Annotated in this window: 56 protein-coding genes and 1 tRNA gene (1 of these 57 running past the window's edge); 33 read left to right on the top strand and 24 right to left on the bottom strand. The window is 34.2% G+C overall.

What is annotated here, in order from left to right; genetic code table 11:
* From Q0787_RS02635 to Q0787_RS02620, 4 genes are all read right to left on the bottom strand, one after another.
* A protein-coding gene (locus Q0787_RS02635; RefSeq protein ID WP_298900668.1) for an acyl-CoA dehydrogenase family protein crosses the window boundary here: on the bottom strand, nt 1-290 show its start. 889 nt of this gene lie to the left of the window's left edge; 290 of the gene's 1,179 nt are visible here — the first part of the coding sequence; the start codon lies at nt 288-290; its stop codon lies off the left edge, out of view.
* 70 nt (nt 291-360) lie between these two features.
* Nucleotides 361-1,074 carry a methyltransferase gene (locus tag Q0787_RS02630; protein WP_298900667.1) on the bottom strand — a complete coding sequence of 238 codons (714 nt, stop codon included), beginning with the start codon at nt 1,072-1,074 and terminating at the stop codon, nt 361-363.
* Nucleotides 1,067-1,597, bottom strand: a complete 531-nt coding sequence (gene rimM / locus Q0787_RS02625; RefSeq protein WP_298900666.1) for a ribosome maturation factor RimM — start codon at nt 1,595-1,597, stop codon at nt 1,067-1,069. Before rimM ends, Q0787_RS02630 begins: the two co-directional genes overlap by 8 nt.
* A 98-nt stretch (nt 1,598-1,695) precedes the next feature.
* Nucleotides 1,696-2,211, bottom strand: coding sequence for a 30S ribosomal protein S16 (locus Q0787_RS02620; RefSeq protein ID WP_298900664.1), 516 nt, complete (start codon nt 2,209-2,211; stop codon nt 1,696-1,698).
* Nucleotides 2,212-2,401: 190 nt separating this feature from the next.
* Here Q0787_RS02620 and Q0787_RS02615 point away from each other — a divergent pair, with 190 nt between their 5' ends.
* The gene (locus Q0787_RS02615; RefSeq protein ID WP_298900663.1) at nt 2,402-3,688 is read left to right on the top strand and encodes a DUF6252 family protein; all 1,287 of its coding nucleotides are present in this window, start codon (nt 2,402-2,404) and stop codon (nt 3,686-3,688) included.
* Between the two features lie 165 nt (nt 3,689-3,853).
* Nucleotides 3,854-8,239, top strand: coding sequence for a DNA polymerase III subunit alpha (gene dnaE / locus Q0787_RS02610; RefSeq protein WP_298900662.1), 4,386 nt, complete (start codon nt 3,854-3,856; stop codon nt 8,237-8,239).
* Here dnaE and Q0787_RS02605 read toward each other — a convergent pair.
* The 3 genes from Q0787_RS02605 to Q0787_RS02595 are packed head-to-tail and all read right to left on the bottom strand — an operon-like array spanning nt 8,236 to nt 9,422.
* Complete coding sequence (locus Q0787_RS02605; RefSeq protein WP_298900661.1) at nt 8,236-8,679, bottom strand: SRPBCC domain-containing protein; 444 nt, start codon at nt 8,677-8,679, stop codon at nt 8,236-8,238. The genes dnaE and Q0787_RS02605 overlap by 4 nt on opposite strands.
* The gene (locus tag Q0787_RS02600; RefSeq protein WP_298900660.1) at nt 8,672-9,001 is read right to left on the bottom strand and encodes a helix-turn-helix transcriptional regulator; all 330 of its coding nucleotides are present in this window, start codon (nt 8,999-9,001) and stop codon (nt 8,672-8,674) included. Before Q0787_RS02600 ends, Q0787_RS02605 begins: the two co-directional genes overlap by 8 nt.
* Nucleotides 8,991-9,422: an SRPBCC domain-containing protein gene (locus Q0787_RS02595; RefSeq protein WP_298900659.1), complete on the bottom strand. Its 432-nt coding sequence runs from the start codon at nt 9,420-9,422 to the stop codon at nt 8,991-8,993. Before Q0787_RS02595 ends, Q0787_RS02600 begins: the two co-directional genes overlap by 11 nt.
* Nucleotides 9,423-9,711: 289 nt before the next feature.
* Between Q0787_RS02595 and trxA the strand changes: the two genes are divergently transcribed.
* The 4 genes from trxA to Q0787_RS02575 all read left to right on the top strand — a co-directional run bounded on the left by trxA (nt 9,712) and on the right by Q0787_RS02575 (nt 11,766).
* Complete coding sequence (trxA, locus tag Q0787_RS02590; RefSeq protein WP_298901513.1) at nt 9,712-10,044, top strand: thioredoxin; 333 nt, start codon at nt 9,712-9,714, stop codon at nt 10,042-10,044.
* 92 nt (nt 10,045-10,136) lie between these two features.
* Nucleotides 10,137-10,682: a ClpP family protease gene (locus tag Q0787_RS02585; RefSeq protein WP_298900658.1), complete on the top strand. Its 546-nt coding sequence runs from the start codon at nt 10,137-10,139 to the stop codon at nt 10,680-10,682.
* A gap of 3 nt (nt 10,683-10,685) precedes the next feature.
* Complete coding sequence (locus Q0787_RS02580) at nt 10,686-11,615, top strand: DUF58 domain-containing protein (protein WP_298900657.1); 930 nt, start codon at nt 10,686-10,688, stop codon at nt 11,613-11,615.
* Nucleotides 11,616-11,692: 77 nt separating this feature from the next.
* A tRNA-Asp gene (locus tag Q0787_RS02575) sits at nt 11,693-11,766 on the top strand.
* A gap of 181 nt (nt 11,767-11,947) precedes the next feature.
* Here Q0787_RS02575 and Q0787_RS02570 read toward each other — a convergent pair.
* The gene (locus Q0787_RS02570; RefSeq protein ID WP_298900656.1) at nt 11,948-13,051 is read right to left on the bottom strand and encodes a hypothetical protein; all 1,104 of its coding nucleotides are present in this window, start codon (nt 13,049-13,051) and stop codon (nt 11,948-11,950) included.
* Nucleotides 13,052-13,497: 446 nt separating this feature from the next.
* Between Q0787_RS02570 and Q0787_RS02565 the strand changes: the two genes are divergently transcribed.
* The 3 genes from Q0787_RS02565 to Q0787_RS02555 all read left to right on the top strand — a co-directional run bounded on the left by Q0787_RS02565 (nt 13,498) and on the right by Q0787_RS02555 (nt 16,491).
* Nucleotides 13,498-13,668, top strand: a complete 171-nt coding sequence (locus Q0787_RS02565; protein WP_298900655.1) for a hypothetical protein — start codon at nt 13,498-13,500, stop codon at nt 13,666-13,668.
* Nucleotides 13,669-13,802: 134 nt separating this feature from the next.
* On the top strand, nt 13,803-15,818 hold the full coding sequence (locus tag Q0787_RS02560) for a tetratricopeptide repeat protein (protein ID WP_298900654.1): 2,016 nt from the start codon (nt 13,803-13,805) through the stop codon (nt 15,816-15,818).
* 4 nt (nt 15,819-15,822) lie between these two features.
* Nucleotides 15,823-16,491, top strand: a complete 669-nt coding sequence (locus Q0787_RS02555; protein ID WP_298900653.1) for a response regulator — start codon at nt 15,823-15,825, stop codon at nt 16,489-16,491.
* 234 nt (nt 16,492-16,725) lie between these two features.
* On the opposite strand, the gene Q0787_RS02550 is transcribed toward Q0787_RS02555, so the two are convergent.
* Nucleotides 16,726-17,223, bottom strand: coding sequence for a DUF456 domain-containing protein (locus tag Q0787_RS02550; RefSeq protein WP_298900652.1), 498 nt, complete (start codon nt 17,221-17,223; stop codon nt 16,726-16,728).
* A gap of 121 nt (nt 17,224-17,344) precedes the next feature.
* Here Q0787_RS02550 and Q0787_RS02545 point away from each other — a divergent pair, with 121 nt between their 5' ends.
* From Q0787_RS02545 to Q0787_RS02520, 6 genes are all read left to right on the top strand, one after another.
* Complete coding sequence (locus Q0787_RS02545; RefSeq protein ID WP_298900651.1) at nt 17,345-18,073, top strand: energy transducer TonB; 729 nt, start codon at nt 17,345-17,347, stop codon at nt 18,071-18,073.
* Between the two features lie 134 nt (nt 18,074-18,207).
* Nucleotides 18,208-19,140, top strand: coding sequence for a DUF4350 domain-containing protein (locus tag Q0787_RS02540; protein WP_298900650.1), 933 nt, complete (start codon nt 18,208-18,210; stop codon nt 19,138-19,140).
* Nucleotides 19,141-19,156: 16 nt separating this feature from the next.
* Nucleotides 19,157-19,519: a BlaI/MecI/CopY family transcriptional regulator gene (locus Q0787_RS02535; protein WP_298900649.1), complete on the top strand. Its 363-nt coding sequence runs from the start codon at nt 19,157-19,159 to the stop codon at nt 19,517-19,519.
* A 1-nt stretch (nt 19,520) separates the two neighbouring features.
* Nucleotides 19,521-21,818, top strand: a complete 2,298-nt coding sequence (locus Q0787_RS02530) for a M56 family metallopeptidase (protein ID WP_298900647.1) — start codon at nt 19,521-19,523, stop codon at nt 21,816-21,818.
* Nucleotides 21,818-22,957, top strand: a complete 1,140-nt coding sequence (locus Q0787_RS02525; RefSeq protein WP_298900646.1) for a tetratricopeptide repeat protein — start codon at nt 21,818-21,820, stop codon at nt 22,955-22,957. The genes Q0787_RS02530 and Q0787_RS02525 overlap by 1 nt, the downstream gene beginning before the upstream one ends.
* Nucleotides 22,958-23,005: 48 nt before the next feature.
* Nucleotides 23,006-23,482 carry a hypothetical protein gene (locus tag Q0787_RS02520; RefSeq protein WP_298900645.1) on the top strand — a complete coding sequence of 159 codons (477 nt, stop codon included), beginning with the start codon at nt 23,006-23,008 and terminating at the stop codon, nt 23,480-23,482.
* Nucleotides 23,483-23,494: 12 nt separating this feature from the next.
* Here Q0787_RS02520 and Q0787_RS02515 read toward each other — a convergent pair whose 3' ends face one another.
* From Q0787_RS02515 to Q0787_RS02500, 4 genes are read right to left on the bottom strand one after another with little or no spacing between them, the layout of a single operon-like run.
* Nucleotides 23,495-24,232 (bottom strand): Bax inhibitor-1/YccA family protein, encoded by a 738-nt coding sequence (locus Q0787_RS02515; RefSeq protein ID WP_298900644.1) that lies wholly within the window; start codon nt 24,230-24,232, stop codon nt 23,495-23,497.
* Nucleotides 24,232-25,104, bottom strand: a complete 873-nt coding sequence (locus tag Q0787_RS02510) for a hypothetical protein (protein WP_298900643.1) — start codon at nt 25,102-25,104, stop codon at nt 24,232-24,234. Before Q0787_RS02510 ends, Q0787_RS02515 begins: the two co-directional genes overlap by 1 nt.
* 54 nt (nt 25,105-25,158) lie before the next feature.
* Entirely contained in the window at nt 25,159-26,286 is a 1,128-nt protein-coding gene (locus Q0787_RS02505) for a glycosyltransferase (protein WP_298900642.1), read from the bottom strand.
* Nucleotides 26,283-27,257 carry a lysylphosphatidylglycerol synthase domain-containing protein gene (locus tag Q0787_RS02500; RefSeq protein ID WP_298900641.1) on the bottom strand — a complete coding sequence of 325 codons (975 nt, stop codon included), beginning with the start codon at nt 27,255-27,257 and terminating at the stop codon, nt 26,283-26,285. Before Q0787_RS02500 ends, Q0787_RS02505 begins: the two co-directional genes overlap by 4 nt.
* Between Q0787_RS02500 and Q0787_RS02495 the strand changes: the two genes are divergently transcribed.
* The 8 genes from Q0787_RS02495 (at nt 27,256) to Q0787_RS02460 (ending at nt 33,550) form a co-directional block, all read left to right on the top strand.
* A complete protein-coding gene (locus tag Q0787_RS02495; RefSeq protein ID WP_298900640.1) occupies nt 27,256-27,918 on the top strand; it encodes an outer membrane beta-barrel protein in 663 nt (220 codons plus the stop codon). The genes Q0787_RS02500 and Q0787_RS02495 overlap by 2 nt on opposite strands.
* Nucleotides 27,918-28,472 (top strand): crossover junction endodeoxyribonuclease RuvC, encoded by a 555-nt coding sequence (ruvC, locus tag Q0787_RS02490; RefSeq protein WP_298900638.1) that lies wholly within the window; start codon nt 27,918-27,920, stop codon nt 28,470-28,472. Before Q0787_RS02495 ends, ruvC begins: the two co-directional genes overlap by 1 nt.
* A complete protein-coding gene (locus Q0787_RS02485) occupies nt 28,450-30,231 on the top strand; it encodes a hypothetical protein (RefSeq protein ID WP_298900637.1) in 1,782 nt (593 codons plus the stop codon). The genes ruvC and Q0787_RS02485 overlap by 23 nt, the downstream gene beginning before the upstream one ends.
* Nucleotides 30,231-31,364, top strand: coding sequence for a radical SAM family heme chaperone HemW (gene hemW / locus Q0787_RS02480; RefSeq protein WP_298900636.1), 1,134 nt, complete (start codon nt 30,231-30,233; stop codon nt 31,362-31,364). Before Q0787_RS02485 ends, hemW begins: the two co-directional genes overlap by 1 nt.
* Complete coding sequence (locus Q0787_RS02475; protein ID WP_298900635.1) at nt 31,361-32,116, top strand: cyclase family protein; 756 nt, start codon at nt 31,361-31,363, stop codon at nt 32,114-32,116. Before hemW ends, Q0787_RS02475 begins: the two co-directional genes overlap by 4 nt.
* A 65-nt stretch (nt 32,117-32,181) precedes the next feature.
* Nucleotides 32,182-32,793, top strand: coding sequence for a DUF4230 domain-containing protein (locus Q0787_RS02470; protein WP_298900634.1), 612 nt, complete (start codon nt 32,182-32,184; stop codon nt 32,791-32,793).
* A complete protein-coding gene (locus tag Q0787_RS02465; RefSeq protein ID WP_298900633.1) occupies nt 32,790-33,191 on the top strand; it encodes a GNAT family N-acetyltransferase in 402 nt (133 codons plus the stop codon). The genes Q0787_RS02470 and Q0787_RS02465 overlap by 4 nt, the downstream gene beginning before the upstream one ends.
* Nucleotides 33,188-33,550: an MmcQ/YjbR family DNA-binding protein gene (locus Q0787_RS02460; protein WP_298900631.1), complete on the top strand. Its 363-nt coding sequence runs from the start codon at nt 33,188-33,190 to the stop codon at nt 33,548-33,550. The genes Q0787_RS02465 and Q0787_RS02460 overlap by 4 nt, the downstream gene beginning before the upstream one ends.
* Before the next feature lie 88 nt (nt 33,551-33,638).
* Here the strand turns inward: Q0787_RS02460 and Q0787_RS02455 are convergent, their stop codons facing one another.
* A complete protein-coding gene (locus Q0787_RS02455; RefSeq protein ID WP_298900629.1) occupies nt 33,639-34,115 on the bottom strand; it encodes a GNAT family N-acetyltransferase in 477 nt (158 codons plus the stop codon).
* Nucleotides 34,116-34,177: 62 nt separating this feature from the next.
* Between Q0787_RS02455 and Q0787_RS02450 the strand changes: the two genes are divergently transcribed.
* Complete coding sequence (locus Q0787_RS02450) at nt 34,178-34,756, top strand: alkylphosphonate utilization protein (RefSeq protein WP_298900627.1); 579 nt, start codon at nt 34,178-34,180, stop codon at nt 34,754-34,756.
* Here the strand turns inward: Q0787_RS02450 and Q0787_RS02445 are convergent.
* Entirely contained in the window at nt 34,743-35,600 is an 858-nt protein-coding gene (locus tag Q0787_RS02445; protein ID WP_298900626.1) for an AraC family transcriptional regulator, read from the bottom strand. The two genes, Q0787_RS02450 and Q0787_RS02445, sit on opposite strands and share 14 nt — an antisense overlap.
* 160 nt (nt 35,601-35,760) lie before the next feature.
* Here Q0787_RS02445 and Q0787_RS02440 point away from each other — a divergent pair, with 160 nt between their 5' ends.
* Genes Q0787_RS02440 through Q0787_RS02410 form a run of 7 tightly spaced genes read left to right on the top strand, consistent with a single transcriptional unit; the run spans nt 35,761 to nt 44,771 of the window.
* The gene (locus Q0787_RS02440) at nt 35,761-36,675 is read left to right on the top strand and encodes a dihydrodipicolinate synthase family protein (protein WP_298900625.1); all 915 of its coding nucleotides are present in this window, start codon (nt 35,761-35,763) and stop codon (nt 36,673-36,675) included.
* Nucleotide 36,676: 1 nt separating this feature from the next.
* Nucleotides 36,677-36,943, top strand: coding sequence for a DUF1272 domain-containing protein (locus Q0787_RS02435; RefSeq protein WP_298900624.1), 267 nt, complete (start codon nt 36,677-36,679; stop codon nt 36,941-36,943).
* Entirely contained in the window at nt 36,940-38,523 is a 1,584-nt protein-coding gene (locus tag Q0787_RS02430) for an aldehyde dehydrogenase (NADP(+)) (protein WP_298900623.1), read from the top strand. Before Q0787_RS02435 ends, Q0787_RS02430 begins: the two co-directional genes overlap by 4 nt.
* On the top strand, nt 38,520-40,250 hold the full coding sequence (locus tag Q0787_RS02425) for a DUF885 family protein (RefSeq protein WP_298900622.1): 1,731 nt from the start codon (nt 38,520-38,522) through the stop codon (nt 40,248-40,250). Before Q0787_RS02430 ends, Q0787_RS02425 begins: the two co-directional genes overlap by 4 nt.
* Nucleotides 40,243-41,253 (top strand): 4-hydroxyproline epimerase, encoded by a 1,011-nt coding sequence (locus Q0787_RS02420; protein WP_298900621.1) that lies wholly within the window; start codon nt 40,243-40,245, stop codon nt 41,251-41,253. The genes Q0787_RS02425 and Q0787_RS02420 overlap by 8 nt, the downstream gene beginning before the upstream one ends.
* 11 nt (nt 41,254-41,264) lie before the next feature.
* Nucleotides 41,265-43,523 carry a prolyl oligopeptidase family serine peptidase gene (locus tag Q0787_RS02415; protein WP_298900620.1) on the top strand — a complete coding sequence of 753 codons (2,259 nt, stop codon included), beginning with the start codon at nt 41,265-41,267 and terminating at the stop codon, nt 43,521-43,523.
* Nucleotides 43,524-44,771 carry an FAD-binding oxidoreductase gene (locus Q0787_RS02410; RefSeq protein WP_298900619.1) on the top strand — a complete coding sequence of 416 codons (1,248 nt, stop codon included), beginning with the start codon at nt 43,524-43,526 and terminating at the stop codon, nt 44,769-44,771.
* Nucleotides 44,772-44,786: 15 nt separating this feature from the next.
* Here the strand turns inward: Q0787_RS02410 and Q0787_RS02405 are convergent, their stop codons facing one another.
* Genes Q0787_RS02405 through Q0787_RS02390 form a run of 4 tightly spaced genes read right to left on the bottom strand, consistent with a single transcriptional unit; the run spans nt 44,787 to nt 50,208 of the window.
* Nucleotides 44,787-45,857 (bottom strand): proline racemase family protein, encoded by a 1,071-nt coding sequence (locus Q0787_RS02405; RefSeq protein WP_298900618.1) that lies wholly within the window; start codon nt 45,855-45,857, stop codon nt 44,787-44,789.
* Nucleotides 45,850-46,809, bottom strand: coding sequence for an ornithine cyclodeaminase family protein (locus tag Q0787_RS02400; RefSeq protein WP_298900617.1), 960 nt, complete (start codon nt 46,807-46,809; stop codon nt 45,850-45,852). Before Q0787_RS02400 ends, Q0787_RS02405 begins: the two co-directional genes overlap by 8 nt.
* 18 nt (nt 46,810-46,827) lie before the next feature.
* Nucleotides 46,828-48,147, bottom strand: coding sequence for a S28 family serine protease (locus tag Q0787_RS02395; RefSeq protein ID WP_298900615.1), 1,320 nt, complete (start codon nt 48,145-48,147; stop codon nt 46,828-46,830).
* Nucleotides 48,148-48,153: 6 nt separating this feature from the next.
* Nucleotides 48,154-50,208: a trehalase family glycosidase gene (locus Q0787_RS02390; protein WP_298900614.1), complete on the bottom strand. Its 2,055-nt coding sequence runs from the start codon at nt 50,206-50,208 to the stop codon at nt 48,154-48,156.
* Nucleotides 50,209-50,526: 318 nt separating this feature from the next.
* Between Q0787_RS02390 and Q0787_RS02385 the strand changes: the two genes are divergently transcribed.
* The gene (locus tag Q0787_RS02385) at nt 50,527-50,805 is read left to right on the top strand and encodes an STAS domain-containing protein (RefSeq protein ID WP_298900613.1); all 279 of its coding nucleotides are present in this window, start codon (nt 50,527-50,529) and stop codon (nt 50,803-50,805) included.
* On the opposite strand, the gene Q0787_RS02380 is transcribed toward Q0787_RS02385, so the two are convergent.
* Entirely contained in the window at nt 50,806-51,270 is a 465-nt protein-coding gene (locus tag Q0787_RS02380) for a DUF4440 domain-containing protein (RefSeq protein WP_298900612.1), read from the bottom strand. It abuts the gene before it with no gap.
* Nucleotides 51,271-51,304: 34 nt separating this feature from the next.
* Nucleotides 51,305-52,405, bottom strand: coding sequence for a DUF4407 domain-containing protein (locus Q0787_RS02375; RefSeq protein ID WP_298900611.1), 1,101 nt, complete (start codon nt 52,403-52,405; stop codon nt 51,305-51,307).
* Nucleotides 52,406-52,575: 170 nt separating this feature from the next.
* On the opposite strand from Q0787_RS02375, the gene Q0787_RS02370 reads away from it, so the two are divergent.
* Nucleotides 52,576-52,773 (top strand): hypothetical protein, encoded by a 198-nt coding sequence (locus Q0787_RS02370; RefSeq protein ID WP_298900610.1) that lies wholly within the window; start codon nt 52,576-52,578, stop codon nt 52,771-52,773.
* A 48-nt stretch (nt 52,774-52,821) separates the two neighbouring features.
* Here Q0787_RS02370 and Q0787_RS02365 read toward each other — a convergent pair whose 3' ends face one another.
* The 3 genes from Q0787_RS02365 to Q0787_RS02355 form a co-directional block, all read right to left on the bottom strand.
* Nucleotides 52,822-53,607, bottom strand: a complete 786-nt coding sequence (locus Q0787_RS02365; protein WP_298900609.1) for a hypothetical protein — start codon at nt 53,605-53,607, stop codon at nt 52,822-52,824.
* Between the two features lie 222 nt (nt 53,608-53,829).
* Complete coding sequence (locus tag Q0787_RS02360; RefSeq protein WP_298900608.1) at nt 53,830-57,186, bottom strand: M56 family metallopeptidase; 3,357 nt, start codon at nt 57,184-57,186, stop codon at nt 53,830-53,832.
* 2 nt (nt 57,187-57,188) lie between these two features.
* A complete protein-coding gene (locus tag Q0787_RS02355) occupies nt 57,189-57,554 on the bottom strand; it encodes a BlaI/MecI/CopY family transcriptional regulator (protein ID WP_298900607.1) in 366 nt (121 codons plus the stop codon).
* Nucleotides 57,555-57,671: the final 117 nt, after the last annotated feature.

Raw genomic sequence — 57,671 nt, 5'->3', positions numbered from 1 at the left:
CGTACTCCAGAATCACCTCGTTCTATTTCTTGCATAATTAAACCATAAGAAATTTGATCTAATCCTGCGCCACCATACTCGGCAGGGATATAGGGTCCAAAAGCACCTATTTCAGCTAAACCTCCAATAATAGAAGTAGGGAATTCGGCCTTTTGTGCTGCATCTTCAATGATTGGAGAAACATCACGTTTTACCCAATCTCTTGCGGCATCACGTACAAGTTTGTGTTCTTCAGAAAGTAAATCGTCAAGATTATAATAATCTGGCGCTTCGAATAAATCTGGTTTCATTTGTTTGGTTTTATTGATTTTGTTTGGGTAACAAAAATAGCGAAAACGTTTGCAGTTGACAATTTTAAAACTACATTTTCAAATAAAAATCCTTGGTTAAATTGATATAGTCATTTGTGTATTGATGACGAGAAGTCTCTATAACCAATTCACTAATTTCAACATTGGTATTAACAAATGAAAATTCCATTAAACTCCGTTTGATATCTGATGACAAGGTTCCTCTAACATGAGTGATTCGTTTTGGAAACAATTGGAAAGTCGCAGCTAGAGTTTTAAAACGCTCTTCTTCTGAAAAAGGAATGATTACAGAAAACTGCCCAGTTTTAGAAAGTAAAGTCGCAACACTTTCAATTAAGTGCTCAAATGGCATGGCATCCTGAAATCGCGCTAAATCGCGCTGTGTGCTTTTTGTTTTATAGTCCTCCGAATAGAACGGAGGGTTACATATAATTAAGTCATAAGTATCTTCTATCTCTTCTGCAAATTCTTTGAGCGACGCATGAAAACAAAATAGGCGATCATTCCATGGAGACTGTTCAAAGTTATCTACACATTGTTCATAGGCCTTACTGTCAATTTCTAAAGCCTCTATAACTTCGGCATGACTTCTCTGAGCCAACATCAATCCTAAGACACCAGTTCCTGCTCCTATATCTAAAATAGAAAAAGGCTTGTGATTAATGGAAGCCCAGGCTCCCAATAGAACGCCGTCTGTACCAATTTTCATGGCACATTGATCCTGATTTACTGTGAACTGTTTAAATTGAAAAGGGCTATTCATCAAGATATAAATCAATAAGTCCGTCTGGTGTGTTGACGAAAATCGTCTTATTCTTTTTATCTACTTTAGTAATGAATTCGTCATTCATTGGTATCAATATTTCAATACCATTGCGGTCTATTTCAAAAAGAGATTGAGCTGTAGAGTCATTAACCGATTTTATAGTGCCCACATAACCAAAGTTGCTATCCTCAACTTTAAATCCTATGATTTCATGGAAATAAAACTTGTCATCGTCTAACTTTGGTAAGAATTCAAGAGGCAAGAAAAGGTCGCTTTTAATAAGTGCATCAGCATCCTCTTCTGTATTTACATCTTCAAATTTTACTCTCAATAATTCCGATTTATGAAGTTGAGAAGATTCGATGAAAAACGGAACCAAATTATTACGTAAATCAACAAAAACAGATTCCAAATGTTCATAAAGCTCTGGTTCGTCAGTATCTAATTTAACCAACAATTCACCTTTAAAGCTGTATTTTTTTACAATTTTACCTAGGAAGAAACAGTCTTTTTTTTGCATTTCAAATGTAATTTATAAGATGTTGTAGTACCTATCTATTTTCAAATAAAAAACCCAGACTCAAGTGGTCTGGGTTTAAAAGTATAAAAAATAATTTTCTATTCTTCTTCGTTAGAAGCAGTTGCTTCTCCTTCAGCTTGCGCTTCTTCTGTAGCTTCTTCAACAACAGGAGCTGCAGCCGCTATTCTTGCTTCATTAACTGCTTTTTCAGCGGCTAATGCATCAGCTTTAGCTTTAGCATCGGCTTGAGATAAACCATCAGCTTTAGCTTGTACTTTTGCTGCTTTCTCTTCTAACCAAGCATTGAATTTTACTTCTGCTTGCTCTTCAGTTAAAGCACCTTTTTTAACACCACCAGCTAAGTGGTTTTTAAGCATTGCACCTTTATAAGATAAAATTGCTCTGGCTGTATCAGTTGGTTGTGCACCATTCTGCAACCATGTCACTGCTCCATCAACATTTAATTCTACTGTTGCAGGATTCGTGTTTGGATTGTAAGCACCTAATTTTTCTAAGTATTTACCATCTCTTTTAGATCGTGCATCTGCTGCAACGATCCAATAATAAGGTTTCCCTTTTTTACCGTGTCTTTGTAATCTAATTTTTACAGGCATAAATTTAATTAATTTGTGAGGTTCGCGACCTCGATTATTAATGAGGCGCAAAGATAATACAATAATTTAATTTTCAACATTTTATTTGAAATTAAGTAATATTGAAATTTTATTATACTTTTGGGTGTTCTAAAACGTTATGTTTAACCTAAATACACCTTGTTTTTAGCACGAGGTGAAAAAAAAAGCAATGAAAAGATTAGCATTACTTCTCGTAACCGTATTAACCTTAGTAAGTTGTGGAGATGAAGTCGAGTTTAACTCACCCGGATTTCAAGGGAATAGAGAGTATGGACTTTGGAGAGCAGAATTTACTAATGCCGTAATAGACGCGAATGGTTTTTTAACCATAACCGCTAGTAATAACTCAGAAACCGTTGTTCTTAAGATACCTAATGTAACAGTTGGGACTTATGTACTCGGAAATGTCAATTCTAGAGAAGCACGTTATATTGATGGAAACGGCACTGTGTTTTCTACAAATAACACACCAGACCCAAGCGTCTCTATTTATCCCGAATTAGGTTTTGTAAGATTAGATGAGATTAGCAATAATACATTTTCAGGAACCTTTGAGTTTTTAGCCTTTGACGAATCTGGTTTAAATTCCATTGGATATAATGAAGGAGTATTTTTTAGAGTTCCTTTAATTTCTGGAAGTATTGGTTCGGGCGGACCAACGTGTGCAGAGACTGAAGCAGCATCTGCCAATGCACTTGCGGCTTTTGAATCTACATTTGATGCAGCACTAGAATATATAGATAGCGATGCTTATGTTGCCGCTTGTAATACCTATGAAGAAGCCTTACAGAGTCAGAAAAATATTTGCGGAGATGCAGATGGTAGTATCCAACTCTTAATAGATAATTTAGACGGTTGTGCATTCCCATGTACACTAGCTACCCAAAATAAAGATACAGCCCAAACTAATTTTGAGGCGGCTACAATCGCAAATTATATTGATGCTTGCGAAAACTATAGAACGTATTTAGAAGAACAAATTCTGTTTTGTGGAGATACAGACGGAAGTATTCAAGCTATTATCGATGGTTTAGATTGTAATGACGATGATAGTGATGGAATCCCAAATAACTTCGAAGATTTTGATGGTGATGGGGATTTAACAAATGATGATACAGATGGCGATGGAACACCAAATTATATGGATAATGACGATGATGGTGATGGGATTTTAACTGCAGATGAAGCTAAAGATGCCGACGGAAACCCGGCCGATACAGATGGCGATACAGATGTAGATTATTTAGATAATGATGATGATGGCGATGGTATATTAACACAGTTTGAAACAGGAGATACAGATGGCGATGGTACTAACGATTATTTAGATAACGACGATGATGGTGATGGTACCTTAACAGCAGACGAAAATGCCGATCCAAATATGGATGGTGATCCTGCCGATGCCGTAGATACAGATGCAGATACCATTCCTGATTATTTAGATGATATGTAACAATATGTCTTTTATAAGTAACAAAAAAAGCGACCTATAGGTCGCTTTTTTTGTTAAAAACTGTTCATAACTTTCGCTTTAAAAAAGACCAGTTTCTTCGTAATTTTATGGACTTGCTTTTGAAGTGCACTTCGAAAGGTAACGCCTTAATAAGTTTTTAGTTACATGTATTTAATTTTTGACACCGAAACCACCGGATTACCTAAGCGATGGGATGCACCTATTACAGATGTTGACAACTGGCCTAGATGTATTCAGATTGCATGGCAGTTGCACGACGATATGGGACGTTGCATCGATCATCAAGATTATTTAGTGCAACCTGAAGGCTTTAATATCCCTTATGATGCCGAAAAAATCCATGGTATTTCTACGGAGTTAGCGCAGGAGCAAGGTGTGCCACTTCAAGAGGTCTTAGGTAAATTCAATGAAGCCTTGTCAAAGACAAAATTTGTTGTTGGTCAAAACGTCACCTTTGATCTTAATATTATGGGTGCCGAATTTGTAAGAGCAGAACTGGCAAACAGACTTCAAGAATTACCTGTTTTAGATACATGTACAGAACACACTGCAGGTTTATGTAAAATACCTGGAGGACGAGGTGGCCGATTTAAACTGCCTACCTTAACAGAATTACATCAGTTTTTATTTAATGCACCATTTGCAGAAGCTCATAACGCAACGGCAGATGTTGAGGCAACAACACGTTGCTTTTTTGAACTAGTTCGGTTAGGAGAATACACCCAAGAGCAGTTAGATGTACAGCCCGATTATTTTCAACACTTTGGTGAAGCCAACCCACAAACTATCCAGCTTATAGGATTAAAACATATTAATCTTAAAAAGGAAAGTGCTCGAATAAATGAACGGCTTCAAAAACTGCAAACCGATGATATTTCAGAAGCTGAAATTAGAGAGAATATTTCTGATTTAGCCGATATCGATTTTGTGCATTTGCATAATCATTCTCAATTTTCGGTATTACAATCAACCATTAGTGTTTCAGATTTAGTTTCGGTCGCAGCAGAACATAATATGCCTGCGGTAGCCTTAACAGATCATGCCAATATGATGGGGGCTTTTCATTTTGTAAAAGCTGTTAATAATCATAACAAATCTGTAAAAGCCAAAAACAATGAAGCTCGAGAAAAAGGTGAAGATGCGAACTTAAATGAAATTAAACCGATTATAGGTTGTGAGTTTTTTGTTTGTGAAAATCATGCCGATAAGACCAGAAAAGATAATGGTTATCAAATTGTATTGATTGCTAAAAATAAAAATGGATACCATAACCTGGCTAAGTTGTCATCGCATGCGTTTGTTGATGGATTTTATTATTTACCAAGAATTGATAAAGGACTTATAAAACAGTACAAAGAGGATTTAATTTGTCTTACCGGAAATCTCTATGGAGAGGTGCCAAGTAAGGTGTTGAATGTCGGAGAAAATCAGGCTGAAGAGGCTTTAATCTGGTGGAAACAAGAGTTTGGAGAAGATCTTTACGTAGAATTAATGCGTCATAATCAAGAAGATGAAAATAGAGTCAATCCTGTATTAATTAAACTTGCTCAAAAATATGAGGTTAAAATTGTAGCCACAAACAACACCTATTATAGTAAGCAAGAAGATGCTAACGCACATGATATCTTATTGTGTGTAAAAGATGGTGAAAAGCAATCTACGCCAATTGGTCGCGGCCGAGGTTACCGATACGGTTTACCTAATCAAGAATATTATTTTAAATCTTCTGAAGAGATGAAAGCGCTCTTTAAAGATATTCCACAGGCAGTTACAAATATTCAGGACGTTGTAGATAAGGTAGAAGCGTTTCAATTAGCTCGAGATGTTCTATTACCTGCATTTGATATTCCGAATGAGTTTCGAGATGATGCCGATTTAGCCGATGGCGGAAAACGTGGTGAGAATGCCTATCTCAGGCATTTAACCTATGAAGGTGCAAAAAAACGTTACGATGAATTAACCGATGAAATAAAGGAACGCCTAGATTTTGAGTTGAGTGTAATTGAAAACACAGGATATCCTGGTTACTTTTTAATTGTAGAAGATTTCATTAGGGAAGCAAGAAACATGGATGTGTCTGTTGGTCCTGGTCGTGGTTCGGCGGCGGGATCAGTGGTTGCCTATTGTTTGTGGATTACCAATATTGATCCGTTAAAATACGATTTACTTTTTGAGCGTTTCTTAAATCCTGATCGTATTAGTATGCCAGATATTGATATTGATTTTGATGATGAAGGCAGAAGTCGTGTCATGGATTATGTAATCGAAAAATATGGAGCCAATCAAGTGGCTCAGATTATTACTTATGGTACTATGGCTGCTAAGTCTTCTATTCGAGATACGGCTAGAGTGTTAGACCTGCCATTATTTGATGCCGATAGGATAGCGAAATTAATCCCAACCATGTCGAAACTGAATAAAATATTTGGTCTCGATGAAAAAGAACTAGGTAAGAAGTTTAGAGCCGAAGATTTAGAAAAGGTAAATCAACTCCTTAATATAGCCGATGGTGACGATTTAGAATCTGAAACTGTCAATCTTGCTCGAACCTTAGAGGGCTCGGTACGTAATACAGGAATTCATGCTTGTGGAGTTATTATTACGCCAGATGATATCACAAAGTTTGTTCCCGTGTCTACGGCAAAGGATTCCGATTTATATGTTACACAATTTGACAACTCCGTTGTTGAAGATGCAGGGCTACTTAAAATGGATTTCCTTGGACTCAAAACCCTAACGCTTATCAAAGACACAGTTAAAATTGTCAAAGCGAAGCATGACGTTCTATTGGATCCTGAAAGTTTTCCTTTAGATGATGAAAAGACATATCAATTATTTCAAAGGGGAGAAACTGTTGGAGTTTTCCAATATGAATCGCCAGGAATGCAAAAACATCTTCGCGATTTAAAGCCTACAGTTTTTGAAGATCTCATTGCCATGAATGCCTTGTATCGTCCAGGACCTATGGAGTATATTCCTAGTTTTGTTAGACGTAAGCATGGAGATGAAGAGATTGACTATGATCTTCCAGCGATGGAAGAGTACCTAAAAGAAACTTATGGTATAACGGTTTACCAAGAGCAAGTGATGTTGCTGTCTCAAAAGCTAGCCGATTTCACCAAAGGTGAAGCCGATGTTTTAAGAAAGGCCATGGGAAAAAAGCAAATTGCCGTTCTTGATAAAATGAAGCCTAAGTTTATTGATCAAGCAAGTGCTAAAGGTCATGATGCTAAGGTACTTGAAAAAGTATGGAAAGATTGGGAAGCCTTTGCCAGTTATGCTTTTAATAAATCGCATTCTACTTGTTATGCATGGATTGCCTATCAGACGGCTTATTTAAAAGCACATTACCCAGCCGAATATATGGCAGCAGTGCTCTCTAATAACATGAACGACATCAAGCAAGTCACTTTTTTTATGGAAGAGTGTAAACGCATGAGATTGGAAGTTTTAGGACCAGATGTGAATGAGTCCTATTATAAATTCTCTGTAAATCAACGTGGTGCTGTTCGTTTTGGAATGGGAGCCATTAAAGGTGTTGGTCATGGTGCAGTAAAAACAATTGTAAAAAACCGTAAAGAAGATGGGCCATACAAATCTATTTTTGATATGGCAAAACGTATTGACTTACGAGCAGCTAATAAGAAGGCCTTTGAGAATTTAGCTTTGGCTGGAGGTTTTGACGGATTTGGAGATACACATCGTGCGCAATATTTTCATGATGAAGGCGATGGGATTACATTTTTAGAAAAAGCCATTAAATATGGTGCTAAGCATCAGGAGAATGAGAATTCAGCTCAAGTTAGTTTGTTTGGTGCTGCGAGTGATGTTCAAATTGCAGAGCCCATTGTTCCGCCATCTGAAGAATGGGGAACCATGGAGAAGTTAGCACAAGAAAAAGAAGTGGTAGGTGTTTATATCTCTGGACATCCATTGGATGATTTTAAGGTAGAAATGAAAACGTTTTGCAATGCCACTTTAGCACTTTTTAATGAACTGGAGACTTATGTTAATAGAGAGTTGACTTTTGGAGGCGTTGTTACCGATGTGCAGCATCGTGTAAGTAAACAAGGTAAAGGTTGGGCTATTTTTATGGTTGAAGACTACACCGATAGTTTTGAATTTCGAATTTTCGGAGAGGAGTATTTAAAATACCGTCACTTTTTGGTGAAGAATAGTTTTGTGTATGTAAAAACTTTTGTTAGGGAAGGTTGGGTGAATCGCGATACAGGAAAAAAGAGTGACCCGCGACTTCAATTTAATAGTTTTCAATTGTTGCATGATGTCATGGATACTTACGCTAAAAAGTTGTCGATTCAGCTAAATATTAAAGACTTACAAGAACAACGTATTACGATACTACAAGATTTGTTTAGGCTTCATCAAGGTGAGAAAGCACTAAATTTTATTGTGTATGATAATGAAGAGAAAATCAAACTTAATATGCCGAGTCGCAAGCAAAAAGTGAAAATTTCTCAAGAGTTGTTAAATGAGCTAGAATCTAATGAGGTCATGTATAAGTTGAATTAGATTGTAGACTTTTCTAAATGATCTTTTAATCGCTCTGTAATAAACATATCCCAAGTGGTTGAACAAATATCATAACATTCAATTTGAGGTGTTAATCCTACCTGATGAAATTGGATAGTAGTTTTTGACTCTGTTTCTTTAATTAACCAATGTAAAACATGACCTATCCATTCTTTGTTGAAATCGGGTTCGCCATCAATACATTTCCAAATGATTTCATGATCTGGTCTGAATTCAAGGATTTTAAAGGTCCACCAGTGCCCATTTTCAAAATGAACAGTAAATTGACCTCCTTCGTTTTGAGAAGACGCGCTCGTTTTTGACCACCATAAATGAATATCTTCGGTTAGTGCTTTAAAGATAGTTTTGGCTGTTGCAGCTACTGTTATTTGTTTTTGGTAATTTAAATCTGTAGCATTAATAGGTGTGTTATTAACCATGCTTTGATGTATTTAAGTAGTTGTCTAAATTATCTAATGAATCATCCCAGAATTGCTCATAGAACTGAATCCATTTATTAAGTTCTTTGAGAGGTTTTGCATTAGCATTACAAAAACGCTCTCGACCTTTAGTATCTAAATGTACAAGTCCGGCATCTTCTAAAGTTTTAATATGTTTAGTTACGCCTTGTCTGCTCATATCAAACTGATTTGATATTTGTGTAATTGATAATGCTGAGGTTGCAATCACCAAGGCATGAAAAATGTCACGCCTTGTTGGATCTGCAACGGCTTTAAATAATTTGGTGATTTTATCCTGCATTAACTTCGTCTTTAAGATAAGTTAATAAACCATCTATACAGTTGTCCCAACCACCATTGAAACTCTCAAACATGGCGACAGCGGTTTCGCCACCATAGTTGGAAATCCCAGAATGTTCTAGATGAAGTTTAGTGCCTTCTGTAGTAGATTCTAAGGTCCATGTTACTGTGGTTTCTACTTTCGTATCTGCCACAATCCAAGTGTAAGCTAACACATAAGGATGTGCTTCTTTAACGGTTCCGCTAATGGTAGTACATCCTTTGTCATTAGGTTCTGATGTAAAGGTATACTGGTATCCTTCTTCGGCTTTAAAATCGGCTTTAATGAACCAAGTTGAAATTTCTTCGGCTTTTGAAATAGCATCCCACACTTTCTCTATAGGATGACTGAATAGTTTTTCTTTAGTGATACTGTCTTTCATAATATTCGTTTTATTTGATTAATATGCAACTTTGTGGTTGCTAAATTAGATTAAATTATTTTAATATGCAACTTTTAGGTTGCATATTACTGATTTATCTTCTGCGCAAAGGATGGAGCAATTGTTGGAGCTCCTCAAAGAGAGCGACTTGCGAGAGCCTGGTTTATGCGCCCAAGACTTTATTATATAACCAATCTATAACCATATAATCAAAACAAATACTGCCATTGTAAGGTTTGGCAAAATTTTTGACTAATTTTGTGTATTAAATTAAAACGAAGTTAAACACATAGAGAATATAATTATGGCATTAGAAATAACAGATGCAACGTTTGAAGAAACAGTATTAAATAGTGATAAACCAGTAATGGTTGATTTTTGGGCTGCTTGGTGCGGACCTTGTAGAATGGTTGGACCAATCATTGATGAAATTAGTACAGAATACGATGGTAAAGCTGTTGTAGGTAAAGTAGATGTAGACGCTAATCAAGAGTTTGCTGCGAAGTATGGTGTACGTAACATCCCAACTGTTTTGGTATTTAAAAACGGTGAGGTTGTAGGACGTCAGGTTGGAGTTGCTCCAAAAAATGCATACACAGAAGCTATCGATTCTTTATTATAAGATATAATCTAAAAGAAATGATAAAAGGTTTGCCAGTATGGTGAACCTTTTTTTATTTTTAGCTAATAAATAAGATATCAAATAAAACATATATGAGCAAGCAAGGAAAAACGCAAGACTTAATAGCTAATAAATTATTAGAAGAACGCAAGGTGTTTCTATGGGGAATGGTAGATGACAAATCGGCAAAACATGTGATTGATCGTTTAATGTATTTAGATTCGTTGGAAACTAAAGACATCCACTTATACATAAACAGTCCTGGAGGTTATGTGACTTCTGGTTTTGCGATGTACGATTGTATCAAGTCGTTAAATAGTGATGTTTCTACTATTTGTACAGGTTTAGCAGCTTCTATGGGCTCAATTTTATTATCTGTAGGAACCAAAGGCAAACGTTTTATCCAACCACATGCCAGAGTGATGATTCATCAACCTAGTGGTGGCGCTCGTGGTCAAGCCAGTGATATTGAAATTACGGCACAAGAAATTTTAAAGACGAAAGAGCTAAGCGCACAAATTTTGGCAGATAATTGCGGACAATCATTTGACAAGGTGATGAAAGATTTTAATCGTGACCATTGGATGGGAGCAGACGAATCTGTGGCTTATGGTATTGTTGATGGTATTTTAAAATAACAGATGAATTTACAGGCAGAACTTAATAAAGCTGGAGGCTTTAAAAACTTAGAACTACTCGCAAAGCAAGTGGTAGAAGGGTTTATTGCTGGGATGCATAAGAGTCCGTTTCATGGCTTTTCTGCGGAGTTCGCCGAACATAAAATATATAATCAAGGCGAAAGCACGAGACACATAGATTGGAAACTCTATGCTAAAACAGATAAGCTCTATACGAAGCGTTACGACGATGAAACCAACTTACGTTGCCACCTCATTGTAGATAATAGCAGCTCAATGCATTATCCTGAAATGAAAGATTTTAGTATAGCCCATCTCAATAAGATTGGATTTTCGGCCTTGGCATCTGCCTCCTTAATGCATATTTTAAAGAAGCAGCGCGATGCAGTTGGCTTAAGTATCTATAGTGATGCTTATGATTATTATGCTCCTGAAAAGGGAAGTGAACGTCATCATCAGATGTTGCTAAGTCAATTAAGTAAGATGGTGGTTTCAAAACAGCTTAATAAGCAAACCGAAACCTATACCTATTTACATCAAATTGCTGAAAATATTCACAGACGCTCATTGATTTTCTTTTTTACTGATATGTTTCAAACCTCGACAGACGAGGTAAAACTATTTGAAGCTTTGCGACATTTAAAGTATAACAAGCACGAAGTGGTTCTGTTTCATGTGATAGATAGAGAGAAGGAGTTGAAATTCGATTTTGACAATACACCGAAGCGCTTTATAGATGTTGAAACCAATGAGTACATCAATTTGTATCCAGATACGGTAAAAGAAGGTTATGAAAGTGCTGTTGATGAGTACTTTAAAAGTATTCGTTTAAAATGTGGTCAATATCAAATTAAATATGTGGAAGCAGATATCAATAAACCCTTTGATAAGATATTAACGACCTATATGGTAGAGCGACAAAAATTTATTTAATTTTTTGATAAAAAATTGTCCTAAAATATTTGTGATATTAAAAATCGAATGTATATTTGCCCTCGCAATAAAGCAACGGTCTGGTAGTTCAGTTGGTTAGAATGTCGCCCTGTCACGGCGAAGGTCGCGGGTTCGAGTCCCGTCCAGACCGCTAAAATTGCAAGAGCCTTAAGAGATTAGGGCTTTTTTTTGCAATAAAGATTAGTTGTGTTGTTCTAGGAGAGATCCTAGAGTTGTGAGAACCTCAATGTTGTTGAGTTCTTACCGATGAGAAGCTTTCCTTTTCCGATATATCGGAATCGGGATGCTTTTTTGTTTTATGATAATACCATTCAATCTTCAGTAATCATTTGCGCTTTACGCTCAAAATCTGTTTCGTCTAGACTATTTAGTTTAATTACAGAAAAGTCATAACTAAAAATCTCATCACCTTGTGTAAAGGTGGCTTTTTTAAACATATTGAGATCATCTAAGGTATTCCAATCTTCAAATAAAATGACAACTTTGTCCTGACCTTCTCCTGGGAAAATCTCAAAGCCAAGAGGTTGATAATTTTCAAAAGCATAATAGAAGTTTACGGGAGAATTAGTGAGATTTGTAAAGGTAATTTTAAAAGCATCCTGATCTTTGAATTTAATAATCCCGTCAAATGACGGATTAGAATAACGATCCTCCGGAAATAAACTTAACCAATGCAACTCATGACCTTGTACAAAAGTTTTAGTGCTAGCACTAAGACTATCTGTGAGCGTTTTGGTATTTACATTATAACTCCAAGAGTTAGATTCACCTTGTTTCAAGATATAATGGCTGTTACCAGACTGCTGTTCCATCTTACTCTTTTTATGAGACGATAAAATGAGTGTTTTAAAAGGTCTGAGATCTGGAGCTATGCAATTAGCCATAGCATATAATGACTGTAAACTATCAGTTGCCTTTGTATAGTCTTTTGAATTATCTATAATAACGTTGGCGCTAATGGTTTTTGTAGCTTCGGTATTGGTGGTGCTTATTATGTTCCACTCGTTATTAATTTTTTTTAAAGTGCTTTGCCAAGCCACCACCCAAAAAATGGGTTCTTTATTCAAAAACCCTCTTATCACTCCCGAATTAGTATATGTTGCTAAAGTGGCATCATCTGAAATTTCTATAATAGGTTCGTCACGCATGATCATATCTTTAAATTCCATATGATCTAAATAATTTTGAGTGCCGGGAATAGCATCTTCTTTATGTCTGATTTTTACTTGTCCAGATCGTACATCATACCATTGCTCTGCATTAGGTTGATAAAATAAATTAGCATCCCCTTTATAATGGGCTTGAGTTACTTTATCAAGCTGTGCTTTTATTTGTTCTTTTTCGAAGTCTAAATCTACAGGTTGCTGGCATGAGCTGAGAAAAGCTACAAGTAAAACAATAAGAAAGCGCCTCATTTTGATTGGTATTATAGGATAACAGTAATCTCAAATGTAAAGAACTATAATTCAAATTTGTTTAAACTTATGTTAAGTGATATCATTTTGTTTTAAGATTTTATGCTGAAATGGAACGAGTTATTAACAGTTAATGAACAATGAAAAACTACGATTAGTGTATTTCATCGATATTAAAATACATTTAGTCGGATATTTTTTTGTTTATCTCCTAAAAAGTGGTATGTTTGAAGTCCTTCATAAGCCCCTAAAATCACTTATCAAGGTATTTTATTAATCCATTTCATGTTTAAATGCATTTGCGCGTTTAAATTTCCCTCAATTTTTATAGGCATTTTTATGCTTAAAAGTTAATAATCCATTCTTCCCTCGATTGGCATTTTTTGATGCTGTTTTATTATTAACATAAATTAAAATTGAATAGATAATCCCTAAAAACGAAAAACATGAAAACCCTGAAAATTACTTTTCTACTACTTGCAGTATTAGTATTAACAATCTCTGGACAAAGCAGTGATTCAATTATTGATTCTGAAAAAGATACTATTGAAACTAAATCTGATTACGATTTATTAGCTACGTCTAAGAAGAAAAGAAACATCACTACTCAGGCATAATATATTAGTTATGCTTAAAAAGGTATGGCCCTTATGTGAATAACATAAGGGCCATACTTATTTAGTGCAATTAGTAATGAGTTTAAAATAATTGTTCTAAATTTGAAATAGATTTTTAATAACTATTTTTCCTAATGCGCTTAATAATCTTAATCTTATTATTTTGTTTATCGCTTAATGGGTTTGGGCAAAATAAAGTTAAAAACGATAGTATTACTTTTCTTTATAACCAATCATCTGATGAAAGATTTTCACCTGAAAAAAGATTAGCATTTGCACTTAAAGCGTCAAAACTTGCCGAAGAAACCAAAAATGATTCTCTTATATTAAAGGTAAATAGGTATTTGTCTTTCATGTATGCTTTTACTGGAAATAGTAATCTTCATTATAAAACGAATCTACAAAATCTGAAACTAGCCAAAGAAATTAATGACTCCTTGTCATTGGTAGTTGCTAATCACAATTTGGCTCTTTATCATCATAATGAAGCGCAAAATGATAGCGCCTATTTTTACTATTCAAAATCGTTAAAACTTTATGGTCAGTTAAAAAATATTAGAAAAAAGGCAGAAATACTTTTAAATATTGCTGACCTTCAAGAAACAGAAAAAGATTACATTGGAAGTGAAGAAAGAGCAGTAGAAGCAATAAAATTATTTAATGAATTACCAAAAAGTGAATTTATCTTAGATCAATTATGGATTTTAAATAATCTGATAGGCATTATTTCACTTAAACTGAAGAATTACGATAAAGCCCTTGAATATCATGATAAAGCTTTGAATATAAGCCTAGAAATGAAGGAAGGTTATTATAACAACCTGTATTCGTTGAATAATCAAGCAATTGTCTATAGAAAAAAAGGTGATTTAGATAAATCAATTGAATTATATCAAAAAGTGATTGATGAAGATGGTTTAGATATAGATGACACTTCATTTTATGCGTTAACATTAGGTAACTTAGCCTATGCTAAATCACTCAAAGAAAATAGAGATATTAAAGAGGTTGGAAGTCTTTTTGAAAAAGCATATCATATTAGTGATACTCTACAAGATCCACTAACAAAACTTGGAGTTGCTATAGATTATTCTAGATTTCACCTGGATATTGGGGAACTAGAATCTGCTAAATCCTATGCAAATATATCTTATAGAATCGCTAAAGAATTATCTTCCAATGATTTGGTATTGGAGTCGCTACTTCTGCTTTCTGATTTAAGCGAAGGAAAAGAAGTTAAGGAATATTTATCTGAACATATTAGACTTAGTGATAGTTTATTGAATGTTGAACGCAATGTGCGTAATAAATTTGCACGTATCGAGTTAGAAACAGAACAATTAGAAATAGCCAATGAAAAAATGTCTGAGCAACTCATGTGGTTGCTCGCTATTTCTGGAGGCTTACTAGTGACCTTCTTTTTATTGTACATCATCATAACGCAACGGGCTAGAAACAAAGAGTTAAGGTTTGAACAAGACCAACAAAAGGCCAACGAAGAAATTTATAACCTCATGTTATCACAGCAAGATAAAGTTGATGAGGCTAGAGCTGGAGAAAAGAAACGAATTTCCGAAGAACTTCACGATGGCATTTTAGGGCGATTGTTTGGCACCAGACTCAGTTTAGATAGTTTAAACTTTTCAGAAGGACAAGAGGCCATAAAAAATAGAGCAACCTATATTAAAGAGCTGATGACTATTGAAAACGACATTAGAAAAGTCTCTCACGATTTAAATACCGATTTCGTATCGGGATCTGGATTTATGGATATTGTCTCCGAACTCATCGAAAAACAAACTGTGGCTTATCAATTAGATTCCTCGTTTGATTATACAGATGATATCAACTGGGAAAGTGTACCTAATAAGACTAAAATCAACATTTACAGGATCATACAAGAATCACTTCAAAATATTTATAAACATGCCAACGCAAATAGCGTAAAAATTAGTATTCAATTAAAAAATAATGTAATTTGCTTATCCATTATAGATGATGGAGATGGTTTTGATGTCAATAAAAGTAAAAAGGGTATTGGCCTTAAAAACATAAATTCTAGAGTAAATGAGGTCGAAGGGAAAGCCGAGTTTAACTCTATTTTAAAAGAAGGGACCGAGGTTAGTATTACTATTCCTTACAAAAATTAAAACAATGCAACATATTCACATATTAATGGTGGATGATCACCCAATCATTATTGAAGGGTATCAAAACACATTGATGGCTACTAAAAAAGATGATCAAACCTTGGTTATCGATACTGCAAATACATGTGATGCTGCAAACCTACTTATGCAGAAAGCAGCTAATGAACGACCATATGATGTGTGTTTTTTTGACATTAGTTTACCAGCGTCTTCAGACGGAAAAATAACTTCGGGAGAAGATTTGGCAAAAATTTCACGCAATATTATGCCTGATGCTAAAGTCATTATCCTAACAATGTTTAATGAATCGTATAGAATACATAGCATTGTAAAAGAAATCAACCCTGATGGTTTTTTAATAAAAAGTGATCTTACATCCAGTGAATTGGCCGAAGCGTTTCACCATATTTTAACAGACCCTCCATATTACAGTAGTACAGTAAGTAATTTCCTCAATAAATCTGTAGTCAACGAGATTTATGTGGATGAGATTAACCGTAAAATTCTTCATTTACTATCTCAAGGAATTAAAACAAGAAGCTTAACAGAGTATATTGATCTGTCTATGAGCGCTATAGAAAAACGAAAAAAACAGCTTAAAATATTATTCTCTATTAACGACGGAAAAGACGAATCTTTGATAATTGAGGCTAGAAAAAAAGGTTTTCTCTAAAAAATACTGTTAAAATTACACTTTTTTACGTTTCGAGACCCTCTTGAAAGTGCATCTATACTTGAAAACTACGGTTTTTCCACACCAAGTTTACGGTTTTTCCGTAACAAAAAGTGAATTACATTAAATATATTTGAAGTGTCAACAAAATTAATTAATCCCTCTAAGTAATTTGTTGAATTAATAGCAAAGAACTAAAACCTAACGCTTCTCAACAGGCGTTAGGTTTTTCTTTTATAATAATAGGTCTTTATATTCGAAAAACTTCACAATAAAGAAACCTAGAAATACCATAGCCACCACAAACTTGATAAAAGTGGAAGCAATAAATCCTAAAAAGGAACCAAATGCTGCTTTTAACGCTTTGTCAAATTCAGCTTTATTTAAAAGTTCGCCAATTAAAGCTCCAAAAAAAGGACCTAGGATAATACCTCCAGGAATAGGAGAGAGTAGTCCAACAATTAAACCTACAGATGTGCCAATCATTCCGGCTTTGGTACCACCAAAACGTTTAGTGCCCATGGCAGGTATAATATAATCAAGGACCCATATGCCCAGAGCAAAAATAAATGTGATGATTAAAAAAGTCCAATTCATTGGTACTACATCTGCCAAATGAAAAATAAGTAAACCAAGCCAACTGGTTAAAGGCCCTGGTAATACAGGGAGAAAACTGCCTATGATTCCTAAAATCATAAAAAAAGCAGCCAAAATAACTAAAAATATATCCATTAAATAGGTTTAAAATTCTACTAGTAAGACGTACAAAATTGTGAAATGTTACATTTTGTAACTAAAAGTTTAGTTTAAACTAAACTTTTAGTTATATTAGCAATCCAAAACGATTAAAATTATGGAACCAAAAAAAAATTCGAAAGCAGAAATAGGTAGAAACAGTTCTCTTTATTTTTCCGTAGGTCTATTGTTAGTAATGAGTTTGACATATATGACACTTAATTTTAAAACTTACGATAAGGAGGTCATAGATATTGGACGATTGGATTTAGAGGCTTTGGATGATGAAGAGATTCCAATCACAAATCAAGATGTTATTCCACCACCTCCGCCGCCACCGCCACCTGTAGTGCCTGAGGAGATTGAAATCGTTGAAGATGAAAAGGAAATAGAAGAGACCGTTATAGAATCTACTGAAACAGATCAGGAAGAAGAAATCGTTGAGGTGGAAGAAGTTGAGGTAGAGGAGGTAGAGGAGGATATTGAGGTACCTTTTCACATTATTGAAAACGTACCAGTTTTTCCTGGTTGTGAAAAGAAAAAAACCAATGAAAAGAAAAGACAATGCATGTCTGATAAAATCAATAGGTTCATTAAGAAAAAATTTAACTTGGATTTGGCAAATGAACTTGGACTACAAGCTGGAAAGTATAGAATTTCCATGATGTTTATCGTCGATGAAAAAGGAAATATTACGAACATTCAGGCCAGAGGACCAGATACCAGGCTTGATAAAGAGGCGAAGCGCGTTCTGAGATTGTTACCAAAAATGGAACCAGGTAAGCAGCGTGGTAGGGCTGTACGAGTACCTTATGCTTTTCCACTAACATTTCAAGTCGATAACTGATATTCAATACATGTATGAGGCACATCGTTTTACCCGAAATTTAATGCCTCTAAGCTCATTTGATAATTTTTTAAACTAAAACCATAGTTTAAACTAATCTTTTAGTTATATTTGATTCGTTAAACATGTGGTTTATGCTTTCACTTAACTTAAAAAGACTAATTCTAGTTTGTACTTTGTGCACCTCGTTTGTATGCGTGTCTCAACAGAGTGCAGATACTACTATGGTACCTAAACTAGAACGTCCTTATTATAAAATAAATGAAGGCCCCACCGTTCATATCGATGAAATGCACAATAATTTTCATACGAAAAATGGGCGTTTTAAACCATTTAGTGATTTATTGAAACGCGATGGCTATCAAGTAAAAGCATTAATAAATTATGACGACCTTAAAACACAAGATATTCTAGTAATTTCTAATGCCATAGAACCTAGAAACATTGGTAATTGGCAACAACCTATTTATGATGCCTTTAAAACAAAAGAGATAGAACAGATCAAACAATGGGTATCTAATGGTGGGCGTTTATTACTTATAGCAGATCATATGCCTTTTTCTGGAGCATCTAATACGTTGGCGAATGCTTTTGGATTTGATTTTTGTGATGGATTTGCCCGATTGTCGAAACCTCGAAATCAGCCTGATGTTTTTTCTAAAAACAACCAAAGATTAATTGCATCTAAACTAACCGATGGAACTTATGGAAAATCGTTGGATAGTATAACAACATTTACAGGTTCTTCTTTTCAAATACCTTCAAAAGCTATTGGTATTTTAAAATTTAAAAAGGGCGACACTTGCTTACAACCTGAAATTGCTTGGCAATTTAATGACGATACAAAAACTAAAGACCTAGAAGATAATTACCAAGGAGCCATAATGGATTTTGGGAAGGGTAAATTGGCTGTATTTGGTGAAGCAGCACAGTTTACCGCTCAAACAATTACAAACGCCTCTGGAACATTCAAAGTAGGATTTAATTCTAAAAATGCACCAAATAATATAGATTTTATACGAAACCTGATGCTTTGGTTAGGTTCCAACAATACTATAAAACAATAAAAATAAAAGGGATAAAATGAAACAACTCACAAAGGCCGAAGAAGAGATTATGCAGATCTTATGGCAACTAGAAAAAGCCAATGTCAAAGACGTTATTAATGAGCTTCCCACACCCAAACCAGCATATAATACAGTTTCTACTATTATTAGAATTTTAGAAAACAAAGGGTTTGTAGATTATGAGAAACAAGGTAAAGGACACTTGTACTTTCCTATAGTTAAAAAACAAGATTATAGTAATCAATCTATTAATACCCTTGTAGATAATTATTTTCAGGGTTCTTTTAAAAGTATGGTGTCTTTTTTTGTTAAGAAAAATGACGTTGATTTAAAAGATATGGAAGCCATATTAAAGGATATTAATAAAACAAAGCAATAAGATGTTACATTATATTTTACAGGTCGTATCCTTCCAATTGTTGTTTTTAATCATTTATGATATTTTTCTTAGGAAAGAAACATTTTTTAATTTGAATAGGGCATATTTATTAGGTACAGCTTTACTCTCTGTAGTGATCCCATTTATAAAAATAGACCAAATAAAAACCGTCGTTTCTGATGATTTTGTAATTCATTTACCTGAAATTATAATAGGAGATGTTACGAAAAAAGTAAGTACTCTAGATCCTCAAATAGCCATGCAAGCAGGCATTAATTTAGAACAAGAGTCCATGTCAATATGGACGATCATTTTAGTTGCAGGAATGGGTTTAGCTACCTTGATATTACTCATTAAGTTGTCTAAGTTATTATGGTTAGCTCATAAGTATCCAAAACGATGGAACGGAAATTTACTCATAGTCAATTTACTTAATAGCACTAGAGCATTTTCTTTTTTTCATTACATATTTCTAGGTGAAAAATTAAATCCTCAAGAAAGAACTAGCATTCTAGAACATGAAATTGTACATGTAAAACAAAGACATACGCTAGATTTGATGTTTTTTGAAATATTTCGCATCATATTTTGGTTCAATCCGCTGGTTTATATGTATCAAAATAGAATTGCCACGCTGCATGAATATATTGCAGATGCCAATGCTGTTAAACAGCATAATAAATCAGATTATTATGATAGCTTGTTATCTCAGGTTTTTGAGACCCAGCAGTTTTCATTTGTCAACCCATTTTTTAAGCACTCATTAATAAAAAAACGAATCCTGATGTTAAGTAAATCAAAATCTAAACGTATCAATATTATTAAGTACGCACTGTTAATTCCATTGGTGTTTACAATGTTAATTTATACATCATCTTATGCCCAAGAACAACAAGATTTAGTGCAAGATGCCAATACTACTGAATTAAATCAAGAATTATCAGATGAAGATTTATTTAATAAATATTATGACGAAATAGTGAAATTGTATGAAGTTACAGGAGTAAAAGGTGAGGATTTCGGTAGGTATATTCTTAATAGAGAAAATTATATTGCAGCTAGAGATCAGTTTATGAAAAATAAGGCTTTTGTAACCTATCTTAAAGACCTCGGTAATAGTCAAAGTAACGGAAAAATAACTAGAACTCCATTTCAAAACACAGCATCCCCAATAACTTATAAGCAATATTTAGAGTATAAAAAAACGAACGAAGCCAAATTAGAATGGGAAGGTATTATTAAAGATGGTATTCTAAGACTTGTTGTTGATAAGGTTGGTAGTATGACAGATGAAGAACAGCAGAAATATGAAGAAAAACTCAAATTGATCCAACAGGATGATTTTTTTAAAGGCTTACTCATCGTTTCGGTAGATGGTAAAACAAAAATGCAGGTCAATGAAGGTGCAGTAGCAGACATGTCGATTGAAGTTAAGGAAGATCTTTCAGCAGAAGAAAAAGATTCAAATATCGAAGTACCTTTTGCCATTATTGACCAAGCACCAACGTTTTCATTCTGTGATTCTTTTGAGAGTCAAGAAGAACGAAAAAAATGCATGAGTGAAAATGTAGCCAAACATGTTAATAAAAAGTTCAATACAGATTTAGCCAAAGAGCTCGGTTTAGTTGGAAGGCAGCGCATTAATGTCATCTTTAAAATAAATAAAGAAGGTTTTGTAACAGGTGTTAGGGCAAGAGCGCCACATCCTAAATTAGAAGAAGAAGCTATACGAGTGATAAATGAATTGCCTCAATTTATAGCAGGAAAACATAAAGGGAAAGCTGTTATCGTGCCATATAGTTTACCAATTATTTTTCAAGTAAACGCAGATCCAAAAGAAGAAACAACTACAGACAATCAAGAGGTACCGTTAAAAGAAGCGCTAGAAGAAGCTGTTAATGAGCAAGAATTAAAAGAGGTCCCTTTTGGAGTTGTTGATGAGGTGCCAATGTATGATTCTTGTGTTGGCCTTTCAGACAATGAAGCGAGAAAAAAATGTGTTAGTAGAGAAGTATCTTCTTATGTAAGTAGAAATTTCAATATGGATTTGGCAACAAATTTAGGACTTAAAGGTAGACAACAGATTATAGCGATGTTTAGAATAGATGAATTGGGTTATGTAACCAATGTAGTGGCTCGAGCGAGCCATCCAGATTTAGAAAAAGAGACGATAAGAGTACTCAAGAGTTTGCCGCGATTTACTCCAGGTAAACATAAAGGGAAACCAGTGATCGTACCTTATAGTTTACCAATTATTTTTCAAATAGCTCCAAAAACTAATAAAGACAAGAAAAATTAATGCGTATACTATTTATTCTATTTTTTATAGTCATTAATGTAAATAAAACCGAGGCTCAGTCTTCGGTTTTAAATCTGGCCGATAGCTTATATGTAAATGGTAATTATACCAAAGCTATTGCTGCCTATAAAACCTATAACAACCCTAATGAAGTTTATGACAAAATAGCCAAATCCTATGTCGCTATTGGTAACTATGACCTAGCACTAGAACATTATAAATTAAGTGTTGATGCTTATCCTAAAAAAGCGCTAACTCTTTATGAGTATGCAAAGTTGTTATCAAAAACGAAAAAATTTGAATTGTCAATTGAAATGTTTAATCGATTAATGAATATCGATTATCGCAATCCTAATTATCATTATGAAATGGGCCTCGCTTTAGAGAAAATGAAAGATTCTACAGCAATTAATAGGTTTAGATCTGCCTATGATTTGGATCAAACACACCAAAAGTCGATTTATAAAATAGCGAGACATTATCTTAAAAAACGCCGACATACACTTGCCGAAAAATATATTGATAAAGGTCTAGAGACTTACTCCAACAATGTAGAACTCATTAGTTTAAAGGCTCAAAGTTTTTATTTGCAAGAATACTATACCAAGGCGCGCGATAACTTTCAGAAACTAATAGATTTAGGAGAGTCTTCAGAATTTATACATGAAAAATTGAGCTTATGTCATGCTCAAAATTCAGATTACGAATTGGCCATTGAACAACGTAACAAGGCACTAAAATACAATCCGTATAATTCTACTGCTATATTTGTTATTGGCACCTATTATGAGCGTTTACGAGATTTTGAGAAGGCCGAAAAGTATATCAAACAGGCCTTGTCTTTAATGGATGTTCCGCTCGACCAAGAATACCAAAAATTGGGTACGGTTTACAATTGGCAAAACAAACGTAAAGAAGCACTTGAGGCATTTCAAAAATCACTTAAAGAAAACCCTCAGAATGTTAGGACAGAATTCTTTATAATCACTACCAAAGATGCTTATTATGAAGACATCGATGCTAAAATCAAATTGTATAAAGACTTTAAAGAGAAGTATAGTGATAGCTTTTACGCAAAGTATGCTTCACAACGTATCTCACAGCTTAAAGAGGAGAAATTTTTAAAGGAAAAGGAGTAAATTATATTATATCCAAAAAAATTGTACTTTTCCGTTTCAGTTTATACCATGAAACGTTTATTTTATTTTTTGGCTATTATTACCTTAATATCTTGTGATTATTTCGACAAGAAGAAGGTATATACTGAAGATATTCTTGAGGAAGAATGGCAAACATTCAACTGGAAAGATGTTGACGAGTATCCATCGTTTGATTCTTGCCAAGCGTTGTCTGGAAAAGCGAATAAAAAAGCCTGTTTTGAAAATACATTACGACGTATTCTTAACCAGAATTTGGCTAAAGCACATATTATTGTTTCAGAAGAAATTACAGATACAGTTCAACTTCAAATCACTATTGATAACGAGGGTAAACTTATGATTAACGATATTGTAAGTGCTCCCACTACAAAGAATGAGATTCCGCAATTAGATAGTCTACTAAGACACAGCTTGAGTACACTGCCTAAAATTTATCCAGCCATAAAACGAAGTCAACAAGTAAAAACACAATTTGTTTTACCTGTAATCATTAAACTTGAATAGAATTTCTTGAAGTTAAAAACGTATCGCTAGCTTTTGCATGAGACGTAAAGTCTCTACATAAAGCCAAATGAGCGTCGCCAGAAGTCCCCATGTGGCCAGCCATTCTTTCCATTTAGGAGCACGATTTTTATAGCGCTCTATGTAATCAAAATCGAGCAATAATGAAAACGATGCCACAATAGCCGCAATGCAGTTAAATACTATGGCAAACCAAGATGTTCCCCAAAGATAAGTTTCAATTTTAAAAAAGCTCAAAATCCATGATATTAAATAGACAACCATTATACTCACTACCGACGTAATAATAACACTACGCAGTTTTTTTGTGACCACAATAATTCGAGTCTGATAAAGTAAGAGCATAACAAAAAAAGTGATGATTGTAACGCCAATAGCTTGATATGGTAATTCTGGAAAGTTTTTGTGAGCAAATGCTGAAAAACCGCCCAAAAAGAACCCTTTAGCAATTGTATATAAAGGCACTAAAGATGGTGCCCAATGGCGTCTAACTGAAATCATTATACTTATAACTATGGCACCTAACATTCCACCCAAGGTAAACCACTTTACAGACATTCCTTGTTCATTGAGTTTCCAGATATAAGCGGTGATACCTGCAATTACAAGAATACAAAACAGTGATTTAAAGAAAATACCCAAAACCGTCATTTTTTTTGTAGACTTCTTTTGGTCATCCCAAAAAAATCCTGAAAATACGGGGTTGTTCGTTTTGTAATTTGATAATCGCATTAGAGATTGAACTTATAACCGATTGAAAAGTCTTGAGAAAAATTACCTTGATTATCTAAAAGTATGGCAAATAACTCGTTGTATGCGAGGGTAATAAAACTGTTTTCAGTAATTCTAATATCTGCTCCTACACCAAAAATAAATGGCACGTCAAAGGCGGTTTCATTAAACTCTTCGGTAGTTATTGTGCCATTATTGTCTGTAACAACAACAGCTTTTGAGAAGTTTAAAGTCGCAAATTTCACATTTCCATAGAGGCTAAACTTTGCCTTATTAATAAATCTAAAACGATAACCTAACGCTAATTCTGTGGTAGAATATTGTAATTCATCTTGCTCTAAAACATGTTTTAATTGTAAAAAAACCGCATGCCTAGAAATTTGATTTACATCTAATACTTCTAATTCACCTCCAAAAAAAGGTGTGGTCAAATTATCTGGATTAGTCACAAAAGGGCTGTTGGTTATACCTCCAAAGAGACCTAACCGAAAAAGCAATTTGTTCCGTACTACTGTAGATTGATAGGAAGAATCTACAGAACCGTTATACTTGTCTATGAATTCTTTAAGACTAAAAAGCGTTAAATTTAAACGCTTCGTATCCATGGAAGCGTCGGTTAATTCATTAAGAAGCGCTTTGTATTCTTGCTGAAATTTGCCGTCTTTTTTCGTGTTTTTTAGCTCAATAATTTTATTGCCTTCGGTTCTAACAAAATAACGGTATTTACCATCTATAATATTCCAGAGTAAATCAAGTTTACCATCAACTTCGTTTTTTAATACTAATTGTTCATCATTAACGATAAAGGTTTCTTGCGCTTCGGCAAAAGAGAAGCTAAACAAGAGACATACTAAACAAACAAATTTTTTCATTTCGATTATGGGTTACGATTTAGGTAAATCTAACAAAAATAAATGATAGTATCACTATTTAGTATAAGCTCTATCTTTCCATTTATAACCTTTAAATACAGAAAGAAATGCAACATAAACACTAAAGAATGGATACAAAATACTTGAAAGAAAATAAGAAACTAAATACTGTTCTTGTTCTAAAAAACGTGCTGTTTTAAACAGTAATAGAAAATCAATCATTAACTTAATAGCAATCGTATAAACTAAGGTTTTTAAACTTACGATTTCCACGAAGAATAATAGCGGGAGGCATACTAAAAGTGCATTCATAACTAATACTAAAAACCCAGTTAGTTTACCAAATGCATTTTTATAACGAGATGTTTTTGCTGCCCAACGTACACGCTGAGACTTTAGAGATTTAAACGATGACTGAGGAGTTGTAGTTACTGTAATTTGATTGCTTTTAATATAACGAATGTTGTTTTTGTCGTGTTTGAACGCTTTTTCTAGTAAGAATATATCATCACCACTAGCAATGTTAGTGTTGCCTTCAAACCCTTTAACTTCGTTAAAAAAACTCTTTCTGTAAGCGAAATTAGCGCCATTGCAAAGAAATGGTTTTTTGATACCAAAGCCACCAATCGTGGCTCCTTGTAAACTCATCATATCTAAAAGCTGAAAACGTTCTAAAAAGGAGGTTGCTTTTTTAAACGTCACTGGTGCTGCTAGTACTTTTGAGCTTGTATTTTTAATAAAATGATCATAGCAATCTAACCAGTATGTTGGTAATTGGCAATCGGCATCTGTCGTCACTATCCAGTCATATTTGGCATGAAGTATCCCTTTAGAGATGGCGTCCTTTTTAGGTGCTTTTGTAAGTCTCTCATTAATTAGTATAGCAGTATCTAAGGAGGTGTTAAGCGTAAGTTCTTGCTTAATCCTTTCTACCGAATCATCTGTTGAATCGTCATTTATTAATAGGATTTCAAACATAGATTTAGGGTAATTTAAATGCGATATTGATTGGATTAACGCTTGTAAATTCTTCGCTTCATTTCTAAAAGGAATGATAACTGAAAACTTAGTTTGAGGTTGAGATTCTTCTAACTTGAAATCGTTAACCTTGTCAAAGCCGTAGATAAAACTCCCAATTAATAAAAGGTAAAGGACTGTAATTGAAAAGATAATGATTATCATGAGTCGTCGTCTTTTGGGAAGTTAAAATTAAGCACATAGTAACTTCCAAATACACTTGGGAGTACAAAATTTAGTAACCACATAATCGTAACTACACTAAGTGATGTGAATTCGTTTACGCCAATAATGGAAAACAAATATACGGCGACGCTACCTTTTATAATGACATCAAAAATAAAAATTGATGGAATGACAGATGATAGTAAGTACATACTGGTAATGACAATCATCGCATTATAATAACTCAATTCTATTCCAAATAGTAGCAGTAAAAAGTAAAACTGAAACGAAAAAACAGCGTACCTTAAAAATGAAAGCCCAAAGGCAATAAAGTGAATGCGCTTTGGCAGTTTTTTGAGGAATGTCTTGAGCCGATCAATGGCAAAACCTTTGATTTTATATTTGTTTTGTTTTAGTCCAATCAATGCAAACAAACCTATAAGTAGAACGAGTACGAGAAATCTTGAGGCTTTAAAATAATTAATATTTAGATCGTATACTATACGCATAAACCCTAACCCAATTAAACCTAAGATTACAGTAACCGACATTTGCATCATATTACTTATTAAATTGAGAAGCATCACCTGTTTACGTTTTGAACTCTTAAAGTAAATGGCTTTAGCGCCATATTCTCCGATACGGTTTGGAGTGAATAGCGAAGCTGTTAAAGCGCCTAAACTTTGTTCTAAGGCATTTTTAAATGATATTTTTCTAATATAGGCGACTAAGGTTTTCCATTTAAGAATTTCAAAAAACCAATTTAAAAACGTCAAAAACAACAAAAAAGTGACGTTTTTTGGCGAAAAAGCATCGTTTTTAGATAAAACCTCTAAAAATTGATAAAAATCTAAATCTTCATTCTTGAGTAATTTCTGATAGATAAAATAAAAAGCACCAACTACAATACTTAATTTAATAAGTACAAAAAAGAATTGTTTAGTTTTGTAAGGAAGGCTGCTAAAATGCATGTCCGAAAATAACCAATATATTAATATGACCTCAAATTATAGACTTCAAAAGTTAAGTATTTTTATTGTGATCCTTATGTGGTGTGCAAACCTAAATGCTCAAAGGGATACTAATAAATGGAAAGCACAAATTGCTATAGGTTTAAATAGCCCATCCCAATCTGGTTTTGTAGATGGTTTTCAGGCAAAATCGGTAAATTTTCCAACCGTAAATTTAGGGATTCAACGTATGTTTAAACCACAATTAGGAGCTAAGTTAGATTTTGGATTTAATCGGTTTTCTAATGATGATAATTCTATTGAATTCAAAACTAATTATACAAGATTAAATGTACAGGCTGTGTATGATCCTACAGAGTCAATGTCGTTTTTACCCCAAAGGATGGGGCTTGTTGCCCATGCAGGACCTGGCTATTCATTTGTAAAACCCCTAGGGAATTTTGGAGGAAATAAAACCTCATTTTTTAATGTTATGGCTGGTTTAGAATTTCATTATGGATTAACAAAGCGCATGTCGCTTTATGCTGACACGTCTTATATCTTAGGCTTCGGAAAAGACTTTGACCCAGTAACCGATGGCTTTGGATCATTTAATGGTAATCTTTTTACGGTTACTTTTGGAATGACATTTTCAATTAGTGGATGCCAATATTGCGATTAATGAACAACGAAAAAATCATATTAGGGATTGATCCAGGAACTACAATTATGGGTTTCGGACTCATAAAAGTGGTAGGCAAAAAGATGTCTTTTCTTCAACTCAATGAGTTAGACTTAAAAAAGTATAGTGATCACTACCTCAAACTCAAACTTATTTTTGAGCGCACAATAGAATTAATTGATACGCATCATCCAGATGAAATCGCTATTGAAGCACCATTTTTTGGTAAAAATGTACAGAGTATGCTCAAACTTGGTCGCGCACAAGGAGTAGCTATGGCAGCTGGTTTATCTCGAGAAGTCCCAATTACAGAGTATTCACCAAAAAAAATAAAAATGGCTATTACAGGCAATGGTAATGCTAGTAAAGAGCAAGTAGCCAAAATGCTTCAAAGTCTATTAGACCTCAAAACTTTGCCTAAAAATTTAGATGCAACTGATGGTTTGGCAGCTGCTGTTTGTCATTTTTATAATCAAGGTCGTGTTCAGATAGGTAAAAGTTATTCTGGTTGGGCAAGTTTCGTGAAACAAAATGAAGATAGAGTTAAGAAGTAAAATGAATTTAAAATCTAAGCATTTAGCGCGCACACTTAAATGTATTGCAGTCTTTTTTTTGACTTTTATAGTTATAGGATGTTCTTCGAGCTTAAGTGATGAAGAACTAAAAGAGCGTTATGATAAGGCGTTAGAAGCTAAAAATTGGAAAGCGGTTATCGAGTTACTTGACGAAATTATTGAACGCGAACCTAATGATAAAAATACGTATTATACAAGAGCACTGGCTAAGTCTAACTTAGAGATACCAGATCCAAAAGGTGTTGCCGAAGATTTAACAACGTATTTGTCTTTTGACCCCAACTCTTATCAAGGCTTATATGTTAGATTTCAAGCCTATTCTGTATTGGGGGAGTATGATAAAGCTCTAGAAGACATTGATAAGATTATAAAACTTAAAGGCAAGACAGCCTTTTTATTGGCATGGAAAGGTAATTGTGCTTTTGCTGCGAAGAAATTTGATGTTGCCGAGAAAACTTATGAAGAACGATTACGACTTCCAGGAGGTATAGAAGATCTTAAAAACACTTATTATTATTGGGTTTTTTCAAAATATTTTGGAGGAAACAAAGAAAGTGCACTTTGGGATGTTGCTTTTTTGGAAGATAGAGGGCTGAAAGCAGATCACGATTTAATGCGGCTTATTGAAGAAGATAAATTAGTCTTTGAAGAACTCGCTCAATTTGAATTAACACAGATGTCATTAGAGCAGCTCGAGGAGGTTTTGAATAACTACTGCGCTTCGTTCGATATTTTTGAAGGGGAGAGCTACTTTAGGTCAGGACTTTTAAATCGTTTTGCCCGACTTGAAAAAACAGAAGATTTAAATGCATTGTTAGACCAGAAAGAAGAGGTCTATGCTTTAAATTTAAGTTATTCAGATTTTTCAGAATTACCTAAGACGCTTACTCAGTTTATCAACCTTCAGTATTTAAATATTTCTGGAACTAGATTTAAAGATAAGGAACAACTTTTTGAAGATTTAAGTAAACTCCCAAACCTAAGAATTCTAATCGCATATAGATGTAATTTAAGAAAATTACCAGACAATATTAAACTGCTTCAAAATGTTGAAATGCTTGATATTGGCACCAATGGATTAAGAGAGCTCAATGAGAATATTGGGGCACTCACTAAACTTAAATATTTAAGTGTAAGAAGTAATAGTTATTTAAAAGATTTACCAAAATCTATTGAAAACTTAAGGTGTTTACAGTTCTTAAATGTCTCCGGAAGTGGTATGACTAGACTAAGGGATGAACTGTCAAATTGCAGTGAGTTAGTTAGCATCGTTGCTAATGCAAGTAAAATTAAAACCATCCCAGAACAAATAGGTAATTTAATTAATCTAAAGCATATTAATCTAGGGCATAACAAGATTGAATCTATTCCAGAATCAATTGGGAAACTATCAGATTTAGAACATTTGGGTTTAGGTTCTAATGACATTAGAAAGCTACCTAAAGAATTCTCTAATTTAGAGAATCTTGGGTTCTTAAGTTTGGCTTACAATCGATTTGATGAATTCCCAAAAGAAGTTCTAGGCTTAAATAATGTGTATAACCTTTGGGTTCATAATAGCAGTTTTAAAATTATTCCATCTGAAGTTGGTAAAATGGAATCCTTAACACATTTGCTTGTTGATCATCAAGTGATATCAAACGAAAATATTGAAGCTATAAAGACTGTGAATCCAGCGTTACGCGTTATTCGCGAAGACAATCAGAAGTATGTCAAAACACAAAAAAGAAAAAACTAATGAGCGGCATTTACATTCATATCCCATTTTGTAAACAAGCCTGCCATTATTGTGATTTTCATTTTTCGACTTCGTTGAAAAAGAAAGATAACCTTATCAATGCTTTAGAAAAAGAACTAGAGTTAAGAAAAGGAGAGTTTAAAGGAACAACAGTAGAAACCATTTATTTCGGAGGAGGAACACCATCACTACTAACAATAGAAGAATTACAAAGCCTTATAAATACAGTATATAAATATTATAAAGTATCTAAAACACCAGAGATCACCTTAGAGGCTAATCCAGATGATTTATCAGAGCAACAGGTTTTGAAATTGTCTAAAAGTCCTATAAACAGATTAAGTATTGGTATACAATCTTTTTTTGAGGACGATTTAAAACTCATGAATCGTGCTCACAATGCCAAAGAAGCTAGACAATGTATAGAAGAAACTGTACGTTATTTTGATAATGTCTCTATTGACCTTATCTACGGAATTCCAGGTTTAAGTAATGAACGCTGGAAAGAAAATATTGATATTGCTTTAAGTTATGGTGTCCCGCATATTTCGAGTTATGCACTAACAGTAGAACCTAGAACAGCTTTAGAGAGTTTGATAAAAAAAGGTCTTATTAAAAATGTAAATGACGATCAAGCCCAAGAGCAATTTCACCTATTAATTGAGAGATTAGAAGCTCATGATTTTCAACATTATGAACTCTCTAACTTTGGAAAACTCGATTATTTCAGTAAAAATAATTCGGCGTACTGGCAAGGAAAAGCCTATATAGGTATTGGGCCTTCGGCACATTCGTTTGATGGAGATAATCGTAGCTGGAATGTGTCAAATAACACGAAGTATGTTAAATCTATTGAGAAAGGCTTATTACCAATGGAAACCGAAACACTTAGTGTAACCGATAAATACAATGAATATGTTATGACTGGTTTACGAACCATTTGGGGTGTTTCGTTGAATAAAGTAGCCGAAAACTTTGGCGAAAATTTTAGAGACTATCTTTTACTACAATCACAGCCTTTTATAAATCAACAATTATTGTATATTGATGATGAAAAGTTATTGGTTACAAAAAAAGGTAAATTTTTAAGTGATGGAATAGCTTCAGACTTGTTTAAAATTAATGTATCGTGATTGCAACCATTCAATACAATTCTAGAAAACTTCAAGTAGATTTATCTCAACCTTTAGATATTTCAATTCCAATGCGTGCTTCAAAATCTAATGTTAATGCGTGGTATATTGATGAGCCAACTGTGGAAGCCGTAAAATTTGATGATGACATTATAAGTGTCGAAGAAGGTGCTGCTGTAAATTTTAATACAATTCAGTTTAATCCGCATGCACATGGCACGCATACAGAGTGCGTGGGTCATATCACAAAAAAAGTACATTCAATAAATCAAAACTTAAAACAATTTTTCTTTTTAGCAGAAGTCATCACTGTAGCACCCGAAGAACTTGGAGAAGATACCATTATATCAAAATCCCAATTACAGTTTGCTTTGGGTAATAAAAAAAGAGATGCGATAGTAATTCGTACGATTCCAAATACCAACGAAAAATTATCACAACATTATTCGCATACAAATTGGACCTACCTTAAAGAAGACGCCGTTGCCTTCTTAGTAAAAAAAGGTATAAAACATTTACTAATAGATTTGCCAAGTGTAGATAGGGAAGAAGATGGAGGTGAATTAAGAGCACACAAAGCATTTTGGAATTTCAACGGAAAACTGCGTAAAGATTGTACGATTACAGAATTTATTTTTGTGCCTAATACGGTAAGCGATGGCGAGTATTTCTTGAATTTGCAAATTGCACCTTTTGAAAATGACGCAACACCAAGCAAACCTATTTTATATAAGGTTTTAGATAAAATTTGAGATGCAGAAACTAGTATCATGTTAATTTTGGCGCGACATTTGAAAGCAGTTATTAAAAACTAACTATGGAAACATTTTTTATAATCATCTTAAGTATTTTGGTCACTTTAGGGATTGTGACTATTGTAAAACAATTTAGACAACGACAACAAACCAACTCCCAGTCGGTAATTTTATTAGATAAGATTAAGAAAGTATGTAAGTTCATTACAGTAGAAGGAGATTTTGCTGAAATTTATCATTATGAAGATGTTAAAGAACGTTTCTTAAAATTAATTACAAGTAAAAAAAAGGCACTCGTGGTCATTAATGCAAAGGCTCATGTCGGTTTTGATTTGTCTAAAATTCAAATGGATTCCGACGTAAAAACAAAAACAGTCAGATTGTTTCATTTCCCACAACCAGAAGTATTGAGTATCGAAACCGATTTAAATTACTACGACAAATCAGACGGTATGTTTAATAAATTTGAAGCTTCAGACTTAACCGAACTTCATAATGAAGCCAAACTACATATCATGAATAAAGTTCCAGAAAGCGGTCTTTATGAGATTGCTAAAAAAGAGGCCTTAGATTCTGTTTTACTTATAGAAAGTATCGTAGAGACTATTGGTTGGACCTTAGATTTTTCTGCATTAAAAATTGAAGATAATACGCCTAAAAAATTAAAAGAGTGATTGTTATATCAACAGATAAAGAACGTCTTGATATTCATATGATTCATGAATTTTTAACCAAAAGTTATTGGGCTAAAGGACGTTCGATCGAACAGGTAAAATCATCTATAGAACATTGTTTGTGTTTCGGAGTTTATAGTGAAAACAAACAAATTGGCTTTGCTCGAATCGCTACAGATTATACAGTTTTTGCTTATCTTATGGATGTGTTTATTCTTCCTGAATATAGAGGCAATGGATACGCTAAAGAACTTATGTTAGCCATACATAATGAACCAAAATTAAAACCTTGCCGTACATGGATGCTTAAAACATCAGACGCTCATAAACTCTATAATCAATTTGGTTATACTGAACTGAAACATCCAGAAAAGGTTATGGAACGCTTATTAAAATGAATATAGAAGACTACAGAAATTATTGCATGAATAAAAAGGCAGTGACCGAGCATTTTCCATTTGATAATGACACGCTTGTATTTAAAGTGCTTGGTAAAATGTTTGCTTTGGCATCGTTAAAAAGGTGGGAAAACGGAGAAGGGTTTATCAACCTTAAATGCGATCCAGAATATGCAATACAATTACGAGAAACGCATAGCTGGATTAAACCAGGATATCACATGCATAAACAACAATGGAATAGTGTTTATATTCATACTGGTGAACTTTCACCAAAACTCCTTATAGAATTGATAGATCATTCCTATGACATGGTAGTTAAAGGAATGACAAAAAAGCAACGTCAAGAGCTAGAATAGACATTTTCAGTTATCTCAAGACCTTTTCTCAGCATTACACTATTTAACCCAGCTAAATTCTAAAAGTCAATGTCTAGAATCCTAATTTTTAGAGTTGAATGTCCTTAATATCCAAGCGCATATTAATTAAATGTTTTTTAAAGCCAGCCTTTTCATAAGCTCTTATGGCTGGTAGATTAGTGTCATAAACATCTAGCCTAATCTCATATATGTGTCTAGATTTGCACCACTTCAACAGAGCATTCAAAATTAGTTTGTTATACCCATTTCCACGATGCTTTTCTGGGACATACATAAAACCTAAATACCCTTGGAAATCATGTTTTAAGTAAGGCCTGTCTGGAATGATTTGTGCATAGCCAGAAGCAATAAGTTCTCCATCAATTTCTACAACTAGTAATTCAGAATTATCGTCAGTAATTAATGCCTCTAAATCATAATAACTAGTCGTATCTTCCTTAATGGTTTCATCCATAGGAAGTTCTGCCTGTATTAATCCAAGTTTAAACTGTTTTAAGGTTTGTAAATCTGCCAAAGTGGCCTTTCTAACTTTCGGTGTTTGCATACTTAAAAATAAGTAGATAAAATTAAAACAATACATTTGTGACTACAAAAAATTTGAAGGTTATGAGTTTAGAAAAAGAATTAAAAGAACGCAGCAATAATACTTGCGAACTATGTGCCTCAACCCAAGATTTAAAGCAATATACAATTCCGCCTTCCCTAAACGAAAATGTTGCTAATGATATATTGGTTTGTAGCACATGCTTGAATCAAATTGAAGGTACAACAGATATGGACCCTAACCACTGGAGGTGCCTTAATGATAGCATGTGGAGTGAGCACGTTGCTGTGCAAATTATGGCTTGGAGAATGTTACAGCGATTACGCCAAGAAGGTTGGCCTCAAGATTTATTAGATATGATGTATCTCGATGATGATGCTCTGGCTCTGGCACGAGCAACTGGCGAACATGAAGATGAAGAAAGCAAAATTATTCATAGAGATTCAAATGGTGTTATTTTAGCGTCTGGAGATTCGGTTGTTTTAATCAAAGATTTAAAAGTAAAAGGGTCAAGTATGGTTGCAAAGCAAGGAACTGCTGTTAGGAATATTCGTTTGGATCATGAAAATGCCGAGTATATCGAGGGCAAAGTAGATGGACAACAGATTGTTATTATAACACAATACGTTAAAAAACTTTAGGTGCTTTTAATATTTTAAATGCCGTAGGGCTCATTTGTTTTACAGTTTTAAATTGTCTGTTGAAATTAGAGATATTGTGAAAACCAGTCATTTCCGCAATTTCAACGATTGCTAAATCTTTGTTCGTCAATAACAACTTACAGGCATGTTCTATTCGTAATTCATTGAGAAAAGTAATATAGGTTTTATTTGTTCTTTTTTTAAAATATTTACAAAACGCATTTTTGGTCATATTGGCCACTTCTGAAATCGTACCTAAAGAGATACTATCACTGTAATTATTCATCGTATACTCAAATACATTACGCATACGATTGCCTTCAATATCTGTAAATGCTTTATCGTAGATGAAAGAGGATAAACTTGTATAACTGGATTTAGATAATAACTGAAGTAACTCTAGCAATATCATAAACCGTTGGAATTTAGATGCTATTGCTAATTGATCAAATAGACCTGAAATCATTTTTTTATGAGAGGCCACTTTAAATCCATGTCTCGAACGTTTAAAGAAGGGTTTTAACTCTTTCAATTCTTCCAAATTAAAAAATTGTGATCCAAAAGATATTTCAGTAAAAAATAAAGTAAGCATGTGTGATTTTAAATGTGAAGTTTGGTCACTTTTAAAAACATGTGGGATATCACTCCCTATAACTAAAATATCTCCAGTTTTATAATAATTTATGGTGTCTCCAACGATTAAAGTACCTTCTCCTTCAACAATTAAGCTTACCTGAATTTCTTTATGCTGGTGTAACTTGTCAAAAAACACAATGTCTTTATCCTCCTGAAAAACAAGAGCATCAAAATCTGGTTTTGGGATTTTAAATGGTAGGACTTTCATTAATATAGTACATAATTCTATGGCTAAGATACGCAAATACTATTCTTATATGTTGACATTATGTCCTTTTTAAGATAATATAGTATTAGTATTGGATAAATAGACATTATTGAGTTTAGAACTTGTATACTAGTTTTACACTACAAAAAAAACACAAGTTATGAGCATACAATGGAATGGCGTTATGCCAGCTGTAACCACAAAATTTACAGATTCCGATACCTTAGATTTACATATGTTTGAGCACAACATTGATGCTCAATTAGAAGCTGGCGTTCACGGCATTGTTTTAGGAGGAACACTGGGTGAAGCCAGTACTCTAAGCGATGATGAAAAAAGAATTTTAACACGAACAACGGTCGACATTGTTAACGAGAAAGTCCCGGTTTTAATTAATATCGCAGAGCAAACCACGAAAGGGGCTATTACAGCAGCGCAGAAAGCGGAAGAAGATGGAGCTAAAGGGCTTATGATGTTACCTCCTATGCGCTACAAATCTGGTGATAGAGAAACGGTAGAGTATTTTAAAGCTGTAGCCAATAGCACGTCATTGCCAATAATGGTATATAACAATCCAGTTGATTACAAAGTTGAAGTCTCCTTAGATATGTTCGATGAATTACTGAAATGTGACAATATTGAAGCCGTAAAAGAATCTACAAGAGATATTTCTAATGTGACTAGAATAAAAAATAGATTTGGTGACCGACTAAAAATCTTGACAGGTGTTGATACCTTAGCTCTAGAGAGCTTGCTTATGGGAGCAGATGGATGGGTTGCAGGATTGGTTTGCGCATTTCCGAAAGAAACCGTTGCTATTTATGAACTTCAGAAAGCAGGGAGGATTCAAGAAGCTATCGAAATATATAGATGGTTTTTGCCATTGTTAGAGTTGGATATAAACCCTAAATTAGTACAAAATATAAAATTGGCTGAAGTTGCAACTGGCATTGGAACAGAAAATGTAAGAGCTCCGCGTTTACCGCTGCATGGAGAAGAGCGACAACATGTTTTAAAAGTTATTGAAGAAGGTTTAAAAAATAGACCAACACTTCCAGACTATAAGAACTTATAATATGCTAGAGATTAGGCCTACATGTGAACATTGTAATAAGCCACTCGCTTATGATGCAAAGGATGCTATGATTTGCACTTTTGAGTGTACATTCTGTAAGCAATGTGTAGAGGATATATTAGAACATGAGTGTCCTAACTGTAGCGGTGGTTTTGAAAAACGACCTATACGACCTAAAGCATTATTGGAAAAATATCCAGTGTCTAATGTGGTAATTCATAAACCAGTGGATATTGTGGCCCATTTAAAACGAATTAAAAAAAGATGATTACAGGAAAAAACTATATAGGAAACGCCCTATCGGCTAAAGGTAATATTGAATATAAAACCTTTAATCCAAGATTAAATATTGAAAACCAAAACACGTTTATAGAGGCTACGTCTTCCGAAATTGAAATGGCTTGCACACTTGCAGAAAGAGCATTTCAAAGATTCAAAACCTATTCAGGGAAGGATAAAGCTGAGTTTTTAAATGCTATTGCTGATGAAATTCTAGCTTTAGATGATGAACTCATAAAGACGTATTGTTCTGAAACCGGACTACCTGAAGGTAGAGCAAAAGGGGAACGCGGAAGAACGGTTGGTCAATTGCGATCTTTTGCAGAATTGGTTGCCGAGGGATCTTGGGTAGAGGCTACAATAGACACAGCACAACCTGAAAGAGAGCCAATGCCAAAATCTGATATTCGTAAAATGATGACACCTTTAGGAACCGTTGTTGTTTTTGGGGCGAGTAACTTTCCGTTGGCATATTCTACCGCTGGCGGAGATACGGCCGCAGCATTTGCTGCTGGCTGCCCAGTAATTGTCAAATCACATCCTATGCATGCTGGAACAGGAGAATTAGTAGCTTCGGCCATTATAAAAGCAGCAGAAAAAACAGGAATGCCAAATGGTGTGTTTTCTAATTTAAATAGTAGCGGTATAGAAGTTGGCGCACAGTTGGTGAAACGTCCAGAAGTTAAAGCAGTGGGTTTTACAGGAAGTATTAAAGGTGGACGTGCTTTGTACGATTTAGCGGCACAACGCAAAGAACCTATTCCAGTATTTGCTGAAATGGGAAGTATAAATCCTGTTGTGATTCTTCCAGAAGCCTTAAGTAATAGAGGCAATACATTGGCTAAAACTTATGCCAATTCTATAACCCTAGGAACAGGACAATTTTGTACAAATCCTGGTTTGATTTTAGGGTTAAAAAGTGAGGACTTGTCCAATTTTATTACAAAACTTTCTGAAGAAATTGTAGCTATAGAACCGTCTTGTATGTTGCATCCAAATATCCTTGGAGCGTATGAAGCTAATAAGGAAAAAACGCTATCACAACCAAACTTGAATGTTAGCGCTGACTATACATCTGAGGTACTTCCAAATTATGCGAAACAAGCTATTACTACAGTTTCTGGAGTAACTTTCATCGAGAATCCAACGCTACATCAAGAAGTATTTGGCCCATTTTCAATGGTGGTGCAATGTGAAAATGTTACCGAGTTAGAGGAGGTAATTTCAAATCTAGAAGGACAACTCACAGGAACAGTTATAGCAAATGATAAAGAAGCGAACAACTATACAGGTGTAATTTCAGCATTGCAAAATAGAGTAGGACGGATTATTTATAATGGGGTTCCAACAGGTGTTGAAGTATGCCCTTCTATGGTTCATGGTGGGCCATATCCGTCATCAACAGATAGTAGGTTTACTGCTGTAGGGATTCATTCAATAAAGCGTTGGGTTAGACCTTTTAGTTATCAAGACTGGCCAAACCACTTGCTTCCAGATGAACTTAAAAATGAAAACCCTTTGGGTATTTCCAGACTTATAAATAATAAGCAAACAACATCAACGATATGAACTATTTTAAAGGCATTTCGATACTAATTTTACTATTAACTTTTGGGTGTGAAAAAGAAAAATCGACGACTAATTCAAAAGATTTGACCCAAATAATTGATAGCTATCAAGACAATAAAGGATATGATGAAAACGCATATCCTTTGGGTCTTTTTACTAAAGAATATTTCGAATCTGAAGCCGAGTTCGCAAAGACAAAATTAGACGAGTTATCACATATTAATTTGTCTGATTTAAGCGAAACAGATCAAATTTCAGTGGCACTTCTAAAGTTTATCCTTGAAGATAAGATTAACTATTTTGAATTCGAACAATATTTGAATCCAATTCTTTCTGATGCTGGGTTTCATAGTAGTCTAACCTATGAAGTTAGACCCTTAAATGACTATGCTCAAGTTAGAACATATCTCAATAAATTGAATGCTATTCCTACTTATGTAGATCAACACCTTGTAAACCTAAGAGAAGGTCTTGAAAAGGGAGTTTCTCAACCATTAATCATTTTTAAAGGTTACGAATCTACTTATGACGATCATATTGTTGACAATGTAGAAGACAGTTATTATTATTCCCCTTTTAAAAACTTGCCAGCCGATTTAACCCAAGCACAAAAGGATTCTGTGCTCATAGCGGCCAAGACTGTGATAGAATCCAAAGTAACACCACAATTTAAACGTATTAAATCCTTTTTTGAAACAGAATACCTCCCTAAAACTAGAACAACTATCGGTGTTTCAGAAACTCCAAATGGTAATGGATACTATCAAGATCGTATAAATTTTTATACGACCAGCACCCAATACACTGCAGACGATATTCATCAAATTGGATTAAAGGAAGTGGCACGAATAAAGGCTGAAATGGAACAGATTATTTCAGATTTAAACTTTGAAGGTAGCTTTGCAGACTTCCTTAATTTTTTAAGAACCGATGAACAATTTTACGCTAAAACTCCAGAAGAATTATTAATGATTGCTCGCGATATGTCTAAAAGGGCAGATGAGCAATTATCTAGATTTTTTAGAACATTACCTAGAAAACCGTATGGCGTAGCTCCTGTACCAGATGCTATTGCGCCTAAATATACTGGCGGACGCTATGTTGGAACATCTAAAGAGAGTACAGATCCTGGGTATTATTGGGTAAACACCTATGATTTGCCGAGTAGAACATTATATACATTGCCAGCACTTACTGTTCATGAAGCGGTTCCTGGTCATCATTTGCAAGGTAGTTTAAATAACGAATTAGGAGATAGTATTCCACAATTTCGAAAAGATCTTTACCTCTCAGCATATGGCGAAGGTTGGGGCTTGTATTCTGAGTTTCTCGCAGATGAAATGGGTATGTATACAACACCTTACGAACAGTTTGGTCAGCTTACTTATGAAATGTGGCGAGCTTGCAGATTGGTAGTAGATACAGGAATACATGCCAAAGGTTGGACAAGAGATCAAGTAGTAGATTATATGTCATCTAATACCGCACTATCGCTTCACGAAATTAATACAGAAACAGATCGCTATATTTCATGGCCTGGACAAGCGTTATCGTATAAAATTGGAGAACTCAAAATAAGAGAGCTAAGAAAAAAAGCTAAAAAAGAACTGGGTGCCAAATTTGATATTAGAGCATTTCATGAGGTGATTTTAGAGCAGGGAACTGTGACCCTAGCCATTCTCGAAAAAAGAGTCAACGATTATATCGAAAAACAAAAAAATGAGTAAATCAACGTTTGTTTGTATAGATGCTCATACATGTGGCAACCCGGTTCGAGTCATCAAAGAAGGAGGTCCCAATTTGGTGGGAGACTCTATGAGTGAAAAGCGCCAGCATTTTTTACAACAATACGATTGGATTAGAAAAGGACTCATGTTTGAACCTCGAGGACATGACATGATGAGTGGAAGTATTTTATATCCTCCACATGACCCAGATAATGATTTTGCAATTTTATTTATTGAAACTTCCGGATGTTTACCAATGTGTGGTCATGGCACTATTGGTACTATTACAATTGCAATAGAAGAAGGATTAGTGATACCAAAAACACCAGGCAAAATTAGAATGGAAGCTCCAGCCGGACTTGTAGATATTGAATATCAACAAACGGGATCTAAAGTAGATTGGGTGAAACTTACCAATGTGAAAAGCTACTTGGCAGCCGAAGGTTTATCTATTGAATGTCCAGAGTTAGGTGACATCTCTTTTGATGTTGCATATGGCGGAAATTTTTATGCCATTGTTGATCCACAACAGAATTTTTCTGGAGTACATAATTTTACAGCAAGCCAGATAATTCAGTATTCTCAAATTGTTAGAGATCGCATTAATGCAAAATATCCAAACATGTTTGTGCATCCTGAAAATGATACTATTCGAGATGTATCGCACATGCTTTGGACAGGAGATCCAATTCATACATCGTCATCGGGAAGAAATGCCGTGTTTTATGGAGATAAAGCCATTGACAGAAGTCCATGCGGTACAGGGACTTCTGCACGTTTAGCACAACTACATGCGAAGGGATTACTGAAAAAAGACGAGCCTTTTATTCATGAAAGTTATATAGGCTCCACATTTATTGGTCGTATTGAAGAAGAAACAGAATTAAATGGACATAAAGCTATTATCCCAAGTATTCAGGGATGGGCAAAAGTATTTGGACATAACACAATAACAATTGATCCTGATGATGACCCGTATGCTTATGGTTTTCAGGTAATATAAAATAAAAACAGATGAAATTATTGTATTGTTTTCTAATTGGAATTGGTATTTCATTAGGTAGCGTTCAGGCGCAAAATATCTCCCAAGAAGATTATAAAAGAGCCGTTAGTTTTATGTTTGATAATTACAATAACAAAACAGCTTTTAACCTTTATACACCAGTTAACTGGTTTGAAGATGGTAACGGGCTTTGGTTTATTGATTATAGCGAAAAAGGAAAATCATATAAAACAGTGAATTTTGAAGACTATAAAGTCACGCCATTGTTTGATCATATGGCTTTGGCAAAAGCCCTAAGCGGAGTATCGAAAAACCCAGTAGATGCTAGCCAATTACCTATAAGGGATATAGCAAGACTATCGAAAAAAGAACTTTCGTTTTCCTTTGAAGGTAAGGACTATACATATCATCTAAAAAACGACAAACTAAGCCTGAAAACAAAAGAGTTAGAAGAAGTCAGAAATTTGTTCGAAACTAAATCTCCAGATGGTAAATGGACGGCTTACGTGAGAGATTATAATGTGTATGTAAAATCTGTAGCTTCTGAAAAAGAATATCAGCTAAGTGTAAGTGGTCAAAGAAATTATGAATATGGATCATGGTATGGTTGGTATGACAAGATGGAAGGTGAAAATGGAGAACGTCCAAAACGATTTTATGTAGATTGGTCTCAAGACTCAAAGTGGATTGCAACGTCATTGGTTGATTTGAGAACTGCTGAAAAGATGTATCTATTAGATTATAGTATAGACTCACTATATAAACCTAAACTTTTATCCTATTATCGAGGATCTCCAGGTGATACAACAATGGTTTATGTAGAACCTGTGTTTTTTAATGTAGAGACAAAGACTGAAATAAAGACAGACCTTCCTAAAGGAACACATATTAATTCTGTATCTACACAATGGACAGACAAATCTGGTGTGTTATTAGCAAGATATCCTGAACGAGGTTATCAAAAAGAATATGTAAAGTTGGTTGATTTAAATTCAAATACAATAAAAACCATAATTGAAGAAACTAGCGAAACTAATATTGATAACTTTGAATATCGCTTTTTAGAACAACAACAAAAAGTCCTGTTTCTTTCAGAACGAAGTGGTTGGAGGCAACTCTACCTATACGATTTAAAAACAAATGAAACTAAGGCATTAACCCAAGGAGAATATTATGTTGCTAACATAGAATATGTAGATGAAAAAAAAGGACTCGTCTATCTTCTAATTAATGGAAAAGAAACAGGTAATAATCCATATCATCATCAATTATATAAAGTCGATTTTAAAGGTAATATTACTTGCCTAACCCCAAAACTGGTAAACCATCAAATTACATTTTCAGAAGATGGCACCTATTTTACAGACAATTATTCTACTATAAATTTGCCTACCACAACAGTTTTGAGAGATTCAGAATCTGGGGAAATTTTAACAGAGCTAACAAAGGCAGATGTCAGTGAGGCTTTAGCAATGGGTTGGCAGTCACCCGAAGTTTTTGAATTAACGGCTAAGGACGGTAAAACGACAATCTATGGCGCATTATGGAAACCAACGACTTTCGATCCGTCAAAAAAATATCCAATAATAGATCATACGTATACAGGTCCGCATACAAAAATGTTTCCTGAATCTTTTTCTCGAGGTTTTATGAATCAATCTTTAGCCGAACTTGGCTTTATTGTTATCATGGTGGATGGTCTAGGAACGTCTAAGCGCTCTAAATCATTTCATAACTATTCGTATAAGAATATGGGGAATAATTTAGAAGACCATGTCTTAGCTATTGAATTTTTAGGTAAAAAGCACCCTTGGATTGATACAAATCGTGTTGGTGTTTTTGGTCATTCGGCAGGAGGATTTGACACGGGAAGAGCAATGCTGGCCTTTCCAGAAGTCTATAAAGTTGGTGTTGCCAGTTCTGCCGATCACGATTTCCGAATGGAAAAAGCATGGTGGCCCGAAATGTATCAGGGTTGGCCAGTAGATGAATCTTACCAAGAGGTGTCAAATATTACTAATGCTTCTAACTTAAAAGGAAAATTGTTATTAGTTCATGGTGGCTTAGATGATAACGTAAATCCTTCGGCGACATTTAAATTGGCAGACGCCTTAGTTAAAGCCGATAAAGAATTTGATTTATTGATTTTACCTAGTCAACGTCATGGCTATAGAGGAAAACAACGTTTGTATTTTATAAAAAAAAGGTGGAATTATTTTATAGAGCATTTGAGAGGAGATACGCCACTGTGGGATTTTAAATGGGAGTAAATGAGTAAACAGGTTGTTATTATAGGTGGCGGAATTATTGGGTTATGTTCGGCATATTACCTTCAAAAGGAAGGGCATCAAGTTTCGATTGTAGATCAATCAAACCTAGATGCTGGAGCGTCCTATGTTAATGCTGGTTATTTATCACCAAGTCATATTGTCCCTTTATCTGCGCCAGGTGTTATGAAAAAAGGGTTGAAGTGGATGTTCGATTCTTCGAGTCCATTATATATTAAACCTAGATTAGAGCGTGATTTTTTAAAATGGACATGGGCTTTTAATAAATCATGTAATGCCAATCATGTTTCTAAAGCGATTCCTGCAATTAAGTCGATTACATTGTTGAGTCAAGATTTGTATGATGATATTAAGCAAGAGGAAGGGTTTTCATTTCATTATGAAAAGAAAGGTCTTTTAATGCTGTGTCAAACTGAAAAAATGTTAGATGAAGAAATTAAAATGGCAGACCTTGCTAGGCAGGAAGGTTTAGAGGCTAGAGCCATCGGCTTGGACGAATTAAGTAGGATAGAGCCTAATGCTACTATGAGTGTTAAGGGAGCAACATATTACCAATGTGATTCTCATACAACGCCTTCCGAATTTATGGAAGAAATGAAAGCACATTTACGCGCTGTGGGAGTTCAATTTTATAAAAATGAAACCGTTAAAGATTTAGAAATTTTAGATGGTGAAATTGTATCAATTATCACAGATAAACAAAATTTGAAAGCCGATGAATTTGTATTGGCAGCAGGTTCATGGTCATATCTATTAAGCAAGAAACTAGGCTTGAAATTATTATTGCAGGCAGGTAAAGGCTATAGGATTAATACAACTAGAGTTACCAATATATCTGTTCCCGCTATTTTGGCAGAAGCTAAAGTTGCTGTGACTCCAATGAATGGATTTACACGATTTGCGGGTACTATGGAAATCGCAGGAATTAATCATGATATTAATACAGCAAGAGTAGAGGCTATTGCTAAAGCTGCCACACAATATTATCCTGAAATTATTTTGAGTTCAGAAGAGAAACGTAAGGCCGCGTCTGGATTACGACCTGTATCTCCAGATGGGTTACCTTATATTGGAAAATCTTCCAAGTGTAAAAATATTACAATTGCAACTGGCCATGCCATGATGGGGTGGAGTATGGCAACAGCCACGGGAAAACTGGTTCAAGAAATAATTAATAGCAAGAAAACATCACTTCCGATAGATGTATTTAGTCCTGACAGAACTTTTTAACCACTCCTAAGTCTGTTATCTTAGAATGAATCCATCTTTCATTGGGTCGTTTGGGTCAATCACAAACGTTTGCATTCCGGTAATATGCGCTGTTCCTTCTACTTCAGGAATAATGGCTTTAAAAGCGCCATAATTTTCTTCAGACACTATGGATCCATTAAACATTGAGCCTGTAATGCTTTCAATTGTCATTTGTTCTTCGAAATTTATTTCTTTCCGAGCCCAATGAATCGCCATTCGACCAGAAACACCTGATCCTGTTGGGCAACGATCTACTTCTCCTTCTGCAAAAATGCAAACATTTTTACTGTCACTCCCAGAACTCTGTTTAGTGTTATCAATAAAAATGGTACCATATAAAAAGCTGAGATCCTGTTCAAAAGGATGAACAATGTGTTTGTCGTTTGTCATAACAGCCTGTTTGATTTCCATTCCTGTTGAAATGAGTTGACGATAGGAACTAGGATTTAAATCAAAATTAAAAGTGTTTTTTGCTAAATCAACATAAGCATAGAACGCACCACCATATGCTAGATCGTAAGTTATGGTGCCCAACCCTTTTACGTTCACTGTTCTGTCTAGACCAACAACAAAACTTGGAACACAATGAAAACGAACACCAGCAACCTTTCCGTTTTTTACATGTGCATACGAGGTAATTCTACCACATGGCGCATCTATTTTTAAGATATTGTCACCTTCTTTCATATCGATCCAATTCATTTCTATAGCTAAGGTTGAGATGGCAATGATGGCATGACCACACATTGTAGAATATCCTTCATTATGTAAAAAAATGACACCAAAATCACCATCACTATCATTAGGCGGAAGTAATATGCAACCATACATATCGGCGTGCCCTCTGGGCTCGAACATGAGTGCTGTTCTTAAAAAATCGAAATGTTCTTGACAGTACCTCCTGTATTCTAAAACAGAATTCCCTTTTAATTCGGGAAAACCATCAATAATAACACGAAGAGGTTCTCCTCCAGTATGCATATCGATGGTTTTTATTTTTAGCCAATGTTCTGGTGGCGTAAATTGTGTGTTGTTTAGTATCTTTTGATAAGTCGAATTAGGCATTGGTATATGTATTGTAGTAATAGTTTGCGGCGATTAAGTCTTCTAAGGCATGACCTACAGATTTAAATACGGTTATGTCGTTGGAATGTTCACGCCCGTAATGTGCTTGAGAACAAAGATGGAAGAGATCGGCTTTAATATCTGACGTGTTAATAACCCCTTCTTTTATTGGGATAACAATATCTCCGCTTTCTTTGAGTCCACCTTGAAAAGTGTCAACAAAAATAGACGCTTTAGATATTGTTTCGTTGTCTGCTTCCCTCATATCCTTTTTATAAGCACCAACCAAATCTATATGTTGACCTGGGCGCAGGTATTTTCCAAAAACTAAAGGTGTTTTAGATAACGTAGCGCAAGAAATAATTGAGACTTCAGATATTTTTTCCTCTATAGTCTCAATAGGAGTGCTTTTGAATTTTTCGTTGTTTAGCTGATCGCATACGGCTTGAGCTTTTTTTAAACTTCGGCCCCAAACGTATACATCTGAAATAGGTCTAACGGAGGCATGCGCTTTTATTAAATTAGTAGAAAGGGCTCCAGTTCCAATCATTAGTAAAGAAGACGCGTCTTTATTTGACAAAAATGAAGATGCTAAAGCCGAGGCTGCGGCAGTGCGTTTTACCGTTAAACTTTTGGCATTTAGTATAGCTTTTAATACACCAGTCGTAGCATCGAGGTAAATATAAGCCCCGTTGATAGAAGGTAAATTATATTGTCCGTTTTTTGGACTTACTGTGACAATTTTAACACCAGCGTTTTTATTAGGATTCCAAGAAGGCATTAATAACATTGTAGAATCTGAATTCGTTTTTGGGTTGGGGAAATCATGATGATGACGTAAAGGCACAATAATATCTTTAGATAAGAATCCATGCTTTAGTGCAGCAATTAGATTTACGAAATCCGTATTGTTTTCAATAAACTTACCATCAATGAGTTTAATGTTTTCCATAGCGAAAAAATTACAAGACTATTGCTGTAGCCATGCATCTATAATATCGTAAATAGATTGTTTTGTTTCCGAAGAAAAATTTCTTATTCGTGTTCTGTGATCTCCTTTAGGCTTAACAAACTTATAGAGTTCTCTTTCTGCTGCCGAATCACTTAACTCTACAGCTGTAGCACTCCATGCATCATATTCTCCATAAATAAAAAGTATTTTTTCGGCAGACTCATCCAAATAAGATTTTATGTCTTGCATTGGTTTTAAATTATATGGCTTTGAAACTCCATCTGGAAATGCCCAATCAAATTTATAAATAGCCTCCGTATTTAGATACTCCTTAAAAGGTGCTGTTTCATAGCCATAGATACCTTGCTCGGTCAAGGCAGCCCAAAAATAGGGTTGGAGATCGTCAACAGCTTTTTCTTCAAAAAAGCCATAACCAACAACATCAATGAGATGCTTATATATTTGTGCTGTGGAAACCCCTTTAGGAGGAATACTACTTACAGGAACGCCCCATTGCCAGAAGGCAAAAGAATATTCGAGAATGGTATAATCTAAAGCCTTTTCGACGCCAAACTCCCAATTCATGTTTTTACTTTGTGCTTCATTTTTCATAAGTTGTAAAAGCGCATCTCGGTTTTCAAAACATAAGTTCTGAAATGCTTTCACTTTGTCTCGATCTTCTTTGGTTGCTACCGTTTTTAAAAACTGATATACTCTAGGGTCTTCACGTTTGTAATTAAGAGGGCCAACATAACACACGCTAGCATCAACATTATTTGGGAAAAACCTACGATGTGCCATTGTAGTTTGACACCCTTTTGAAATACCAGTGGAGATGAATTTTGAATTAGGATATAGGGCGTTTCTAATCGCATTAATAATACGAGCCTGATCTTTAGCGGCATTTTCAACAGTTAAAGTATTCCAATCGATTGTACTAGGGCGTGAGTTATTAAAATAACGATGTTCTATAGTGAGTTGGTTAGCTTTATAATGAGCTGCGAGTTCTCCAGCCCTCTCTGATCCAATGCCATAACCCCTTAGTTCGACAATGACAGGTAAATTACCGTTTTCAAAGCCGAGAAATACACGTTGTTTGAATGTGCCCTTAGTAGCATCGTTATGATCTATTGGTTGCTCAAACCAAAGTTCATAGTTTTCATCAAAGTGACTTGTAGTTTGCTTTTTTTCAATACTAACAATATTTGGTATTCCTGCCAGTTTTTCGAAATTAGAAAGCTCTTTTTCAACTGTTGGAGCAACCACATTTTGTGTGGTTTTACAGCTTAAAACAGTTATTGAAAAAAGAATAGCGTAAAAAACATGAGATAATTTCATAGGTATTTAATTTTTAAGTAATAACATAATAATATGTGCCGCGCTCCAGCTAAAATTTTGAGCGTGCAGTCCTTTTCCAGTTAATGGATGGTAATTTTCTCTTATAGATGGTCCTTGATCTAACAAGCCCTCTGCACCTTCTAGGATTTGAATGGTAGCGTTATTGGCTTCCTCATTAAAACCATAATTTCGCAAAGCTTTAACGCCAAAATAGGCTTGGTCTAACCAATTAGGACCTCTCCAATACCCATTTAGGGGGTCAAATTTTTGATGATCGGCACTCATGGTTTGGAATGGAACTTTAGTGAAGAATTTTTTAGGATTCATCATTTTGTTTTTTACAGCACTGGCTTGTTTGTTTGTGGCTGCATTTGCCCAGAGCATCGTCCATCCTTCGCTTCCTTCACCTTTTATGAATGCAGTTCCTTCTAAATTAGTATCGTAGAACCAGCCATCTTTCTCATCATAGAATTGGCTCTGAATTTTACCTCTTAATTGTTTGGCTTCTAATTGAAATTGTGTAGCGTCTTCTGGCATCTTTAATGCTGAAGCTAATTGAGCCAAATAATGTTTTTCAGCATAGAGATAAGCATTTAAATCGACGCTTTCTTGGTTAAGGGAATACGCGTTTTCTGAATTTTTTAAAATTTCAGAATGATCAAATCGTATAGCATTATCCATCCCGCTTTCCCATTTGGCAGCTATTAAACTTCCATCTGTTGAGCCATATTCGCATAAGCCATCATTGTCATGATCTCGTTTTTGATACCACCAATAATGATACTTTTTCAGTTTAGGATATAATACTTTTATAAAAGAGAGATCCTTATCTTTTTCGAATATTTTAGAAACTGCCCAGGCCGAAAGAGGTGGTTTGGTGTCGCGATAATTGTGTTTCTCAATGAGGGTATCTCTAAACACACAATCGGCAACAAAACCATCATCATCTTGAAACTCAAACATGAGTCTTATTTGTTTTTTTGCTAAATCGGGATTGAAATAAGACAAGCCAACAGCATGCTTCCATGAATCCCAAGACCAAAAGCCGTTAAACCATTTGTAGTGGTAACTCGGGAATAACCCTTCATGTTTAATTGCTCCTGCTGGAATTCTCCAATTATTTTGTAATGTAAGATGAGCTTTTGCTAAAACTCTAGCGTATTTTTCTTTTTTAAATTGTGGTCTTCTATTCGTAAGGAGAGATTTTATTTGAGCTTTCTTTTCGACTTTTTTTGAATTTAGGACCGTATCAAAATTGGTGTTTAGAATTTTGTTTTTCTCATTATTCCATGAATACTCTGGAAATATAAAAGAGTGAGAAATAATAATTTCGTTTGAGGTGTTAGGCTGAAGGTTTATTGTTTTTAGTTGTATGCTGTAAAGAGAATTTTCATCGAGAATATCAATATGCTCAATATTGTTTTTAACCAGAATATGACCTATAGCTTTAGATTTTTCAGAATGTAGAGAAACAGTATTGTTCTTTTTGGATAATCTAATTCCGATGTCAGAAAGACTTCCTTTGATATTAGTGTTTATTACTATTTGAGTATTTGATATGTTGGTTATTTTGACGCGTTGTAATGCCGTGTGACCGGACATAAAGACGAGGTCTTGCTTAACTACGACATTCTTATTTTCGAAGAGTTGTTCTAAATGACTGGCATAGCTATTTTGTGATTTGAGATCTTCGTTAAAATCTAATAGAGGTTGCTCATGATTATCAATAGTAAAATTAAAAACTGATAGATTTGGGCTACTCCAGATACCATTTTGTTGTGTCATTAAAAATGGCCCAGAAAAGCCAATTTTATGGGATTCTTTTTTAGGTAAACTATATGCGAACCAAGCGCCTTGGTCTGAAAACATTAGACCAGATTTATCTAGAGAGTCTTTAGGTGAAATATGATAATCCAGGATATTATGGCTAAACTCGAGCGGATCTTTTTTTATGGATTCCTTTTTTTGCGTACAACTTAAAATAGAGACGCAAGATACTAGACTCAAGACAAGTGTTCTTTGTTTTAAAATTAGAAGAGATGTAAAAATCTTTCGACTCATTTATGTGGTTCTAAATAGAAAGTAAATGTAACCAATATTACAGACTATTTGATTGATATTATTTTCTAATTTAATACATCTATAGACGTTTTTAACAGCTATAAATCAGGAAAAACACTACAAAAACCTTCAGAATGTATTATGTAATTCATTTATAATGTGTTGTTTATCGAATAAACAAGTCCGTTTATAATCTAAAACCAACCAATTATACATTTAATCGAAAATATAGTTATACGCGTATTTAATTTTAGATATTTATATCATAATAATATTGATTGATAGCAAATAAGAGTAACAACCTTAAATCGTATTATTATGAACTTAGAAATTACAAACGCGAATAACTTTTTTAAAGTTAAAGGAGCCTTAGATAGACACAATATTCATGTATTTAAGAAGCAATTCAGAAACGTTTTTGAACGTGCTAATGCCATTACGGTAAGCATAGAAAATTTGACAAGTATAGATCGTTATGGGGTAAGTGCTATCGCCCAATTACATAATGAAGCTTTGGTCAAAAACAAACGTTTATCAATTATTGGATTAGGACACAGCAACTTATATAATCATTTTAAGTCTGAAGAGGCAGCATAATTAGCAAGACATATCTGCGATAATTTTCCAGTGACCGTCTATCTTTTTAAAGATGATCATAAAGACACCGTTAGCATCTCCGACAGGTCGTGTTAAGTGGTATTCTCCCATAACCCAATAGTTGCCATTTTCAATTTTTGATATATCATTAATAACAAATCTTAATGTACCGCTTTCAGCAGGTGTAGGGTAGCCTTTTTTATAATTTGCAAGCGTGTTATCCCAGCCTTTGGTGAGACCACTACTGCCATAAAATTTTAAAGAACTACTTTTCCAGTACCCATCCATAAAACCTTCAAGATCATGGTTGTTCCATGCAATTTCTTGTGCAGACATTACCGCTTTGATAGCAGCTTTATCTGCTTGATTTGTATCTTCAGAATGTGTTGCAACGTCAACTTGTTTTGTTTCAGTTTGACAAGACAATAGGAGAATGGTTAGAAACGCATATATAAATTTTCGCATAGTAAGTACATTTAGAAACTAAATATACTTAAAATTATAATGCATTTTTCTGATGTTTAAAAAAGGCATCGGCTTGTAATTGCATTAACTCACGAGCTTTTTTACGCTTATACGTATATAATTCGTCTTCTTCTGCAATGTCATTGTAAATTCTATTATTCAGGGTTTGATCTGTTTGTAATAAAATTTTTCGTTCACCTACCTTTTGCTCAACCCATGTTTTTACTGCTGTTTCTGCATCTTCTAACTTATAGTCATACTCACCTTTAGGCGATAATAGCTTTGCAAATATGGGAGATGTTTCAACTGCTAAAAACAGAAGTAAAATGAAAAGAGATGGCAGCCAAGGTAATTCGCCAAGAGCGCTCACACGCGCCATTAGACCATCAAAACCATCAATGATAGGTTGGGTTGTGGTAACTTGCGTGTCATAATCTGTTTTGAGTTGTGCAATTTGGGCTTCGGTTGTGGCAATTTTAGCCTTATTGTCTGCTTTTAACTGCTGTAATTCGGCAAGTGCCGCATCATGCTTTTCACGTTTTTCTTTATAAACTGGGCCTTTACCTAAAAGTTGAGTTCCTGCAGTTCCTTCGGCTTCAGAAATATAAGTGTCGTATAAAGCATTAACTTCGGCTTCTTTTGTTTCTATTTGAGATTGAAGTGTAGTAATATTATTTTCTAGAGCATTGATATTTGGCGTAAACTGCTCAGCAATTTGTGTCTGATTAGCTAATGTAAGTTCATTCTTTTGTTCCAGTAGAACTTGATTAATTTCTTTTTCAAAAATTTTAAGTTCCAAAGGTTTAGAAATAACAACAGCAATAATAACGGCTAGTATTAATCTAGGAGACGCTTGGATAATCTCGTCCATTATATTGTTTCGTTTTTTTATGGTTGATACAATAAAACGATCCAAATTAAAAATTAATAATCCCCATACAAAACCAAAACCAATAGCTGTGATTAGATTATCAAAAACGGTATAGAGTGCATAACTACAAGCAATAAATGCCATTACTGCGGTAAAGAAAACTGTGGCTCCAATGCCAGCATATTTATTTTGTTCACCTATAGCACAGCTATCTAGAATATCTGTATCAGCACCAGAACAAATGATGAAGAATTTTTTTAACATGATGATTGTTTTTTGATTGATTGTCTATTAGAACGCAAAACCTGTGGCTTTGTTACATAATTTAACAGAAAAGACGATTCTAAGGTGAGTTTTTGTATTTAATGCTGTGTATTGGGTAACATTTGGATGTTTTTCTGAACACTATTATTATTAACCATAAATTTTTAATTATGTTAAAGAATATCTTAAAACTTGAAGGTGTTAAGCCTCTTCAGAAGTCTGACTTATTAGCTATTGAAGGAGGATCTGTTGGTCCAACCTTTGAATTGGAATATGTGCATTCATGTGGTATGGAAACGGAAGGAAATTATGCGCACTTTTCTGAATGTTTAAATTTAGGATTAATCCCAGTATCTGCTTCATATTAACTCATTAAAAGCAGGGTTTTTCATAAATAGCCCTGCTTAAATTTTAATTTATTTGGAAGCACAATATACACGATTGGGATATTCACCATGTACAAACATATCGGTATGTTCTCTAATAACAAATTCTGACAAACCTATATGTGTTGGATTATCTGGACTCCAATCGTAGGTATATCCTAATTGTGTCCATGGATAACCATATTGATTAAATAAGGTGTCCTTGCAGTCATTATATTGTGTGGCTCTTGTAGTATTAAACCATTTTCTATATTCTGGACTTACATTGTTTGGAAGATTTAAACCACAAGTGTTATCATTAATTTCATTGTCTGGACCTGGTCTAAACATGTCAGAAGGTTTTACCCATAGTTCTAGAAAGAAGGTTTCTGGCGTGAATGGTTGTAGTCCTAACAATTGTCTTAAGCGCATATTAGGATCTTTGTGGTTTTTATAAAAACTTTTGCAGCTGTCTTGTATAATTGGTGCTGCTGTAACCCAAATAACTCTATTTCCGTTGTTGAATTTTCCTGTTTTTGGATACCAGTCTGGATTTAATTTCCAGGATACCATTTTAATATAGCGCTCTCCATTAATTATAGAGTCTATAAGGTTTTTATTTGTTTCTAGATTAATGAGGTTATGACTTATTTCGCTTGGTTCAGGATTTTGAGCGTCCAGCATAGCCAGTGTAAAAAGGGAATCTAATTCTTTAATTGGTATTGAGGTAATTGGAACAATTCCCGATATTTTTTCTTCCTTTTGTGTTGAATCTTGAGTTTTTGTACTAGCTTTTTTTTCTTGAAATTGGTCGGAGTTGTCCGCTTTTTTACACATTGTAAGATTTAAGGTTAAACATGTAAAAAACAATAAGGATAAACAGATATTCACTTTGGGGTTATAAGACGATTTCATAACGAATGAGTTTTCTATTTCTATATTTTGAAAACTAGCTATTCTCTAATGAATTTTTGTGATTCTATTTACCCGAAATCCAAACCGCGTAAAAACACCTATAAGAAAAAAACCCCATTAATGGGGCTTTTAAGGGTGATTTTATCAGTCGATAATAGTAACAACTATTGGTTTGAGCTTTAAACCATTTTTGCTTTTAATATCAAAAAATTGAACAGCACTACCTTTTTGTAGTGGTTTTATATAAGATTTAGACGTTTTATTTAACGTATTTCCAGAAATTGATTCTGTTCGTTTTCCAGGAACTTTAAATTTGAAACTTTTTATTTCAAGTTTTTCCATTGTTAGTTTTAAGTTATTGAATTCGTCTTTTGATAATGAGATTTGCCCATTTACTGGAGTTTTGCCATTAACAAACACAACTAATTCATTTGTAGCGAGCGTCCCAACCAAGGCTCCTTTTTTAGAAAGATATATAGATGGTTGTTTGCTATCGACATTTTTACTTTTAATTTCTAAAAGACCACCTTTTCTTTTAACAAGAGAAATGGCTTTGTTTGATGTTATTTCTTCGCCTTCAAAAAAGAACTTGGCGTTTCTTTTAGACATGGCAATTACAAATACTAACGGCGATTCTAATGTTTGATCTTTTGGAGAAATCTTAACAACATTTGCCTCCATAGATGTGTCAACAATAGCATCTTTATGTTTTCTTATATAACTTAAAGCATCCTTATAGGTTAATTCTTTATTACCGAGATAAAAACGAGCGCCATGCCTATTCATTACCTTGATATGATTAACAATATTCGAAGCTGTTGGTTTTGGAAGGCCTACTTTATTATTAACTATTGGTTGTTGCTCTATTCTTAGAATAGGCTTTTCATCACGTTCATTTATTGTTTGGATATGTTTGTAGTTTCCGTGTTTAACAATTTCTATGGCTTTATCAGAAGTTATGATTTTATCATCAAGATAAAAGGTAGCATCTTTTTTAGCCATGTCAATTATATTATCAAGAGGTGATTTAGGTGGAGGAGGAGGAATATTTAACTCTCCTTTTAAATTAGGTTTGTCATCTTTAAATTCTGCAACAACAATGTCGTTAGTATATACTTTGGTCACATATTGATTTGGAATAACATCAGAAGCATTGACTTGAGATGAACTTAGAATTTTACCTTCTTTTGAAACTTGAAACCCTTGTCTGTTGTAATATTTAGTTTGCCCATCTATGGATACAAAATAATGAGGGATTCCATTGATTTTTTTGAACCCTGTTTTTACAGTTTCATTTAGAGTCTCATCATATTCATTTGCATTAGGCCCATTATTTGTTTTAGATTTTACTGGATACGAAGTTAGTCTTGACAAGTTCTCGTTGCTAGAATCATATTTGCTAAATACGATGGAATAAACAGATTGTAATTCGATCGGACTCATTTTTTTACTATCTGAATTAGAGAAGGACAAAGTTAAACTTCCATTTGAATTTTCTCTAGCCTTAACGGAAGCTCTTGGGAAATTGCTTAGGTATTTATTAATTTTATTAAGAGATACTGGCTTTCCGTCGATTTTATAAATTGATTTTTTGTTCGTTTTTTCAGCGACATGTATGATCATCTTTCTATAATCTAACTCCCTTTTTATAGCCTCACTTTGCTCAGGCAAACCTTTTGGTGTGTTTTGCTGAGTCATATTTACACTTGTAAAATTGTACGATAAAGAATCATTTAATTTATGAGTAAATGAAGATGGTAATGAGGAGCTAGCCATGTTTTTGGGCTTTGAAGGCCGAGGCGGAGGTGGTGGTAACTTTGGAAATGGTTCTGCATTTGCTCTTTGTGTTTTACTCATGAGTTTATAAATGCGTTCTAACCTTTTATAATCCTTAAGTTTTATAAGCCTGTTTTCTATGCTCTTATCATTTAGGAACTTCGCCATTTTATTATATTCAGCTACTTGCTCTGGCGTAGCACCAACCGATAATTTAATTGGCGCAGGCGGTGGCGGTGGCGGTAAAATCTTATGTTTCTTTAACTCTTCGTCAGTAAATGATTTGTAAAGCCTATAGCAACGTTCGTTTAAAAGTACTAATTCGGAGATGTCCTTACGATCACCTTTTAAAAACGTCTCAATGGCCACCTTATACTTTTTTGTTAGTACTCTGTATTCTTTAATTTTAGATTCCTGATAGGTGTTTTTGAATCCTTTTTTGGTATATAAACTAAATTGATGAGGTTGCGGGAATTTTTTGCTTCTTGCATTTTTATGAACGAAGCTACCAGTATAGTGCGCTATGTCATGTACATTGTATGAATTTAGTCTAGCATTTGGAACGTGAACACCATCAATCCAAATGGCGAATTCCTTACTGTTTTTCCACGATTCGAACTGAGTTTTGGTTGGTGTTTTTGCTTTAGTTTTTGATAAATCAACATTAGGAATCTTAGGATATGGTTCGACCGAATTACGTTGCTTTTCAGACATTAAGTTGTAAATAGATACAATTCTTTCGTATTTAGAATAGTCTATGATATGTGTTGTGTTAAACTGAATAATGAAATCATTATATTCTTTCATTTGAGCATCTGTAACACCTTCAGAAATGATACCACTATCGTCAGAAATAGCTCTCACCACTTGTTCTTTGTTAGTGAAACTATACAAGGAAAGGGCCAATAATGGTATAAGTAATAGACTCTTGAACCAAATGGATGTTTTTGATGTTTTTGTTTTCATAACTGTAAATCGTTTTTTAATTGATGAGTAATTGATGGCATTTGCCAAGTGTTGATCTGATGCTTTTGATGAGAAAGCTAGGATGATATTTTGGTATGTTGATGGTTGAACTCCATTGCTTAAAACAGCATGATCTGCTAAAAATTCGTGATTCATTTTTACATCACGCTTTAGAAAATAAATAAGTGGATTAAACCAAAACACAATTTGCAAACATTCAAGAAAGAGGATGTCTATGCTATGTTTTTGTTTTGCATGTGTTTGCTCATGGAGTATAACTTCATTTGGTATTTCTTCATGTTCAAATTTGTATTTGTTCAAGAAGATATAACTGAAGAACGTATGAGGAACCATTAAATTAGTCACAAGAACATTGATGAAGTTTTCAGATTTGTATTTAGGATTGTTTTTAATTCTTGAAAAAATGCTACGCAGGTTAAGACAAAATTTAAGAAAGAAAACAACAACTCCAAGAATATAAATACTCCAAAGAATATATGGGGTATAGTTGATAGTTGGTTCTACAGGTAGCATTTCCAAAGAATCAAAAGAAACTGTAGATTCAAATATTTCTACATTTGAAATCACTGGTTCTATATATTCTGTAATTGTTATCGATGGAATAATTAATGCACAAATTATGATACCTATTAGGTAGATACGTTTAAAAACATGAATGCTTAATTGTTCTAGAAACAACTTATAAAATACCATAAAAATGGCTAGACAGACGCTAAATTTTAAAAGATAAATGAGCATGACTATTTGTTTTTTATTTCATTATCTATTAATGCTTTTAAATCTTCGAGCTCTTCTTTTGTTAAATCGGTCTCCTTTGTGAAAAACGAAGCGAACTGGGATGCACTGTCATTAAAAAATGTTTTAATTAAAGTGTTTACGTGTTTTGAGAAATAATCTTTCTTTTTAACTAAAGGGTAATATTCCCGCGATTTTCCATAAAGCTTATAAGCGACAAAACCTTTACCAATCATTCGTTTTAAAAGAGTGGCAACAGTTGTGGTAGCAGGTTTTGGATCAGGATAGGCTTCTAACAAATCTTTCATAAAAGCGGTCTCTAGTTTCCAGAGATATTGCATAAGTTGTTCTTCTGTTTTGGATAATTGCATTGCTCTACATTTTTAGAATTAACTCTACAAATGTAGAATAAAAATTTGATTTTACAAATGTGTTTTGGTCTTATTTTGTTAAAATCCACTATATTTGGTAAAAAATTAGAAGAAAAA

This window comes from uncultured Psychroserpens sp., from assembly GCF_947492715.1.
In the GTDB taxonomy this organism is placed as follows: Bacteria; Bacteroidota; Bacteroidia; order Flavobacteriales; family Flavobacteriaceae; genus Psychroserpens.
Note: the sequence above shows the minus strand (reverse complement) of the source record. Positions and strands in the feature narration are given on the sequence as shown.

Bases quoted from the DNA above. Each gene is read 5' to 3' on its own strand.
- Q0787_RS02630 (WP_298900667.1), bottom strand. From the start codon at position 1,074: ATGAATAGCCCTTTTCAATTTAAACAGTTCACAGTAAATCAGGATCAA.
- rimM (WP_298900666.1), bottom strand. From the start codon at position 1,597: ATGCAAAAAAAAGACTGTTTCTTCCTAGGTAAAATTGTAAAAAAATAC.
- Q0787_RS02620 (WP_298900664.1), bottom strand. From the start codon at position 2,211: ATGCCTGTAAAAATTAGATTACAAAGACACGGTAAAAAAGGGAAACCT.
- Q0787_RS02615 (WP_298900663.1), top strand. From the start codon at position 2,402: ATGAAAAGATTAGCATTACTTCTCGTAACCGTATTAACCTTAGTAAGT.
- dnaE (WP_298900662.1), top strand. From the start codon at position 3,854: ATGTATTTAATTTTTGACACCGAAACCACCGGATTACCTAAGCGATGG.
- Q0787_RS02605 (WP_298900661.1), bottom strand. From the start codon at position 8,679: ATGGTTAATAACACACCTATTAATGCTACAGATTTAAATTACCAAAAA.
- Q0787_RS02600 (WP_298900660.1), bottom strand. From the start codon at position 9,001: ATGCAGGATAAAATCACCAAATTATTTAAAGCCGTTGCAGATCCAACA.
- Q0787_RS02595 (WP_298900659.1), bottom strand. From the start codon at position 9,422: ATGAAAGACAGTATCACTAAAGAAAAACTATTCAGTCATCCTATAGAG.
- Q0787_RS02585 (WP_298900658.1), top strand. From the start codon at position 10,137: ATGAGCAAGCAAGGAAAAACGCAAGACTTAATAGCTAATAAATTATTA.
- Q0787_RS02580 (WP_298900657.1), top strand. From the start codon at position 10,686: ATGAATTTACAGGCAGAACTTAATAAAGCTGGAGGCTTTAAAAACTTA.
- Q0787_RS02570 (WP_298900656.1), bottom strand. From the start codon at position 13,051: ATGAGGCGCTTTCTTATTGTTTTACTTGTAGCTTTTCTCAGCTCATGC.
- Q0787_RS02565 (WP_298900655.1), top strand. From the start codon at position 13,498: ATGAAAACCCTGAAAATTACTTTTCTACTACTTGCAGTATTAGTATTA.
- Q0787_RS02560 (WP_298900654.1), top strand. From the start codon at position 13,803: ATGCGCTTAATAATCTTAATCTTATTATTTTGTTTATCGCTTAATGGG.
- Q0787_RS02555 (WP_298900653.1), top strand. From the start codon at position 15,823: ATGCAACATATTCACATATTAATGGTGGATGATCACCCAATCATTATT.
- Q0787_RS02550 (WP_298900652.1), bottom strand. From the start codon at position 17,223: ATGGATATATTTTTAGTTATTTTGGCTGCTTTTTTTATGATTTTAGGA.
- Q0787_RS02545 (WP_298900651.1), top strand. From the start codon at position 17,345: ATGGAACCAAAAAAAAATTCGAAAGCAGAAATAGGTAGAAACAGTTCT.
- Q0787_RS02540 (WP_298900650.1), top strand. From the start codon at position 18,208: ATGCTTTCACTTAACTTAAAAAGACTAATTCTAGTTTGTACTTTGTGC.
- Q0787_RS02535 (WP_298900649.1), top strand. From the start codon at position 19,157: ATGAAACAACTCACAAAGGCCGAAGAAGAGATTATGCAGATCTTATGG.
- Q0787_RS02530 (WP_298900647.1), top strand. From the start codon at position 19,521: ATGTTACATTATATTTTACAGGTCGTATCCTTCCAATTGTTGTTTTTA.
- Q0787_RS02525 (WP_298900646.1), top strand. From the start codon at position 21,818: ATGCGTATACTATTTATTCTATTTTTTATAGTCATTAATGTAAATAAA.
- Q0787_RS02520 (WP_298900645.1), top strand. From the start codon at position 23,006: ATGAAACGTTTATTTTATTTTTTGGCTATTATTACCTTAATATCTTGT.
- Q0787_RS02515 (WP_298900644.1), bottom strand. From the start codon at position 24,232: ATGCGATTATCAAATTACAAAACGAACAACCCCGTATTTTCAGGATTT.
- Q0787_RS02510 (WP_298900643.1), bottom strand. From the start codon at position 25,104: ATGAAAAAATTTGTTTGTTTAGTATGTCTCTTGTTTAGCTTCTCTTTT.
- Q0787_RS02505 (WP_298900642.1), bottom strand. From the start codon at position 26,286: ATGATAATCATTATCTTTTCAATTACAGTCCTTTACCTTTTATTAATT.
- Q0787_RS02495 (WP_298900640.1), top strand. From the start codon at position 27,256: ATGTCCGAAAATAACCAATATATTAATATGACCTCAAATTATAGACTT.
- Q0787_RS02500 (WP_298900641.1), bottom strand. From the start codon at position 27,257: ATGCATTTTAGCAGCCTTCCTTACAAAACTAAACAATTCTTTTTTGTA.
- ruvC (WP_298900638.1), top strand. From the start codon at position 27,918: ATGAACAACGAAAAAATCATATTAGGGATTGATCCAGGAACTACAATT.
- Q0787_RS02485 (WP_298900637.1), top strand. From the start codon at position 28,450: ATGAAGATAGAGTTAAGAAGTAAAATGAATTTAAAATCTAAGCATTTA.
- hemW (WP_298900636.1), top strand. From the start codon at position 30,231: ATGAGCGGCATTTACATTCATATCCCATTTTGTAAACAAGCCTGCCAT.
- Q0787_RS02470 (WP_298900634.1), top strand. From the start codon at position 32,182: ATGGAAACATTTTTTATAATCATCTTAAGTATTTTGGTCACTTTAGGG.
- Q0787_RS02460 (WP_298900631.1), top strand. From the start codon at position 33,188: ATGAATATAGAAGACTACAGAAATTATTGCATGAATAAAAAGGCAGTG.
- Q0787_RS02455 (WP_298900629.1), bottom strand. From the start codon at position 34,115: ATGCAAACACCGAAAGTTAGAAAGGCCACTTTGGCAGATTTACAAACC.
- Q0787_RS02450 (WP_298900627.1), top strand. From the start codon at position 34,178: ATGAGTTTAGAAAAAGAATTAAAAGAACGCAGCAATAATACTTGCGAA.
- Q0787_RS02445 (WP_298900626.1), bottom strand. From the start codon at position 35,600: ATGAAAGTCCTACCATTTAAAATCCCAAAACCAGATTTTGATGCTCTT.
- Q0787_RS02440 (WP_298900625.1), top strand. From the start codon at position 35,761: ATGAGCATACAATGGAATGGCGTTATGCCAGCTGTAACCACAAAATTT.
- Q0787_RS02435 (WP_298900624.1), top strand. From the start codon at position 36,677: ATGCTAGAGATTAGGCCTACATGTGAACATTGTAATAAGCCACTCGCT.
- Q0787_RS02430 (WP_298900623.1), top strand. From the start codon at position 36,940: ATGATTACAGGAAAAAACTATATAGGAAACGCCCTATCGGCTAAAGGT.
- Q0787_RS02425 (WP_298900622.1), top strand. From the start codon at position 38,520: ATGAACTATTTTAAAGGCATTTCGATACTAATTTTACTATTAACTTTT.
- Q0787_RS02420 (WP_298900621.1), top strand. From the start codon at position 40,243: ATGAGTAAATCAACGTTTGTTTGTATAGATGCTCATACATGTGGCAAC.
- Q0787_RS02415 (WP_298900620.1), top strand. From the start codon at position 41,265: ATGAAATTATTGTATTGTTTTCTAATTGGAATTGGTATTTCATTAGGT.
- Q0787_RS02410 (WP_298900619.1), top strand. From the start codon at position 43,524: ATGAGTAAACAGGTTGTTATTATAGGTGGCGGAATTATTGGGTTATGT.
- Q0787_RS02405 (WP_298900618.1), bottom strand. From the start codon at position 45,857: ATGCCTAATTCGACTTATCAAAAGATACTAAACAACACACAATTTACG.
- Q0787_RS02400 (WP_298900617.1), bottom strand. From the start codon at position 46,809: ATGGAAAACATTAAACTCATTGATGGTAAGTTTATTGAAAACAATACG.
- Q0787_RS02395 (WP_298900615.1), bottom strand. From the start codon at position 48,147: ATGAAATTATCTCATGTTTTTTACGCTATTCTTTTTTCAATAACTGTT.
- Q0787_RS02390 (WP_298900614.1), bottom strand. From the start codon at position 50,208: ATGAGTCGAAAGATTTTTACATCTCTTCTAATTTTAAAACAAAGAACA.
- Q0787_RS02385 (WP_298900613.1), top strand. From the start codon at position 50,527: ATGAACTTAGAAATTACAAACGCGAATAACTTTTTTAAAGTTAAAGGA.
- Q0787_RS02380 (WP_298900612.1), bottom strand. From the start codon at position 51,270: ATGCGAAAATTTATATATGCGTTTCTAACCATTCTCCTATTGTCTTGT.
- Q0787_RS02375 (WP_298900611.1), bottom strand. From the start codon at position 52,405: ATGTTAAAAAAATTCTTCATCATTTGTTCTGGTGCTGATACAGATATT.
- Q0787_RS02370 (WP_298900610.1), top strand. From the start codon at position 52,576: ATGTTAAAGAATATCTTAAAACTTGAAGGTGTTAAGCCTCTTCAGAAG.
- Q0787_RS02365 (WP_298900609.1), bottom strand. From the start codon at position 53,607: ATGTGTAAAAAAGCGGACAACTCCGACCAATTTCAAGAAAAAAAAGCT.
- Q0787_RS02360 (WP_298900608.1), bottom strand. From the start codon at position 57,186: ATGCTCATTTATCTTTTAAAATTTAGCGTCTGTCTAGCCATTTTTATG.
- Q0787_RS02355 (WP_298900607.1), bottom strand. From the start codon at position 57,554: ATGCAATTATCCAAAACAGAAGAACAACTTATGCAATATCTCTGGAAA.